The organism is Shinella sp. Sh6, assembly GCF_055392685.1.
This window is the reverse complement of sequence record NZ_AP044006.1, coordinates 669,802-726,694: the sequence shown is the minus strand read 5'-3', so window position 1 is coordinate 726,694 and position 56,893 is coordinate 669,802. Positions and strand designations below refer to the sequence as shown.

Annotated in this window: 45 protein-coding genes and 3 pseudogenes (2 of these 48 running past the window's edge); 18 read left to right on the top strand and 30 right to left on the bottom strand. The window is 66.2% G+C overall.

Annotated features, from left to right (window positions below):
* Together ACZ5TO_RS21920 and ACZ5TO_RS21915 are read right to left on the bottom strand one after the other, a co-directional pair.
* Nucleotides 1-233, bottom strand: the 5' portion of a protein-coding gene (locus ACZ5TO_RS21920; RefSeq protein ID WP_464800690.1) for a YczE/YyaS/YitT family protein. The gene continues 478 nt to the left of window position 1, outside the view; only the first 233 of its 711 coding nucleotides appear in the window; its start codon is at nt 231-233; the stop codon falls past the left edge of the window.
* A gap of 158 nt (nt 234-391) precedes the next feature.
* Nucleotides 392-2,131: an amidohydrolase family protein gene (locus tag ACZ5TO_RS21915; RefSeq protein ID WP_464800689.1), complete on the bottom strand. Its 1,740-nt coding sequence runs from the start codon at nt 2,129-2,131 to the stop codon at nt 392-394.
* A 184-nt stretch (nt 2,132-2,315) separates the two neighbouring features.
* Between ACZ5TO_RS21915 and ACZ5TO_RS21910 the strand changes: the two genes are divergently transcribed.
* Together ACZ5TO_RS21910 and ACZ5TO_RS21905 are read left to right on the top strand one after the other, a co-directional pair.
* Nucleotides 2,316-3,218 carry a LysR family transcriptional regulator gene (locus ACZ5TO_RS21910; protein WP_464800688.1) on the top strand — a complete coding sequence of 301 codons (903 nt, stop codon included), beginning with the start codon at nt 2,316-2,318 and terminating at the stop codon, nt 3,216-3,218.
* Nucleotides 3,219-3,293: 75 nt separating this feature from the next.
* Complete coding sequence (locus tag ACZ5TO_RS21905; protein WP_464800687.1) at nt 3,294-4,679, top strand: NAD(P)/FAD-dependent oxidoreductase; 1,386 nt, start codon at nt 3,294-3,296, stop codon at nt 4,677-4,679.
* Here ACZ5TO_RS21905 and ACZ5TO_RS21900 read toward each other — a convergent pair.
* From ACZ5TO_RS21900 to ACZ5TO_RS21875, 6 genes are all read right to left on the bottom strand, one after another.
* Nucleotides 4,676-6,463, bottom strand: a complete 1,788-nt coding sequence (locus ACZ5TO_RS21900; RefSeq protein WP_464800686.1) for an aminopeptidase P family protein — start codon at nt 6,461-6,463, stop codon at nt 4,676-4,678. The two genes, ACZ5TO_RS21905 and ACZ5TO_RS21900, sit on opposite strands and share 4 nt — an antisense overlap.
* 16 nt (nt 6,464-6,479) lie before the next feature.
* Nucleotides 6,480-7,778: an alpha/beta fold hydrolase gene (locus tag ACZ5TO_RS21895; RefSeq protein WP_464800685.1), complete on the bottom strand. Its 1,299-nt coding sequence runs from the start codon at nt 7,776-7,778 to the stop codon at nt 6,480-6,482.
* 9 nt (nt 7,779-7,787) lie between these two features.
* Entirely contained in the window at nt 7,788-8,741 is a 954-nt protein-coding gene (locus tag ACZ5TO_RS21890; RefSeq protein ID WP_464800684.1) for an ABC transporter permease, read from the bottom strand.
* A complete protein-coding gene (locus ACZ5TO_RS21885) occupies nt 8,738-9,706 on the bottom strand; it encodes an ABC transporter permease (protein ID WP_464800683.1) in 969 nt (322 codons plus the stop codon). The genes ACZ5TO_RS21890 and ACZ5TO_RS21885 overlap by 4 nt, the downstream gene beginning before the upstream one ends.
* Nucleotides 9,703-11,547, bottom strand: coding sequence for a dipeptide ABC transporter ATP-binding protein (locus ACZ5TO_RS21880; protein ID WP_464800682.1), 1,845 nt, complete (start codon nt 11,545-11,547; stop codon nt 9,703-9,705). Before ACZ5TO_RS21880 ends, ACZ5TO_RS21885 begins: the two co-directional genes overlap by 4 nt.
* Nucleotides 11,548-11,771: 224 nt before the next feature.
* Nucleotides 11,772-13,517: an ABC transporter substrate-binding protein gene (locus ACZ5TO_RS21875; protein ID WP_464800681.1), complete on the bottom strand. Its 1,746-nt coding sequence runs from the start codon at nt 13,515-13,517 to the stop codon at nt 11,772-11,774.
* A gap of 265 nt (nt 13,518-13,782) precedes the next feature.
* Between ACZ5TO_RS21875 and ACZ5TO_RS21870 the strand changes: the two genes are divergently transcribed.
* Together ACZ5TO_RS21870 and ACZ5TO_RS21865 are read left to right on the top strand one after the other, a co-directional pair.
* Nucleotides 13,783-14,346 carry a helix-turn-helix domain-containing protein gene (locus tag ACZ5TO_RS21870; RefSeq protein ID WP_464800680.1) on the top strand — a complete coding sequence of 188 codons (564 nt, stop codon included), beginning with the start codon at nt 13,783-13,785 and terminating at the stop codon, nt 14,344-14,346.
* A 35-nt stretch (nt 14,347-14,381) separates the two neighbouring features.
* Nucleotides 14,382-15,329 carry a LysR family transcriptional regulator gene (locus ACZ5TO_RS21865; protein WP_464800679.1) on the top strand — a complete coding sequence of 316 codons (948 nt, stop codon included), beginning with the start codon at nt 14,382-14,384 and terminating at the stop codon, nt 15,327-15,329.
* On the opposite strand, the gene ACZ5TO_RS21860 is transcribed toward ACZ5TO_RS21865, so the two are convergent.
* From ACZ5TO_RS21860 to ACZ5TO_RS21850, 3 genes are read right to left on the bottom strand one after another with little or no spacing between them, the layout of a single operon-like run.
* Nucleotides 15,319-16,119, bottom strand: a complete 801-nt coding sequence (locus tag ACZ5TO_RS21860; protein ID WP_464800678.1) for a M55 family metallopeptidase — start codon at nt 16,117-16,119, stop codon at nt 15,319-15,321. The genes ACZ5TO_RS21865 and ACZ5TO_RS21860 overlap by 11 nt on opposite strands.
* A complete protein-coding gene (locus ACZ5TO_RS21855; RefSeq protein WP_464800677.1) occupies nt 16,116-17,153 on the bottom strand; it encodes a DmpA family aminopeptidase in 1,038 nt (345 codons plus the stop codon). Before ACZ5TO_RS21855 ends, ACZ5TO_RS21860 begins: the two co-directional genes overlap by 4 nt.
* Before the next feature lie 26 nt (nt 17,154-17,179).
* On the bottom strand, nt 17,180-18,031 hold the full coding sequence (locus ACZ5TO_RS21850) for a D-amino-acid transaminase (RefSeq protein ID WP_464800676.1): 852 nt from the start codon (nt 18,029-18,031) through the stop codon (nt 17,180-17,182).
* Nucleotides 18,032-18,289: 258 nt separating this feature from the next.
* Between ACZ5TO_RS21850 and ACZ5TO_RS21845 the strand changes: the two genes are divergently transcribed.
* From ACZ5TO_RS21845 to ACZ5TO_RS21835, 3 genes are all read left to right on the top strand, one after another.
* Nucleotides 18,290-18,868, top strand: coding sequence for a tyrosine phosphatase family protein (locus ACZ5TO_RS21845; RefSeq protein ID WP_464800675.1), 579 nt, complete (start codon nt 18,290-18,292; stop codon nt 18,866-18,868).
* Nucleotides 18,869-18,990: 122 nt separating this feature from the next.
* Nucleotides 18,991-20,013, top strand: a complete 1,023-nt coding sequence (locus tag ACZ5TO_RS21840) for an LLM class flavin-dependent oxidoreductase (protein WP_464800674.1) — start codon at nt 18,991-18,993, stop codon at nt 20,011-20,013.
* Between the two features lie 209 nt (nt 20,014-20,222).
* Entirely contained in the window at nt 20,223-26,996 is a 6,774-nt protein-coding gene (locus ACZ5TO_RS21835; RefSeq protein ID WP_464800673.1) for a beta strand repeat-containing protein, read from the top strand.
* Between the two features lie 16 nt (nt 26,997-27,012).
* On the opposite strand, the gene ACZ5TO_RS21830 is transcribed toward ACZ5TO_RS21835, so the two are convergent.
* Complete coding sequence (locus tag ACZ5TO_RS21830; RefSeq protein WP_464800672.1) at nt 27,013-27,417, bottom strand: MerR family transcriptional regulator; 405 nt, start codon at nt 27,415-27,417, stop codon at nt 27,013-27,015.
* 51 nt (nt 27,418-27,468) lie between these two features.
* On the opposite strand from ACZ5TO_RS21830, the gene ACZ5TO_RS21825 reads away from it, so the two are divergent.
* Nucleotides 27,469-28,254: a MauE/DoxX family redox-associated membrane protein gene (locus ACZ5TO_RS21825; RefSeq protein WP_464800671.1), complete on the top strand. Its 786-nt coding sequence runs from the start codon at nt 27,469-27,471 to the stop codon at nt 28,252-28,254.
* Between the two features lie 3 nt (nt 28,255-28,257).
* Here the strand turns inward: ACZ5TO_RS21825 and aguB are convergent, their stop codons facing one another.
* From aguB to ACZ5TO_RS21805, 4 genes are read right to left on the bottom strand one after another with little or no spacing between them, the layout of a single operon-like run.
* Nucleotides 28,258-29,145 carry an N-carbamoylputrescine amidase gene (gene aguB / locus ACZ5TO_RS21820; protein ID WP_464800670.1) on the bottom strand — a complete coding sequence of 296 codons (888 nt, stop codon included), beginning with the start codon at nt 29,143-29,145 and terminating at the stop codon, nt 28,258-28,260.
* A gap of 43 nt (nt 29,146-29,188) precedes the next feature.
* Nucleotides 29,189-30,916, bottom strand: a complete 1,728-nt coding sequence (locus ACZ5TO_RS21815) for an acetyl/propionyl/methylcrotonyl-CoA carboxylase subunit alpha (RefSeq protein ID WP_464800669.1) — start codon at nt 30,914-30,916, stop codon at nt 29,189-29,191.
* Nucleotides 30,913-32,508, bottom strand: a complete 1,596-nt coding sequence (locus ACZ5TO_RS21810; RefSeq protein ID WP_464800668.1) for a 5-oxoprolinase subunit B/C family protein — start codon at nt 32,506-32,508, stop codon at nt 30,913-30,915. The genes ACZ5TO_RS21815 and ACZ5TO_RS21810 overlap by 4 nt, the downstream gene beginning before the upstream one ends.
* A gap of 5 nt (nt 32,509-32,513) precedes the next feature.
* Nucleotides 32,514-33,275 carry a LamB/YcsF family protein gene (locus ACZ5TO_RS21805; protein ID WP_464800667.1) on the bottom strand — a complete coding sequence of 254 codons (762 nt, stop codon included), beginning with the start codon at nt 33,273-33,275 and terminating at the stop codon, nt 32,514-32,516.
* A gap of 153 nt (nt 33,276-33,428) precedes the next feature.
* Here ACZ5TO_RS21805 and ACZ5TO_RS21800 point away from each other — a divergent pair, with 153 nt between their 5' ends.
* On the top strand, nt 33,429-34,091 hold the full coding sequence (locus ACZ5TO_RS21800) for a GntR family transcriptional regulator (protein WP_464800666.1): 663 nt from the start codon (nt 33,429-33,431) through the stop codon (nt 34,089-34,091).
* Here ACZ5TO_RS21800 and ACZ5TO_RS21795 read toward each other — a convergent pair.
* Both ACZ5TO_RS21795 and ACZ5TO_RS21790 read right to left on the bottom strand, forming a co-directional pair.
* The gene (locus ACZ5TO_RS21795) at nt 34,088-36,529 is read right to left on the bottom strand and encodes a GcvT family protein (protein WP_464800665.1); all 2,442 of its coding nucleotides are present in this window, start codon (nt 36,527-36,529) and stop codon (nt 34,088-34,090) included. The genes ACZ5TO_RS21800 and ACZ5TO_RS21795 overlap by 4 nt on opposite strands.
* Entirely contained in the window at nt 36,526-37,437 is a 912-nt protein-coding gene (locus ACZ5TO_RS21790) for a phosphotransferase (RefSeq protein ID WP_464800664.1), read from the bottom strand. Before ACZ5TO_RS21790 ends, ACZ5TO_RS21795 begins: the two co-directional genes overlap by 4 nt.
* A 225-nt stretch (nt 37,438-37,662) precedes the next feature.
* On the opposite strand from ACZ5TO_RS21790, the gene ACZ5TO_RS21785 reads away from it, so the two are divergent.
* On the top strand, nt 37,663-38,421 hold the full coding sequence (locus ACZ5TO_RS21785) for a DeoR/GlpR family DNA-binding transcription regulator (protein ID WP_184140644.1): 759 nt from the start codon (nt 37,663-37,665) through the stop codon (nt 38,419-38,421).
* A 56-nt stretch (nt 38,422-38,477) separates the two neighbouring features.
* On the opposite strand, the gene ACZ5TO_RS21780 is transcribed toward ACZ5TO_RS21785, so the two are convergent.
* The 5 genes from ACZ5TO_RS21780 to ACZ5TO_RS21760 form a co-directional block, all read right to left on the bottom strand.
* On the bottom strand, nt 38,478-39,983 hold the full coding sequence (locus tag ACZ5TO_RS21780) for a tripartite tricarboxylate transporter permease (protein WP_184140642.1): 1,506 nt from the start codon (nt 39,981-39,983) through the stop codon (nt 38,478-38,480).
* Between the two features lie 11 nt (nt 39,984-39,994).
* Complete coding sequence (locus tag ACZ5TO_RS21775) at nt 39,995-40,456, bottom strand: tripartite tricarboxylate transporter TctB family protein (protein ID WP_184140641.1); 462 nt, start codon at nt 40,454-40,456, stop codon at nt 39,995-39,997.
* A 62-nt stretch (nt 40,457-40,518) separates the two neighbouring features.
* Nucleotides 40,519-41,502 carry a tripartite tricarboxylate transporter substrate-binding protein gene (locus ACZ5TO_RS21770; RefSeq protein ID WP_464800663.1) on the bottom strand — a complete coding sequence of 328 codons (984 nt, stop codon included), beginning with the start codon at nt 41,500-41,502 and terminating at the stop codon, nt 40,519-40,521.
* A gap of 197 nt (nt 41,503-41,699) precedes the next feature.
* Nucleotides 41,700-43,055, bottom strand: a complete 1,356-nt coding sequence (locus ACZ5TO_RS21765) for a sigma-54-dependent transcriptional regulator (protein WP_464800662.1) — start codon at nt 43,053-43,055, stop codon at nt 41,700-41,702.
* Entirely contained in the window at nt 43,052-44,875 is a 1,824-nt protein-coding gene (locus ACZ5TO_RS21760) for a sensor histidine kinase (RefSeq protein WP_464800661.1), read from the bottom strand. Before ACZ5TO_RS21760 ends, ACZ5TO_RS21765 begins: the two co-directional genes overlap by 4 nt.
* Nucleotides 44,876-45,026: 151 nt before the next feature.
* Here ACZ5TO_RS21760 and ACZ5TO_RS21755 point away from each other — a divergent pair, with 151 nt between their 5' ends.
* Nucleotides 45,027-45,950 (top strand): LysR family transcriptional regulator, encoded by a 924-nt coding sequence (locus ACZ5TO_RS21755; protein WP_464800660.1) that lies wholly within the window; start codon nt 45,027-45,029, stop codon nt 45,948-45,950.
* Here ACZ5TO_RS21755 and ACZ5TO_RS21750 read toward each other — a convergent pair.
* From ACZ5TO_RS21750 to repA, 5 genes are all read right to left on the bottom strand, one after another.
* The gene (locus tag ACZ5TO_RS21750) at nt 45,901-46,629 is read right to left on the bottom strand and encodes an SDR family oxidoreductase (RefSeq protein ID WP_464800659.1); all 729 of its coding nucleotides are present in this window, start codon (nt 46,627-46,629) and stop codon (nt 45,901-45,903) included. The two genes, ACZ5TO_RS21755 and ACZ5TO_RS21750, sit on opposite strands and share 50 nt — an antisense overlap.
* Nucleotides 46,630-46,725: 96 nt before the next feature.
* The gene (locus tag ACZ5TO_RS21745; RefSeq protein ID WP_184140631.1) at nt 46,726-47,019 is read right to left on the bottom strand and encodes a DUF6074 family protein; all 294 of its coding nucleotides are present in this window, start codon (nt 47,017-47,019) and stop codon (nt 46,726-46,728) included.
* Between the two features lie 90 nt (nt 47,020-47,109).
* On the bottom strand, nt 47,110-48,393 hold the full coding sequence (repC, locus tag ACZ5TO_RS21740; RefSeq protein ID WP_464800658.1) for a plasmid replication protein RepC: 1,284 nt from the start codon (nt 48,391-48,393) through the stop codon (nt 47,110-47,112).
* 156 nt (nt 48,394-48,549) lie between these two features.
* The gene (repB, locus tag ACZ5TO_RS21735; protein WP_464800657.1) at nt 48,550-49,569 is read right to left on the bottom strand and encodes a plasmid partitioning protein RepB; all 1,020 of its coding nucleotides are present in this window, start codon (nt 49,567-49,569) and stop codon (nt 48,550-48,552) included.
* Nucleotides 49,570-49,571: 2 nt separating this feature from the next.
* Nucleotides 49,572-50,780, bottom strand: coding sequence for a plasmid partitioning protein RepA (gene repA, locus ACZ5TO_RS21730; protein ID WP_464800656.1), 1,209 nt, complete (start codon nt 50,778-50,780; stop codon nt 49,572-49,574).
* Between the two features lie 918 nt (nt 50,781-51,698).
* Between repA and ACZ5TO_RS21725 the strand changes: the two genes are divergently transcribed.
* The 4 genes and pseudogenes from ACZ5TO_RS21725 (at nt 51,699) to ACZ5TO_RS21710 (ending at nt 53,404) form a co-directional block, all read left to right on the top strand.
* Nucleotides 51,699-51,947 carry a type II toxin-antitoxin system Phd/YefM family antitoxin gene (locus ACZ5TO_RS21725; protein WP_464800655.1) on the top strand — a complete coding sequence of 83 codons (249 nt, stop codon included), beginning with the start codon at nt 51,699-51,701 and terminating at the stop codon, nt 51,945-51,947.
* Nucleotides 51,944-52,405 (top strand): PIN domain-containing protein, encoded by a 462-nt coding sequence (locus ACZ5TO_RS21720; RefSeq protein WP_464800654.1) that lies wholly within the window; start codon nt 51,944-51,946, stop codon nt 52,403-52,405. Before ACZ5TO_RS21725 ends, ACZ5TO_RS21720 begins: the two co-directional genes overlap by 4 nt.
* A pseudogene (locus tag ACZ5TO_RS21715) lies at nt 52,402-52,999 on the top strand (recombinase family protein); the annotation flags it as partial. The gene ACZ5TO_RS21720 and the pseudogene ACZ5TO_RS21715, both read left to right, overlap by 4 nt.
* A 138-nt stretch (nt 53,000-53,137) precedes the next feature.
* A complete protein-coding gene (locus tag ACZ5TO_RS21710; protein WP_464800653.1) occupies nt 53,138-53,404 on the top strand; it encodes a PIN domain-containing protein in 267 nt (88 codons plus the stop codon).
* Here ACZ5TO_RS21710 and ACZ5TO_RS21705 read toward each other — a convergent pair.
* A pseudogene (locus tag ACZ5TO_RS21705) lies at nt 53,397-53,688 on the bottom strand (site-specific integrase); the annotation flags it as partial. The gene ACZ5TO_RS21710 and the pseudogene ACZ5TO_RS21705 sit on opposite strands and share 8 nt — an antisense overlap.
* Before the next feature lie 166 nt (nt 53,689-53,854).
* On the opposite strand from ACZ5TO_RS21705, the gene ACZ5TO_RS21700 reads away from it, so the two are divergent.
* The 3 genes and pseudogenes from ACZ5TO_RS21700 to ACZ5TO_RS21690 all read left to right on the top strand — a co-directional run.
* Entirely contained in the window at nt 53,855-55,087 is a 1,233-nt protein-coding gene (locus ACZ5TO_RS21700) for a PAN domain-containing protein (protein ID WP_464800652.1), read from the top strand.
* Between the two features lie 68 nt (nt 55,088-55,155).
* On the top strand, nt 55,156-55,884 hold the full coding sequence (locus ACZ5TO_RS21695; protein ID WP_464800651.1) for a DUF6998 domain-containing protein: 729 nt from the start codon (nt 55,156-55,158) through the stop codon (nt 55,882-55,884).
* Between the two features lie 220 nt (nt 55,885-56,104).
* Nucleotides 56,105-56,320 (top strand): annotated as a pseudogene (locus ACZ5TO_RS21690) (DUF6429 family protein); the annotation flags it as partial.
* 159 nt (nt 56,321-56,479) lie between these two features.
* On the opposite strand, the gene ACZ5TO_RS21685 reads toward ACZ5TO_RS21690, so the two are convergent.
* Nucleotides 56,480-56,893, bottom strand: the 3' portion of a protein-coding gene (locus tag ACZ5TO_RS21685) for a GNAT family N-acetyltransferase (protein ID WP_464800650.1). 117 nt of this gene lie beyond the right edge of the window; 414 of the gene's 531 nt are visible here — the last part of the coding sequence; its start codon lies beyond the right edge, outside the window; its stop codon occupies nt 56,480-56,482.

The window sequence follows — 56,893 nt, the reverse complement described above, 5'->3', positions numbered from 1 at the left end:
GTCAGGAACAGCATCAGCAGTTCCAGCATGAAGTTGTAGGTGCCCTGGCTGAGCGGCGTGTAGACGAGCGTCATGGTGCGCGTCAGGCTGCTCTGCGGCGAGATGCCGACACCCGCCCGGATCGCAAGGCTCACGCCCAGCGTCAGGATGTAGATGCCCAGTACATACATGATCCAGCGCCGGGTAAGGCTGCCGGTGTCGACGATATCGGCTTCCGCCGGACGATGTGCCATGGTTTCCTCCCGATGGTGTTGCACGGCGGCCTCCCTTGCTCCCGGCCGGCCGCGCCTGAATTCGTTCCTGCGGGTTTCCCGGAACTCCTTCTCCCGGTCAATCCGCAATCCTGTCTTTCCAACAGGCGCCGGAGCGCCTGCCGGAATTTTCGTGGGCTTCACGCCATGAAGCGGAAGCGGTGCAGCGAGATGAAGAGGCTGAGCAGCTTGTTGACGACCGGCTCACCCTCGTTGCGGTTGCCGAGGTCTTCCAGCGCCGCGTCGATGGAACTTGCCGCGGCCGTCAGTTCCGAGACGGTCATGTTCGCCATGACGCCGTAGATATCGAGCGGCATCACCGCCTTTTCCGCCTTGTCCTCGGTGACGATGCAGGCGCCGGCATAGGTGTCCACCTGCTTCACGCAATGACACATCTCCGCGCTCTCCTCGCCGATCACGACGAAATAGGGCTTGGGCGCCGGCCAGAAGGTCGCGACCGCCCCGCGGTCGATCGACACGCCCTTGAAGAGGCCATTGACGATGTGCCGCTTGCCGTTCGCATAGCGCTGGATGACGGAGAGGCGCGAGTATTTCACGCCGTCCACCTCCGGCACGACCCTGCCGTCCGTGAGCGGCACCCAGACTTCCTGGTAGAACTTGGCATGGCCGCGGCCGTAGACGTCGAAGAGGTAGACCTTGGCCTTGCTGCCGTCCTCTGAGATTTCCAGCGGCACGATATCGAGCTGGTCCGCCGTCAGGTCCGAAAGGCCCGGAACGCCCTTCTTGCACATGCCGGAATAGTCGATGTCGGCGTTCTTCAGCAGCTTGCGGTCCTTGGCCACCAGCTCGCCGTCCTTGAAGACGAAGAGCGGGTTGATCTTCGACAGGCTGTCGGTCAGCACGATGTCGGCGAAGCGGCCGGGCGTCAGCGAGCCGATCCTGTCCTCCATGTGGAAGGAACGCGCCGTGTTGTAGGTCGCCATCTTGATCGCATGGATCGGGTTGATGCCCATCTCGGCGCAGAGCGAGATGATCCAGTCCATGTGCCCCATGGTCAGCAGGCGCTCGACGGAGATGTTGTCCGTGCAGAGCATGAAGTTGTCGGTCGGCCACTTGCGGTCGACGATGGCGCGCAGCAGCACCTTGATGACCTCGGCCGAGCCGACGCCGAACTTGATATGCGTCGGAAAGCCGTATCGGATGCTCTTTTCGATATCCTTCTCGTTCCAGACGTCGTGGTTGTTGGAAACCCCGATGGCCGGAAGATAGTTGAGGATCATGTCGGAGAGCGCGGTGACGCCCCAGTGGCCGTTCATGAAGCCGCCCTTGGCGCGCACCCAGGCGGCCTTGCGGAAATCGTCTTCGCTGCCGGAGGAATAGGTGAAGTGCTCGAACTCGCCGAGGCCGATCACCGGCTCCATCTTCAGCACCGCCTCGGTGACGTTCGCCGCCGTCTTCTTGCCCGGCGCGAAGGCATAAAGGCGATAGGGCAGCTTGTCGTAGTCCTTGAAGAGCTTCTGCGCCGCTTCCACGCCCTCTTCCGCCGCCGCGCTCAGGAGGTCGAGGCATTCGGAATAGATCGTCGTCGTGCCGCAAGGCACCATGGCCTCGGCGAGCGCCGTCGGATGGGCGAGCTGCGATTCGAAATGAATATGGGCGTCGATGAGGCCGGGGATGGCATAGAGCCCCTTGCCGTCGAAGACCTCCTTCACCTTCAGGATGTCCTCGTCCGGATTGAGCGCGATGATGCGCTTGTCGTAGACGAGGATCGAGCCGTGGTAGACGGTCTCGCCGTGAACATCGAGGATGTTCAGGTTCTTCAGGAGCAGGTCGGCTTCCCGCTCGCCGTTAAGGATGGCGAAGATCGCCCGCACCGTGTCGTAGTGCGCGGCTTCCGCGATGTTCACATGCTGGTTCATGACTGGTCCTCCGGTCTCTTCGGCCCCGTCGCCGGGGCCGGCAATCGTTCGGGGTTTCCCCCGGAAGCGGCGGCTCCCGCCCCCGCGCTTCCCGAATGGCATAAGACGCCATTGCACCGTTTCCGAAAAGCAGTATTTTCTGCGCATAACGTACGCTTTTCGAGAACGGTTGAAGGAGAACGCCATGCTGCACTCCCGCGTGCTGCGCTATATCGACGAGGTGGCACGGCTGGGCTCGATCCGGGCGGCCGGCGAGCGGCTGAACGTGGCGCCGTCGGCCATCAACAAGCATGTGCTGCAACTGGAGGAAGCCATCGGCGAGCCGCTGTTCGAGCGCCTGCCGCGCGGCCTGCGCCTGACGCCGGCCGGCGAGATCCTCGTTGCCCACATACGCCGGACGATCAAGGAATACAGCCAGGTCGAGGCGGAGATTCGCGACATCAAGACCTTGCAGAGCGGCGAGGTGATCATCGCCACCATGAACGGCCTTGCCGGCGGCATCGTGCCGAAGGCGGCGGCGAGCTTCTGCGCCCGGCACCCGCGCCTGAAGATCTCCATCCGCGTGATGTTCGTGCGCGACATCGTGCAGGCGGTGATCGACGGCGAGGCCGATCTCGGCCTTGCCTTCAACCTGCCGGCGACGCCCCAGCTCGAGACGCTGTGGAAGGCGGATACGCGGCTCGGCGCCGTCGTCTCGCCGGAGCATCCGCTTGCCGGCATGGAGACGCTGCCACTTTCCTTCTGCGAGCCCTATCCGCTGATCTTCGCGGAAAAGTCCATGCTGATCCACGGCATCGTCGCCGACGCCTTCGCCGAGGCCAGCCTTGCGGTGGAGCCCGCCTTCCTCACCAATTCCATCGAGGCGATGAAATGCCTTGCCGCGGCCGGCGACGGCATCGCCTTCCTCAGCAAGTTCGACATCGCCGAAGAACAGCGCAACGGCATGCTGACCTATGTGCAAATCCGCGACCGCACCTTCGGCAAGAACGTGCTCTCCCTCGTCCAGCGCGAAAAGCGCGGCCGGGCGCTCGCCGCCTCCATGTTCGCCGACGAGATCGCGCGGGCGCTGCGCGCCATCGTGGAATAGCGGGTGGAGCCTGTTGCGGCCGGGCGTGCCGGTTCCTATGCTCGCGGCCTGCCCGCCCGAACCGAAAGCCCTTCCATGGACGTCAAGACGAACGGCAACGTTTCCTTCTGGTATGCCGATATCGGCGGCCTTCCGCAAAGGCGCCCCGCCCTTCCCGGCGACCGGCAGGCGGATGTCTGCATCATCGGTGCGGGCTATACGGGCCTGTGGACCGCCTATTACCTCAAGAAGGCCGATCCCGGCCTCGACATCGTCGTCGTCGAGCGGGAATTCGCCGGCTTCGGCGCGTCCGGGCGCAACGGCGGCTGGCTTTCCGGCGGCTTCGGCTGGTCGCGGGAAAAGTACCTCAAGACCTCCAGCCGCGGCGCGGTGGTGGACATGCAGCGCGCCATGGCCGGCACGGTGGACGAGGTCATCCGCGTCTGCACGGCCGAAGGCATCGACGCCGATATCCTGCGGGTCGACAACATCACCGTGGCGACCAACGCCCCGCAACTAGAGCGCGCCCGCGAGGAATACCAGTTCTACCTCGACTGGGAGATGCCGGCCGGGCAGATCGAAATGCTTTCGGCGGAGGAGGCCGCACGGCGCATCCGCATCAAGGACGTGAAGGGCGCCTTCGTCATCCGCGACATGGCGCGCGTGCAGCCGGCCAAGCTCGTGCGCGGCCTTGCCGCCGTGGTGGAAGGCCTCGGTGTTGCCATTTACGAAGGCACCACCGTCACGCGCTTCGGAAAGGGCCTGGTCGAGACGGACCGCGGCACCGTGCGCGCGCCGGTCGTCATCCGCGCGACGGAAGGGTTCACCGCCGGCCTTCCCGGCTGCGAGCGCACTTGGCTGCCGCTCAACAGTGCCCAGATCGTCACCGAGCCCGTGCCGGATGCGCTCTGGCGGGAGATCGGCTGGGAGGGGCACGAGCTCCTCGGCGATGCCGCACACGCCTATTGCTATGCCCAGCGCACCCGCGAGGGCCGCATCACCATGGGTGGGCGAGGCGTGCCCTATCGCTTCGGCTCACGCACCGACGATGCCGGGAAGACGCAGCAGGCGACCATCGAGGCCCTGCACGCCATCCTCCTGCGCCTTCTGCCGCAGACGAAAGCGCTGAAGATCGACCATGCCTGGTGCGGCGTGCTCGGCGTGCCGCGCGACTGGTGCACGACCGCCGGCTTCGACCCTTCGACCGGCATCGGCTGGGCGGGCGGCTATGTCGGCCTCGGCGTCTCCAGCGCGAACCTTGCCGGCCGCACGCTCTGCGACCTTGTCCTGCACCGGGAAAGCGAGCTGACGGGCCTTCCCTGGGTCAATCGCACGGTGCGTCCGTGGGAGCCCGAACCCTTCCGCTGGCTCGGCGTCCATTCCATGTACCAGCTCTACCGCATGGCCGACGAACGGGAGTTCGCCGGCCTGCCGCAGACCTCGCGCCTCGCGGCGATTGCAGACCGCATCACCGGGCATTAGCGCTCGGCGACGGGCCTCGTCTCCTCCAGCAGCCAGGACCGCGTCTCGGGGCGGACATGGGCTTCGAGCTTCGCGCGCACCTCCGCGTGGTAGGCATCGAGGAAGGCGGTTTCGGCCGGGCTCAGGGCATCGAGGTCTGCCATGGTCAGGTCGATGGGCACGAAGGTGAGCGTGGCGAAGCGGCAGAAGCCGGGACCGTCAGCCACCACCTCCACCTGGTTTTCGATGCGCATGCCGAAAGCGCCCTCCCGGTAATAGCCGGGCTCGATGGTCATGATATTGCCGGGCGTGAGGCCATGCAGGTTCGGCTGGCGCGCGAAGCGGTGCGGATATTCGTGGACCAGCAGGTTATGGCCGACGCCGTGGCCCGTGCCGTGGTCGTAGTCGAGGCCGAGATCCCAGAGCGCGCGGCGGGCGAAGGCGTCGAGCTGGTGCCCTTGCGTTCCCGCCGGGAACCGCGCCGACATCAGCGAGATGAAGCCTTTCAGCACGGCCGTATAGGCAAGGCGCATCTCCGCCGTCGGCACGCCGAACATCACAGTGCGCGTCAGGTCCGTCGTGCCGTTGGCATATTGCCCCCCGGAATCCACCAGATAGGGCGCATCCGTCTCGAGCGGCGCGTCGGTCCCGGGGCTTGCCGCATAGTGGCACATGGCGGCATTGGCACCGGCGGCGGAAATCGTGCGGAAGCTCGGCTCGAGGAAGCCGGGCCGCTCGCTGCGGAAGGCAAGCAGCCGCGCCTCGGCCTCCAGCTCGCCGAGCGGCGTTTCCGTGCCCGCCCGCACCGGCGCTTCAGCGGAAAGCCAGGCGAGGAAATCGGCGACGGCGATGCCGTCCTCCAGATGGCAGTCGCGATAGCCCTGCAATTCGGCCGGCGTCTTTTCCGCCTTGGCGAGCGTTATCGGGCTCGCCTGCGGCGCAAGCCGCCCTCCGGCGGCAAGGATGCGCGCCCGCACGGCCTGCGGCGCGAAATCCGCGTCGATCGCCGCCGTCCTTTCGGTGACGGTTTCGGCAAGGCGGTCGAGCAAGCGTTCCGGCGGCGACAGGGCCACGTCGGCAAGCTCGTAGGCGTCGAGGTCGTTGCCGAGCTTGCGGCGGTCGACGAACCATTCCGTGCGGCCGTCCTCCTCCAGCACGAGGAAGGAATGCGGCACCGGGTTCATCGGCACGTCCGAGCCGCGCACGTTGAGGAGCCAGGCGATATTGTCCGGCAAGGTCTCGACGAGAAGATCGGCGCCCTTCCCCTTCAGGCTCCCGGCGATACGCATCCGCTTGCTCCCAGCCGTTTCACCGGCCATCTCCGGCGGCATGGCGCGGATCGCGCCGAGCGGACGGGGCGGACGGTCCCGCCAGACGGCGTCGAAGGGATCGGCATCGAGCGCGACGAGGCTCGCATCCGCCGCCGCGCAGCCCTCCGCCAGCCTATCGTAGAGGCTGCCGGGCACCAGCATCGCGTCGAGGCCGATGCGCCAGCCGGGCCGCGCATTCGCCTTCAGCCAGCGGTCGAGCGGATCGTCATGGAGGTGATGGACGGCAAAGAGCGCCGGGTCGACCTCCTGGCGCACCTGCACCTGGTAGCGCCCGTCGACGAAGATCAGCGCCTCATCCGCCAGCACGAGCGCCAGCCCCGCCGAGCCGGAAAAGCCGGTGAGGTAGCGCAGGCAATCGTCGCGCGGGGCGGTGACCTCGCTCTGGTGCGCGTCCGTGCGCGGCACGATCAGCCCGTCGAGCCCTGCCGCCGCCATCCAGCCGCGCAACGCCGCCACCTTCTCCTTCGTCGTCATGCTTATTGTCTTTCCTTCAGTGGTCGGCCTTCAGCGGCCCGCCCTTTTCGGCGACCATCGACAGGAGCCGCTCGAAGACCGAGCCCGACTGGCGGATGCCGTCATGCTCGAATTCGTTGGTGACCCAGGCGTCGAGATTGCCGACGGCCCTGGCCGTCGCGAGCGAGAGGCCGGCATCGACATACATGTCGTCGAAATAGACGACCGCCGAGACCGGCACGGCATTTTCCGCAAGGCGTGCCTTGTCGTAGAGCCGGCCATGGCGGGGCCGGCGGGCAAGCGCCTCGGCGGCGGCCCGGAAGGGTTTCAGCAGCGCGATCTCCTCGAACATCCACGGATAGATCATCTCGCCGGTGAAGAGCAGTGGGCGCGCCTTGGCGTCGAATTCCGGGAATTCGGCAAGCACGCGCCCGGCCGCCCATTCCGTCGCCCCCTCGCCCTCGCCGTAGATCGCCTCGTGGATTGCCGCAAAAAGCGGATTTCCGTTATAGGCGGTCGCGTGCATCAGCGCGCCGAGGAACTGGTCGGACAGGCGATCCGGGGCGGCGAAGGCCTCGTCGAGCAGCCAGTGGATGTTCTCGAAGCCCGGACCCATGCCGAAATCGAGGCCGAGGCTCTGGAAGCGGCGCACCGTCAGGCGGTCGCCATCCGGCAGCCTCACGACATTCGCATCGAGGAAATCGGCGATGCGGGCAACCAGCGCCCGGTCGTCCGGATAGCGCTTGTAGAAGATCTCGTTCTTGGCGCGCACACGCGGATAGGTGTGGCGATAGACCGCCTCCGCCGAGGGGTCGAGGCCCGGCAGGCCGCCGGCGACGTAGCAGGCGGAAAGGCCGTCGGGCGCGCGGCTGAGATAGGTCAGCGTCAGGAAGCCGCCGTAGCTCTGGCCGAGCGTCTGCCAGCGCGCGCCGCCGAAGATCGTCTTGCGCAGGTGCTCGAGGTCGTCGACGATGGAATCGGCACGGAAGCAGGCAAGGTAGTCGGCGCCCGCCTCGCCGTCGAAGCCGGCGATGGTCGCCGCGTCCACGGGGGTGGAGCGGCCCGTGCCGCGCTGGTCGGGCAGGAGGATACGGTGCGTCTTCAGGGCCCGGGCGAGCCAGGGCGGGCTGCTCTTGGTCGGACGCGGCGACTTGCCGCCCGGCCCGCCCTGCAGGAAGCAGAGGAGCGGTAGTTTTTCGTCCTTGCGGGCGGGATCGACCACCTCGCGCGCGAAGACCTCGATGGTCCTGCCATCCGGCTTCGACCAGTCGAGCGGGACGGTCACGACATGATCGCGCACATGCAGGCCGGGAATGGTGTATTCGGAGACGATCATGGGATTTCCTCAACGGACGCGCGGATCGAGCAGCACGTAAAGCAGGTCGACCACGATATTGGCGATGACGATGAACAGGCCGCCGAGCAGGACGACGCCGATGATGATCGGCCTGTCCTGGTTGGCGACCGCCTGCACGGCGAGCGCGCCGACGCCCTGGAGCCCGTAGACCTGCTCGATGACGATGACGCCGCCGAGCAGGAGCGCGATATCGGCGCCGAGCTGGGTGACAAGCGGCGTCAGTGCGGCGCGAAGGCCGTGCTTCCAGACGACGCGGCGCTCCGAAAGGCCTTTGGCCCGGGCGGTGCGGATATAGTCCTCGCCCATCACGTCCAGCATCTGGCCGCGCGTCAGGCGCGCATAGATCGCCGCCATGGTCAGCGCCAGCGTGGTCCAGGGCAGCGCGAGATGCCAGGCCCAGACCAACGGATCGGATGTGAGCGCCTTGTAGCCGCCGGCCGGAAACAGGGTGAAACCCGCCTGCCTCGGCATGAAGTAGAGCAGATAGAGCGACATCATGCCGAGCACGAAGGTCGGGAAGCTGAGACCGACGAGGATGAAGGCCTGCCCCAGCCGGTCGCGCAGGCTTCCGACATGGCGCGCCGACATGATGCCGATCGGCACGCCGATGGAAAGCCAGAGCAGCGCTCCGCCGAGCACCAGCGACAGCGTGACCGGAATACGCCTGAGGATGATCGGCGCGACCGGCTGCTGGTTGCGGTAGGAAAAGCCGAGGTCGCCGGAGAGCGCCTTCTGCATGAAGGCGCCGTATTGCACGATGATCGGCCGGTCGACGCCGAGATTCTTACGGATCTGCTGGAGCTGGCTTTCGGTCGCCTTGTCGCCGGCGATCATGCGGGCGGGATCGCCGGGCGCGACGAAGAACAGGAAGAAGACGAAGGCCGACAGGACGAGGAGCACGCCGGCACCGAAGCCGACACGGCTGGCAAGGAAACGGATCATGGCTTGGCCCCTGCCTTCGGCTGGCGCCTGAGGCGGCGCACGGTGCGGGCGCTCTTCGGGTCGAGCGCGTCGCGCAGGCCGTCGCCGAGGATGTTGAAGGCGAGCGTGGTCATCAGGAGCGCCGTGCCGGGCACGAAGATCAGCCACCAGGCGACGAGATAGAGCGAATTGGACGAGGCATCCGCCAGCATGCCGCCCCAGCTCGGCGTCGGCGGCACGATGCCCATGCCGAGGAACGAGAGCGTCGCCTCGAAGACGATGGAATTGGGGATCTGCATGGTCGTGTAGACGATGATCGGCACGGCGAGATTGGGCAGGATGTCGACGACCATGATCGACAGCGGCCCGGCGCCGAGCGAGCGGCTCGCCAGCACGAAATCCTGCCGCCGCAGCGAGATGACCTGACCGCGGATGACGCGCGCCATCGGCGCCCAGCTGAAGAAGACGATGACGACGACGGAGAGCGCAAGGCTCGGCCCGAAGGCCGAGACGAGCGCCAGCGCGCAGAGCAGGAACGGCACGCTCATCACGAGGTCCGTCAGCCGGCTGAGGACGAGGTCGACCGTGCCGCCGAAATAGCCCGCCGTGGTGCCGACGACGACGGCGATCAGCGAGGCGAGCATGGAGGCGAAGACGCCGACGAGCAGCGAAACCCGCGCTCCATAGGCAAGCCGCACGAGGACGTCGCGGCCGAGCTGGTCCGTGCCGAGCCAGAATTCCGCACCCGGCCCCACCGGAATGCCGGCCGGCGACAGGCCCGTCTCGCGGAACTGCTCGATCGGCGAATGGCCGGTGATCCCGGCCACCCACGGCGCGACGATCGCCAGCAGGATCACCGCGAGGATGACGCAGAGCGCCGCCATGCTGGCGGTATCGCGCCGGAGCCGGCGGACCGTCAGCGCGAAGGAGCCGCGCTGGACGACGTCGGCCTCGGGGGAAGGTTCGTTCACCGTGGTCTCGCTCATGCCAACCCCCGTGTCTCTACAAGCACGCGCGCACCGCCGTCCGCAAAGGCCGGCAGCGTCCTGGAGGCTGAAAGCAGCGTGCGCGTATAGTCGTGCTGCGGATCGGCAAACAGCCGCTCGGCCGTCTCCAGCTCGACGATCCGCCCGCCCTGCATCACCGCGATGCGGTCGCAGACATGGCGCACGACCGAAAGGTCGTGGGAAATGAAGAGATAGGTGAGGCCGAGGTCGCGCTGCAATTCGCGCAGGAGGTTCAGCACCTGCGCCTGGATCGACACGTCGAGCGCCGAGACGGGCTCGTCGCAGATGATCAGCGCCGGATTGAGCGCCAGCGCCCGGGCGATGCCGATCCTCTGGCGCTGGCCGCCGGAGAATTCGGCGGGGAAACGGTTGTAGTGCTCGGGATTGAGGCCCACCATCTCCATCAGCCGGCGTACCTTCTCGCGCCGCTCCTCGCCGCTCGCAATGCCGTGCAGGCGGAAGGGATCGCCGATGATGGCGCCGACGCGTCGGCGCGGGTTGAGCGAGCCGAATGGGTCCTGGAAGACGAGCTGCACCTCGCGCCGCATCTCGCGCCAGGCCCGCGCGTCGAGGCGCGCCATGTCCCTGCCCAGCACGCGCACGCGCCCGGAGGTCGCCGGCACCAGCCCGGCGACGATGCGCGCCAGCGTCGATTTCCCGCAGCCGCTCTCGCCGACGAGGCCGACGGTCTCGCCGCGCCCGACCGTCAGGTCGATGCCTTTCAGCACCTCCAGAGAACGCTTCGCGCCGAAGAAGCTGCCCGTCTGGTAGGTGAGGCATACGTCCTCGATCTCGGCGACCGGTTCTGGATCGGCGGCCTTTGCGGCGACAGCCGCCGCCGCCATGGCCGGGCGCGCCCTGCCGGCCCCGGCCTCCAGCCAGCAGAGGGATTCGACCCCGTCGTCATAGATCCGCAGCGGCGGGCGCTCGCCGGCGCAGCGCGCCAGCGCCTCGGGACAGCGCGGGGCGAAGACGCAGCCGGCGGGCGTCGCGAGCAGGCTCGGCGGCCGGCCGCCGATCGGCGCAAGCTCCGTGCCCGGCCGGTAGCTGGCCGGCGTCGAGCGCAGCAGGCCCGCGGTATAGGGATGGGCCGGGGCGCGGAAGACATCGGCCGCCCTGCCGTATTCCAGCCGGTTGCCGGCATACATCACCATCACGTCGTCGGCGACGGAGGAGAGCAGGCCGAGATCGTGGGTGATGAGGATGACGGTGGTGCCGAAATCGCGCCGCATGGCATCGAGCAGTTCGACGATCTGCGCCTGCACGGTGACGTCGAGGGCCGTCGTCGGCTCGTCGGCGATGATCAGCGCGGGCTTGAGGATCAGCGCCATGGCGATCATCACGCGCTGGCGCATGCCGCCGGAAAACTGGTGCGGATAGTCGTCGAAGCGCTCGGCAGGCGCAGGAATGCCGACCTTGCCCAGCATGTCGACGACGCGCGCCCGCGCCTCGGCCGGGCCGATCGTCTCATGGGCGTGCAGCACTTCGGCGATCTGCGCGCCGATGGTGTAGAAGGGATGGAGGCTGGAAAGCGGGTCCTGGAAGATCATGCCGATGCGCCCGCCGCGAAGGCGCCGCATCTCCTCCTGCGAAAGGCCGATGAGGTTCCTGCCCTCGAACCAGACCTCGCCGGAAATATCGGCATTGGACAGCAGCCCCATCACCGCCTGCGTCAGCACGCTCTTGCCCGAGCCGGATTCGCCGGCAATGCCGAACAGCGAGCCCGGCCGAATCGCGAACGAGACGTTGCGCACCGCATGCACAGTGCCGTCCTCGGTCGGAATATCGACGGTGAGGCCCTTCGCCTCGAGAATAGCCACGTCCGCCTCCATTTTGTCTGCGGAAGATAAGAAGCTTCGCCGTGCCGGCGGAGTCATGCGTTCCGGGTAGCCCCCTCATCCGCCTGCCGGCACCTTCTCCCCGACGGGGAGAAGGCAAAAGCGGGAAGGCTGGCGACCCTTTCTTTCTCCCCACGGGGGAGAAGGTGGCCCGAAGGGCCGGATGAGGAGTTCATTCCCTGCATCCGGCGTGGCCGTCTATCGGCTCAGCGTTCGATCCACAGGTTGGTCCAGTCGCCTTCGACGCCGAGCGCGTAGGGCTGGTAGTTCTTGACGGCCTCGCTGCGGTAGCGCGGGTTCTTGTTGGCGATCAGCGGCACGACGGGCGCATCCGCCATCACCAGCTCGTCGACCTCGGCCCAGAGCTTCGCGGTCTCCTCGGGCGTCGTGGCGTTGATCGCCTGCCCGGCGATCTCGTTGGCCTTCGGGTTGTTGTAGTCCGTGTAATTGTAGGTCTGGTGCGTGCCGTCGAAGGTGAATTGCGGCTGGAAGACGGAGCGTGCGGCGCCGCCCACCCAGTCCGGCGTCCAGCCCACGGGCGCGATGTCCCAGGTGCCTTCCTTGGTGTTGACCGGGTTGGTCATGAACTTGGAATAGTAGTCGGCGGCGGTCACCGGCGTCATTTCCAGCGTGATGCCCGCACGCGCGAGGCTCGCCTGGAGCGTGGCGGCGGTCGCCACCTCAAGGTCCTTGTTGCGATAGGGCATCTTCAGCGTGATACCGTCCGGGAAGCCCGCCTCGGCCAGGAGCGCCTTGGCCTTTTCCGGGTCGCCCTTGGCGTCCGGCGAGGGATAGAGATCGAACTTGTGGTAGCCGAGGACGCCGATGCCGAAGATGCCGTTGGCGGGCTCGGCGACGGTCGAGCCGCCCCATTGCTGCACGATGGCCGCCTTGTCGACGGCATATTCCAGCGCCTGGCGCACGCGAAGATCCTTCAGCGCACCCTTGTTGTTGTCCGAGACGGTGTTGATGAAGAGGAAGTTCGTGTTGCCCGAGGACATGGCCGTCAGCTTCTCGTCGCCCGTGGCGGCGAGCGTCGCGAGGATCGCGGTCGGCACGTTGATGTCATAGGCAAGGTCGCCGTCGCCCGACTGGAGCTGCTGCATGATGGCGTCGGCCTGCAGGCCCATCGTGATATCGATCTCGTCGACATAGGCCTTGCGCAGCGGGTCGCTCTCCGGCTTCCAGGCCGGGTTGCGCACGAGCTTCAGGCTGGTGTCGGGCGTATATTCGCCGATCGTATAGGGGCCGCTGCCGATGAAGTTGGCGCGGAAGTCCGGGCTGTCGGGCACGTAGTCCAGCGTCTCCAGCGCGACAGGTGCGGGCATCGGCAGGGACAGCATGTAGACGAAGTCGCCGGCCCGCTCCTTCAGCTTGAAGATCACCGTCCTGTCGTCCGGCGTCTCGATGCCGGTAACGTCGTTGCCCTCCATATAGGCCTTCATCGCCGCCGGCGTCGGCTCGACCTTGGCAAAACCGTCGCAGAATTCCGAAAGGCCGGAGATCAGCGCCGTGAAATAGGTGAGCGTCGAGGCCTGCATATGCGGGTTGCACAGGCGCTTGAAGCCGCGCTCCACATCGGCCGAGGTGATCTGGCGCGCGCCGGAGGGCGCATTCCACATCGCCCCGTCGCGCAGCGTGAACGTATAGGTGAGGCCGCCATCGGTCGGCTGCGGAACCTCGGTCGCAAGGTCCCCCACCGGCTTGATCGCCACGTCCGGATCGGTCGAGGCCTCGTAGCTGACGAGCTGGCGGGAAATCGCACGCATGAGGTTGTTGGTCGGCACCATGCCGGCGAGCGTCGGGTCCATGTGGTCGGGCTCGCCCGTCGCCAGGATGCGCAGCACGCCGCCGGTCTGCGGCTCCTCCTGCGCCAGCGCGCCGCCGGCCTGCATCAGGCCGATCACCGCGGCCGTCGCCATCAGGAACTTCCAGTTCGTCTCCATGCGCATGGGCTCCTCCCTTGAGCTTCATCCTCACATGCGAAAGTCATTACTCAAAAATTGAACCATTGCAAAAGAAATTGAGGCGCAGTAGAAAAATTTTCGCAGATGCCGGATCGGGAGGCAAGGCGGGTCGCGGCGCGCGCCGAAAACCCCGGGCCTTACGCCGTCCGGCACATCGACATCGCGGATTGCTTGGCCCATATTCCGGCCATCTCCAATCCGCGGAACAGGTTCGGCAATGTCGCAAGAGGCAGGAGCGAGGAAGAAGGGCGTGGCAGACAGCGTCGCGGAGGAACCCCTCGGCAAGAAGATCCGCAAGCGCCGGCGCGCCATCGACATGACGCTCCAGCAGGTCTCGGAGCGCGTCGGGCTGTCCATCGGCTTCCTGTCGCAGATCGAGCGCGGCGCCTCGACGCCCTCGCTCGCCTCGCTCTGCAACATCGCCGAGGCGCTGGGCACCAGCGTCGACGCCTTCGTCAAGGCGCCGCCGCGCGCCACGGGCGCCGTCTCGCGGCAGGGCGAGCGGGAGGCCTTCAGCCTCGGCGACGCCCGCCGGACCTACGAGCTGCTGGGCGCCGGTTTTGCCGATGCCAGGCTGCACCCCACCCTCGTACGCCGCCCGCCGGGCCATGTCTCGGAGATCATGCACAACGAGGGCGAGGACTTCGTCTATATCATCGAGGGTTGCATCCTGCTGGAGGTGGGCGGCGAGCGCCATATCCTCAACAAGGGCGATTCCATGCATTTCCAGTCCCATTTGCCGCACCGCTCCGCAACGCTCGGCAACGAGACGACGCTGGAATTGTGGGTGCGCACGCAGCCGCTCTTTTCCTGAGCGCGGCCGGCGGCAAGGCATGGAGGACGGCGGCGATGGAGATCAAGTGGCTGGAGGATTTCGTGACGCTTGCCGACACGTCCAGCTTCTCGCGGGCGGCGGAATTGCGCAACGTCACGCAGTCCGCCTTCAGCCGCCGCATCAAGCAGCTTGAAGGCTGGCTCGGCGCGACGCTCATCAGCCGCGCGACGATGCCTGCGGAACTGACGCCGGCGGGGCGCTCCTTCCTGCCGGTCGCCCAGGAGGCGATCCGCACCTTCTATGCCGCGCGCGAGGCGCTGCGCCCGTCGCACGAGCCGGGCCTCGTCCGCTTTGCCGCGCTCCACACGCTGACGGTGACCTTCTTCCCGCAATGGCTGAAGGCGCTGGAAACAGCGGGCGGCGCCTTCAGCACCTCCCTCCTGCCCGACCGCGGCGGGATCGAAGCCAATCTCGACGCGCTTATCGGCGACGAGGCGGATTTCTTCCTTACCTACGCCCACCCCGAAGTGCCGTTCCATCTCGACCGCGGCCGGTTCGCCTCGCTGACGGTCGCCCATGACCGGCTGATCCCGCTCGCCGCGCCGCGCCTTGCGGTCGCCGGCAGCGAGCAGAAGGGACTGAACCTCATCGACCGCGCCGTTGCGCAGCCGCGGCTTGCCGTCCCCTATCTCAGCTACGGGTTCAATTCGTTCTTCGGCGTCGCGCTCTCGCGCCTCTTCCTGCGCCGCCCGCCTTTCCGGCGGCGCACGACGCACGAGAACACGATCAGCGCCGGGCTGATGACCATGGCCGTCACCGGCGCGGGCGTCTGCTGGCTACCGGAAAGCCTTGCGCGCGACGAGATGGAGGCGGGCCGGCTCGTTCCCGCCTCGGCGGACGAGGGCTGGAACCTCGACCTCGAAATCCGCCTCTATCGCCACGCCGGCAGCCGAAGCGGCAGGGTCGAGGACCTCTGGCGCACCGCCGGGCGGGTGCTGGAGGCTTGCCCGGTCAGACCTTGAGGAAGACCAGCGCCCGGAGGATTTCGGCGAAATCGGCATGCGCGAAGGCGACGGCGCGGGGGCCGTGCGCATAGGCGCCCGGATACCAGCCGGCCCGATAGGCGTCCGTCGGGTTGTTGAACTCGATGACGACTTCGTAGCGCTCGGCGCGGGCGGGCAGCGCCGCGGCGAAATCGCCGGAGAGCGCGGCGGCGACCCCTTCGCGGATCAGGCGGCGCGACCAGGCCGGCGAGAGGGAGGTCGAGGCGCGGCCCGCGCCCTCCAGCGTCTCGACCGTGGCAAGGCCCGGCACCATCGCCCGCGCCTCGGCGCACATCTGCGCATCGCCGGCGAGGAAGACGGAGGGCACGCCATAGCCGGCCGCGCAGAGCGCGTTGACCGTGAATTCCGAGGCGACCTCGCCGTTGAGGACGAGGCGCGAGATGCGCAGGTTCGAGGTATGGGCGAGCGGGTTCGCCTCGCTGCCCGCCTTCGAATGGTAGCCGGTATAGATCGCCGCGGCGAAGCCGGCGTCGAGGCCGAACATCATCGCGTCGGGATGGCCCGACCAGCCGCGGACGATCCGCACATAGTCCGGCAGCCGGTCGAGGATGAGGTTGCGGCCGCTGTCATGGGCGTCCTTAATCACCACTTCGCTCGCCCCGGCGGCGCGCGCGCCCTCGCAGGCGGCGACGACTTCCGCCGTCATCAGCGCGCGGAACTCGGCCCAGTCGGCATGGGTGCGTTCGGCCTCGTCCCAATGGGCGATGCCTGCGGTGCCTTCGATATCGGCGGAGATGAAGACTTTCATGGGACGGGGTTCTCCTTGAGCCAGTCGGCAAGTGCGGGATAGAGGCGGCCGTTGCGGCCGGGCGTTGCCGACGCCGCGCAGAGCGCGTTGAGGACGGCTTCCTGCGTCGTCTCGGCAGCGGCGCGGAAGGCAAGGTCGATATGGTCGTCCGCAAGGCGCTGCTGCATGGTCACGGGCGACGACGGCTCGTGCTCGACCGGATCGGCCGTCGTGAAGCAGAGGACGACATCGCCGCTGCCGTTGCCCCAGAAGGCGCCGAGCCGGGCAAGGCCCGCGCCGCCGCGCCGTGCGACGCGCTGCAATTGCCGGTCGCCGAGCGGCAGGTCGGTTGCCATGACGACGATCACCGATCCGCGCTCGGGGCTTGCCGGCGCGCGCGGTTCGGGACGCCGCCCGTCCGGCAGGACGAGATCGCCCGCCGCGCCGAAATTGGCGAGCACCAGCGTGCCGAGCGTGAAATCGCGTTTGGCGACGCGCAGCTTTCGCGAGGCCGTGCCGATCCCCGCCTTGAAGCCGAAGGCCGTCATGCCCGAGCCTGCGCCGACGGCGCCCTGCTCGACCGGCCCGGTGCGGGCGGCATCCAGCGCCGCCCCGGCATCGGCGGGAGTGACGGCCAGCGCCTGGATATCGTTGATGGCGCCGTCGTTGCATTCGAGAACGAGCGGATTGACGGTCGAGGTCTTGCGGCCGATCGCCGGATTGGCGGCGATGGCGCGGCGGATGAGGGCCTCGGTGCAGGCCGAAACGGCGAAGGTGTTGGTGAGCAGGATCGGCGTCTCGATGGTGCCGAGCTCGGCGACCTGCATGAGGCCGGCCGACTTGCCGAAGCCGTTGATGACCTCGACGGCGGCGCGCGGCTTGACGCGGAAGAGGTCGCCCGGATGGGGAACCACCGCCGTCACGCCGGTGAAGACGCCCTCGCCGCGCAGCGAGCGATGGCCGACCGCAACGCCCGGCACGTCGGTGATCGCGTTTTCCGCGCCCGGTTCGAGCCGCCCCTTCGGGATCAGCCCCCATTGCCGTGCCGTCTGCATGTCGCCCCTCTTCCGCTCCTGCCCTTTTAGGCCGGAACGCCGGCAGCTTCCAGATAGAGGGCCTGGAGTTTGCGCGTCATCGGTCCCGGTCGCCCGTCGCCGACCGCCTGGTCGCCGATACGCACCACCGGCGTAACGAGGCTGGAGGCCGATGTCTGGAACGCCTCGGCCGCCTCCTGCGCCTCCTTCGGCGTGAAGGCGCGTTCCTCGATCCGCAGGCCGTGCCGCTCGCAGAGCCGCGCGAGGGCGCGCTGCGTGCAGCCCGGCAGGGTCGCCTCAGACGCGGCGCGGGTGATGATGCGGCCGTCATGGGTGATGATGTGGGCGGTGGACGAGGCCCCTTCCGTCACCACGCCGTCCTCCACCAGCCAGACGTCGGAAAAGCCGCGCCCGCGCGCCGCCTGCTTGGCCATCACCTGGCCGAGCAGCATCGTCGTCTTGATGTCGCGCCGGTGCCAGCGCGGATCGGGCTGGAGATCGACCGCGATGCCCTCGGCCTGCGCCTTCGTGCCGGTCAGGGTCTTTGCCTGCGTGAAGCCGATCAACTTCGGCTCCATCGCCCCGGGATAGAAGAAATCCCGGTCCGCCTCGCCGCGCGAGACCTGGAGATAGACGACGCCGTCCGAAAGTGCGTTGCGGCCGATCAGCCCGGCCTGCACCGCCTCGATATCGGCACGCGACAGGGAAAGCCGGATATCCAGCTCGCCGAGCGAGCGTTCGAGGCGGGCCAGATGCAGGTCGTTGTCGATCATGCGCCCGGCGATCACCGCCGTCACCTCGTAGACGGCATCGCCGAACAGGAAGCCGCGGTCGAAAAGCCCGATCCGCGCCTCTTCCTCCGGGACGAACTGCCCGTGGACGTAAACGATCCTGCCCATATGATCCTCTTCATGCCTCGTTTGCCTTGCGGCGGACATTGGCGGGGCTTGCCGCCGCGCGCCAATTCAATTTGGACAAAAGCCCATGCAGAAATGGACTGGCCTCAGTCTTTTCAATGCGTTGATGGAAATTCAAATATAGGCTGAGCCGATTCCGCGTCTTGTTTTTGCCGCCCTGCCGGGCATGATGGGCAAGGCGCTTCGCGCGATCCGCCCTTTGAGGTCATACCCTCCGGCACAGAAGTGAAAGAGACGACGATGGATGTGATTTTTTCTCCCGAACTCACCGTTTGCGGGATCGAGGAGCTTGGCGGCCACAGCACCCGCAACGTGACCCATGTCCTCTCGCTGATCGACCCGGAACGTGCTGAGCTGGAAGCGTTCGGCGCCTACGGGACCCATCGCCGCACAGTCCTGCGCTTCCATGACATCATCGACGCTCTGCCCGGCCGCACCATGCCGACGCCGCATCATGTCGAGTCGATCCTGCGCTTCGGCGAGGAATTCTCCACGCGGCAGGACGCCGATGCGGCCGGCCACATCCTCGTCCATTGCCATATGGGCGTGTCGCGCTCCACGGCCGCGATGCTGACGCTGATGGCGCAGGCGAACCCCGGCGAAGCCGTCGACAGCCTCTTCGAGCGGCTGGTGGCGATCCGCCCGCAGGCCTGGCCGAATTCGCAGATGGTCGGCTTCGCCGATACGCTGCTCGGCCGCAGGGGCGACCTCACCGCCGCGCTCGCCCGCCACTACGGCCGACAGGTCAAGGCCCGCCCGCAATTCGTCGAGTGGATGACGGAACTCGGCCGCGAGGCGGAACTGCGCATGGCGGTCTGAGGCCCATCGGCCTCGATCTGTGAACGCACCGTTCTCCGGGAGCGGCTTTTCAAGCCGGGGGCGATCCACCATGTTTGGCCCAACACTCCCTCCAACGGACGCATAGCGTCGAGGCTGACACCATGAAGAAAATCGGTTTCCTCTCCTTCGGGCACTGGACACCCTCCCCCCAATCCGGAACCCGCTCGGCCGGCGATACGCTTCTCCAGTCGATCGACCTTGCCGTCGCCGCCGAGGAGCTCGGCGCGGACGGCGCCTATTTCCGGGTGCATCACTTCGCCCGCCAGCTCGCCTCTCCCTTCCCGCTGCTGGCCGCCGTCGGCGCGCGCACGAAGACGATCGAGATCGGCACCGCCGTCATCGACATGCGCTACGAGAACCCGCTCTACATGGCCGAGGACGCCGGCGCGGCCGACCTCATCTCCGAAGGCCGCCTCCAGCTCGGCATCAGCCGCGGCTCGCCCGAGCAGGTGATCGACGGCTGGCGCTACTTCGGCTACCAGCCGCAGGAGGGCATGAGCGATGCCGACATGGGCCGCCGCCATGCGGAAGTGTTCCTCGACGTCTTGAAGGGCGACGGCTTCGCCGAGCCGAACCCGCGGCCGATGTTCCCCAACCCGCCCGGCCTCCTGCGCCTCGAGCCGCATTCGCAAGGGCTTCGCGAGCGCATCTGGTGGGGCGCAGGCTCCAACGCCACCGCCGAATGGGCCGCAAAGCTCGGCATGAACCTGCAGAGCTCGACCCTCAAGGACGACGAGACGGGCGAGCCCTTCCATGTCCAGCAGGCGGCACAGATCCGCGCCTATCGCGAGGCCTGGAAGGAAGCGGGCCACAGCCGCACGCCGCGGGTGTCCGTGAGCCGCAGCATCTTCGCCCTCGTCGACGACCGCGACCGGGCCTATTTCGGCCGCGGCGGCAAGGAGCAGGATTCGATCGGCTTCATCGACGACAAGACCCGCGCGATCTTCGGGCGTTCCTATGCCGACGAGCCGGACAAGCTGATCGACCAGCTTGCCGCCGACGAGGCGATCCGCGAGGCCGACACGCTGCTCCTGACCGTGCCGAACCAGCTCGGCGTCGAATACAACGCCCATGTCATCGAGGCGATCCTGAAGCACGTCGCGCCGGCCCTCGGCTGGCGCTGACGAAAACGCCGCGGAAGCCATTCCGCGGCGTTTCCTTTTCGGGCAGGGCATTTCCGGCCTGGCGGCAAGCGCGCGACAGAACACACTTTTCCCACCTTCGGCACAAACTCCGCCGGGCTTCAGGCTCGGACAAGCTCACCCCTGTATCGAGCAATCTGCCGAACCCGTGGATTTTTGTTCTTTCGTTTTCCTATTTCAGGACTTTGCCCATGACGTCGATCGTTTCCTCCCTCAGCATCAGCCAGATCAAGCTGCTCTCGGCGGCCGCCATCAAGGACTGGACGACGGAGGACGTGGCATCGCTTTCCACCGGCCAGATCAACGCCTTTTCCTCCTCGCAGATCGCCGCGCTGGAAACGGAGGACATCGGCATCCTCAATTCCGGGCAGATCGGCGCGATCACGCAGGGCGCCATCATCGGCCTGTCGCTGGAGCAGATCGGCGCGCTCGACAAATATGCCATCGAAAGCCTGACGACCAATCAGGTCTCGAGCCTCACAACAGGTCAGGTGAAAGGGCTTTCCTCCGACCAGGCGGAGGCCCTGACGGCCGCGCAGGTCAAGGCCCTCAGCGCCGCCCAGCTTGCCGCGCTCGATCCCGAAGACCTTGCCGCCTTCTCCACCGAGGACATGGCGGCGATCAGCTACAAGGCCGTGCAGGGCCTCAGCCCTGCGGTCCTTGCCGGCCTTTCCACCGTGCAGATCAGCGCGCTGGCGCCGCTGACCGTCGCCGGCCTCAGCCGCACGCAGGCGGATGCCCTCACATCGGACCAGATCGCGGCACTCACGACCGCGCAGGTCGCCCTTCTCACGTCGTCGCAGATCGGCGCCCTCAGCGCCGCCGCCATCTCCGCCTTCTCCGAAGCGCAGATCGCGGCCCTCAGCACCAGCGCGATCACCGGCTTCTCGTCCACGCAGATGACGGCGCTCGGCACGTCGCAAGTGGAGGCGCTGACGCCCCTGCAGGTCGCGGCCCTCAACGCCCAGCAGATCGCCGCCCTCGGCACCCAGGGCCTTGCCACCTTCTCGCTTGCGGATATCGCCGCGATCTCCTCGCGGGCCGTCTCCGGCCTCAAGGCCGACATGATCGGCTCGCTGTCCGAAGACCAGATCGCCGCCCTGTCGCTGAAGACGGTCGAAGGCCTCACCGCTGCACAGGTCGCAGCCCTTTCGCCCGAGCAGGTCGATTCCCTGACGCCCGCGCAGATCGGCTCGATAAGCGCGGCCCAGATCAGCGCCCTCAGCATCGAGGCCATCAAGGGGCTCTCGAACGCAAGCATCGCCGCCATCGCGCCCAAGGCCGTGCGGGGGCTCACCCCCGCGCAGATCGCCGTGCTGACGCCCGAGCAGGTCCAGGCGATGACGCCGACCCAGGTGAACGCGTTCGACGCGCGGCAGATCGCGGCCTTCAGCCCGGAAAACCTATCCTCCTTCTCCGTCGGCCAGATCGCCATGATCAACGCCAACGCGGTGCGGGGCCTGACCGCGGCGCAGATCGGCGCGCTGGACCTTTCGCAGCTCGATGCCTTCTCGCCCACGCAGGTCAAGTCCTTCACCGCCGCGCAGACCAGCGCCATCAATTCCGAGACCATCGCGGCCTTCTCGCCGGCCGACATCGCCGCCTTCTCGGCGAATGCACTGTCCGGCCTCGGCACCGGCACCATCGCCAACCTTACGACTGCGCAGGTCGCCGCGCTGAACGTGAAGTCCATCAGCGGCCTTTCGACCGCACAGGTCAGCCAGTTCGACGTCGAGCAGGCGGCCGCGCTCGGCCCGAGCCAGATCAGGGCGATGACGGCGGGGCAGATCGGCGCCCTCAGCCCGGCCTCCTTCGAGGGCTTTTCCAGCACCGATATCGCGGCCATCCAGAACAGTGCCATCGCCGCCCTCGGCACCGACGTGATCACCGCCCTCAGCACCGGGCAGGTCGCCGCGCTGACATCCGGCCAGATCACCGCCCTCAAGTCCGCGCACATCGCCGCCCTCGGCCTCGACCAGGTCGAGGCCTTCACGCCGGCGCAGGTTCGATATCTGAATGCCGCGCAGATCGCCGCCATGGCGCCGGAAGCGTTCACGACCTTCTCCAGCGCCGATATCGCCGCCCTGACGAGCCGGGCCATTTCGGGCATCCGCACCGAGGCCATCGCGGGCCTTACCGGCAATCAGCTCGCCGCCTTCAGCCTTGCCGGCCTTGCGGGCTTCACGCCGATCCAGATGTATACCATCGGCTCCAACCTGATCGGCAATCTTTCCACCGCGCAGGTCGGGGCCCTCAGCGCCGCGCAGGTCGCCGGCCTCAACACGGCGGCGCTCGCCGCGCTCTCCGCGCAGCAGATCGCCGCCCTTTCGAGCAAGGGCATGTCGGGCCTGCCGACATACGCCATCGCGGCCCTTACCACGGAACAGATCTCGCTTCTCGGTTCGAACGCCATCGCGGGCCTCACCACGGTCCAGCTCGACGCCCTGACCCCCGCGCAGATCGAGGCCTTCAACCCGGACCAGATCCGCGGCATGAGCTCCAGCCAGATCATGGCGCTCGGTCCCGACGGCATCGCCACCTTCTCCACCGACGACATCGCCGCGATCAACTCGAAATCCATCCCGGGCCTCGACAGGGAAAGCCTTGCCGCGCTTTCGGCAAGCCAGATCGCGGCCTTCACCACCGCGCAGATCGGCAACCTGACGCTGACGCAGCTTGCCGGGCTCGACACCGCTTTCGTCGCCTCGCTCACCACCGCGCAGATCACCGCCATCGGCGCCAACCTGATCGGCGGGCTGACGGCCGACCAGATCGGCGCCCTCACCACGACCCAGGTCGCCTCGCTTTCCACCGCGCAGGTCAAGGCCCTCACCGCGACGCAGCTTTCCGCCCTCACCTCGGCCGATCTTGCGGTCCTTTCCACCACGGCCGTCGCGGCGATCTCCAACAAGGCCATCGCGGGGCTGGATCCGGCCGCCCTCGCCGGCCTTTCCACCGCACAGATCGCCGCCGTCAACCGCAACACGCTCGCCGGGATGACGGCCGAGCAGATCGAGGCGCTGTCGACGAGCCAGCTTGCCGCATTCTCGACGAGCCAGATCAGCGGCCTCACCTCCGTGCAGACCGCGGTCCTCACCACCCAGGACATGCAGGCGCTTTCCAACGCGCAGATCGCGGCCCTCAGCAATCGCGCCGTCACGGGTCTCGATCCCGACGTCTTCACATCGCTCACCTCCGAACAGATCGGCGCGCTCACCACCAGCGCCTTCTCAGGCCTCACGACAGGCCAGATCGAGGCGCTGAGCTCCACGCAGGTCGGCGAGCTTTCCACCGCGCAGATCGCGGCCCTGACGGCCGCGCAGGCCGCCGCACTCGAGCATGACGTCACCGTGCTCAGCTCGGCCCAGCTCGCGGCGTTGCGTGCGTCGGCCATCGCCGGGCTCTCCACCGGCCAGATCGCCGCCCTGCAGACCGACCAGGTCGCGGCACTGACGACCGGACAGATCGCCGCCCTCACCTCCGGCCAGATCGCAGCGCTCACCACCGGCGACATCGCGGCGCTCTCCACGACGCAGATGGCCGCGCTCAGCGCCGCTGGCATCGCCGGCCTCACCTCCGGCCAGATCGCCACCCTCGACAGCAGCCAGATCGGGGCGCTCCGCAGCAACCAGATCGCCGCCCTCACCTCCTCGCAGGTTCCCGCCTTCGGCACCGACCAGATCGGCATGCTGACGACGATGCAGATCGCCGCCTTCAACGCGGGCAGCATCACCGGCTTCACCTCGCAGCAGATCGCGGCGATGAGCACCGCGCAGGCCGAGGCGCTGACGGCCGTCCAGGTCGGCTCGCTCACGTCCAGGCAGATCGCCGAGCTCGGCACCGACGACATCGCCGCCTTCTCCACGAAGGATATCTCGATGATCAGCGCAGATGCGATTGCCGGCCTCTCGCCGGCGACGATCGCCTCGCTCTCGACCGCGCAGATCGCCGCCATCAGCGCGTCCGCCATCGCCGCGATGACCACGCAACAGCTCCAGGCGCTTACCACCACGCAGGCCCAGGCCCTCAACCGCACGCAGATCGCCGCCTTCAGCTCCACGCAGCTCGCCGCCCTCGGCGCCGACGATGTCGCGACCTTCTCCACCCAGGAGATCGCCGCCATCGGCGCGGGCGCGATCGCCGGCCTTTCGACGGACACCATCGCCGCGCTCTCGACGGCACAGATCGCCGCCATCAGCACCGCGGGCATCCCCGGCCTCACCACCGGCCAGATCGCCGCCCTTTCCACCGCGCAGGCCGAGGCGCTGACCTCCGACCAGACCCGCGCGCTCAGCTCCACGCAGCTTTCCGCCTTCTCCATCGAGGAGATCGCCACCTTCTCGACCCGCGATATCGCCGCCATCGGCTCGGATGCCATCGCGGGGCTTTCGAGCGAAGCCATCGCCTCCCTTTCGACCGCGCAGATCGCCGCCCTCAGCACGGGCGCCATCACCGGCCTCACCTCCCGGCAGATCGTCGCGCTCACCAGCGAGCAGCTCGATTCGCTGACGCCCACGCAGGTGGCCGCGCTCGGTGCGCGCCAGATCGCCAATCTCGGCACCGAATACATCGCATCCCTGACGCCGTCCCAGGTCGCCGCGCTCTCCAACGCGGCCATCGCCGGCCTTTCGACCGACCAGATCGCAGCCCTTTCCACCGCACAGGCCGAAGCGCTGACCCCCACGCAGGTCGCCGCGCTCAATTCGCGGCAGATCGCAGCCCTCGGCAAGGACGACATCGACACCTTCTCCACGGCCGACATGGCGGCGATCAGCTCGGGCGCCATGTCGGGCCTTTCGACCGACGTGCTCGCCTCGTTGACGACGGAGCAGATCGCCTCCCTCGGACCGACCGGCCTTGCCGGCATGACGAGCGCCCAGATCAACGTGCTCTCCAGCGCGCAGATCGCGGGCCTGACAACGGCGCAGATAGCGGCCCTCGGCTCGAAACAGGTGGCTGCGCTCGGCACGGACGGCATCGCCGCGCTTTCGCCGACGAAGATCGCGGCCCTCGGCTCGGCGGGCATCGCCGGCCTGACGACGGATCAGATCGCGGCCCTTTCCACCGCGCAGGCCGAGGCGCTGACCACCACGCAGGTCGCCGCGCTGACCTCGGCGCAGGTCGCCGCCCTCGGCACCGGAAGCCTTCAGGCCTTCTCGCCCGCCGACATCGCCGCCATCGATTCGCGGGCGGTCGGCGGCCTCACGACGGCGGCCGTGGCAAGCCTCAGCCACGCGCAGGTCGCCGCGCTTGCCGTCGCGGGCCTCACCAGCGCGCAGATCGACGCTCTTGGCAGCGGCCAGCTCGAAGCCCTGACGAGCAGCCAGATGGCGGCTCTCGGCTCCGTTCAGATCGGCGCGCTCGATGCGAACGACCTTGCCGCCCTTTCCACCGCACAGATCGCAGCGATCGGCACCGACGGCATCGCCGCCCTTTCCACCGGCCAGATCGCCGCCCTTTCCAGCGAGCAGGCCGAGGCGCTGACGGCAGCGCAGGTCGGCGCGCTCACCTCGCAGCAGCTCGCAGCCTTCAGCTCCGCCGAGATCGCCCTGTTCTCCACCGCCGACATGGCGGCGATCGGCTCGCGATCCATCGTCGGCCTTTCGACCGCCACGCTCGCCGGCCTCTCCACAGGCCAGATCGCCGCCCTCGGCACGGGCGGCATTTCCGGCCTCTCCACCAGCCAGATCGCCGCGCTCAGCGCCGATCAGATCGAGGCGCTGACGGCAACGCAGATCGGCGCGCTCACCTCCCAGCAGGTCAGTGCGCTCGATGCCGACGACATCGCGCTCTTCACGACCGCCGAGATCGCGGCGATCAGCTCCTCGGCCATGGCGGGCCTGTCGTCGGCGATCCTTTCCGGCTTCACGCCGGAGCAGATCGAGGCGCTCAGCCCCGCCGGCATCGGCGGCATGACGACGGGCCAGATCGCGGCCCTTTCCACCGCGCAGGTCGCAGCGCTCTCGACGAGCCAGGTCGCGGCTCTCACCTCCCGTCAGGTGGCCGCGCTCGGCGTGGCGGATATCGCGGCCCTGACGGCAAAGCAGATCGCGGCCCTCAGCCCGGGCGGCCTTGCCGGCCTTACCGGCCTGCAGGCGTCCGGCCTCACCCTCGCACAGGCCGATGCACTCTCGACGAGCCAGATCGCGGCGCTTAGCGCCGCCGCGCTCGGCGGACTTTCCAGCCAGGCGCTCGATACCCTGACGCCCGCCAAGCTCGCCGCCATCGGCGGCGCGGCGATCAAGGGCCTCCCGCCCGCCTATCTCGCTACGCTCTCGGAAGCCGAGATCGCCGCGCTCGGCACCGGGCAAATCGCCGGCCTCAGCAGCGCGCAGGTCGCCGCCCTCAGCACCGACCAGGTGGAGGCGCTCTCGCTTGCCCAGATCGGGGCGCTCACCCAGCCGGGCGTTGCCGGCCTGACGACGGCGCAGATGCAGACCATCTCGACGGAAGAACTGGCGGCATTCGGCATCGGGGCGATCCGGGGCCTGCCGACGGCCGTCATGGGATCGCTGTCGACGGAGAGCATCGCCGCCCTTTCGACCAGCCAGATCGCCGCCCTCACCTATGGCCAGATGGGCGCCCTGAGTTCCAGCCAGGTCAGCGCCCTCTCGGTCGAGCAGGTCGGCGCGCTGACCGCCACGCAGGCGGCCGCGCTCGGCTCCGACGACCTCAACGCCCTTTCCGTCGACCAGATCCTGGCGCTGGGGTCGGAGGCGATATCGGGCCTGCATACGGCGGCCCTCGCCGGCCTCACGGTCGAGCAGGCGGGCGCCTTCACCCCGGGCCAGCTCGCCTCGATGACCTCCTCGCAGATCGCCGCCCTGCCGCAGGCCTCCGGCGTCTCGGCCTTCAGCGTGTCGAGCACCGGCGCCATCGTCGCGCCCGCGGCGGACGAGGTCCAGACGGAAAGCGACCCGCAATCCGACGTCGCGGCGATCATCTCGTCCTATCTGGAAATCTGAGCCGGTATCCGCCGGCTCAGGCCTCGAAGGACTTCAGGATGGGGCACGGCCCCGTCCTGCCCACCGCGCATTCCGAGACGAGCGTCTGCAGTGAGCTCCTTGCCTGCTGCAGGGCCTCCATGCGTGCGTCGAGCTCGGCAAGGCGCTTTGCCGCCATCTCCCGCACCGTCGCCCGGTCCTCGCCGGAATCGAGATCGAGCAGGCGCCGGATTTCCTCCAGCGTGAAGCCCGCCGCCTGCGCCTGGCGGATGAAGCGCAGGCGCGCGACGTCTGCGGAACCGTAGCGGCGGATGCCGTCGATGCGCCGCGGCGTCGAAAGCAGGCCCCGGCGCTGGTAGAAACGCACCGTCTCGACGCCGACATCCGCGGCCGCGGCGAATTTTCCGATCGTCAAGTCTTCGAGGTGTTGACTCCGTACCATGGTACGGAACTTATGGTCTTGCCAACGATTTCACAAGACAGGAGACGTGAGATGTTGGACAGGACCCGGACTTCCACCGGCCGCAAGGCCATCCTCTACCGCATGGTGATGCCGAGCCACACCTGCCCTTACGGGCTGAAGGCGAAGGACCTCCTGCGCCGCTCCGGCTATACGGTCGACGACCGGCACCTGAAGAGCCGCGCGGAAACCGATGCCTTCAAGGCCGAGCATGAGGTCGAAACCACGCCGCAGGTCTTCATCGACGGGGCGCGCATCGGCGGCTACGACGATCTGCGCCGCTTTCTCGGCAAGCCCGTCGCCGACCCCAAGGCGACGAGCTACCGCCCGGTCGTCGTGCTCTTCGCGTTGATGGCGCTCACCGCAATGGCCGCGAGCTTCGCCTCAAGCGGCTCGCCGTTCACCCTTCGCGCGGCCGAATGGTTCATCGCCTTCTCCATGGTGGCGCTCGCCATGCAGAAGCTCCAGAACGTCGAGACCTTCTCGACCATGTTCCTCAACTACGACCTCCTGGCAAAGCGCTGGGTACCCTATGGCTACATCTACCCCTATGCGGAAGGCCTTGCCGGCATCTTGATGGCGGCAGGTGCGTTCACCTGGCTGTCGGTGCCCATCGCCCTCTTCATCGGCACCATCGGCGCGGTCTCGGTGTTCAAGGCGGTCTATATCGACCGGCGCGAACTGAAATGCGCCTGCGTCGGCGGCTCCAGCAACGTGCCGCTCGGCTTCGTCTCGTTGACGGAGAACCTGATGATGGTCGCCATGGCGGCATGGATGGCGGCCGGAGCGCTCGGCGTCATCGGTGGCCACGCCATGTAGCACTCAGCGAACCGCGGCCTCCGTGCGCCCGTCAAGCGTGGCAAGCCGGCCGTAGAGTTCCGGCCGGCGGTCGCGGAAAAGGCCCCAGGAACGGCGCTGGTGGGCGATCGCGTCGAGGTCGAAGGTCGCCGTCAGCACGCTCTGCGTTACCCGGTCGGCTTCGGCTACCTTGGCGCCGGTCGGATCGGCGATAAAGGACGAGCCGTAGAAGGTGATCTCAGTGCCGTTCCGCCCCTCCTCCGTGCCGATCCGGTTCGAAGCGACCAGCGGCATCAGGTTCGCGGCTGCATGGCCCTGCATGACGCGTTGCCAGTGGCCGGAGGAATCGAGCTGCGGATCGTGCGGCTCGGAGCCGATGGCCGTCGGATAGAGCAGGATTTCCGCGCCCTGCAGGGCCATGGAGCGGGCGGCCTCCGGGAACCATTGGTCCCAGCAGATGCCGACGCCGATACAGCCCGCCCGCGTCTGCCAGACCTTGAAGCCGGTATCGCCCGGCGAGAAATAGAATTTCTCCGTATAGCCGGGTCCGTCCGGTATATGGCTCTTGCGGTAGTTGCCGAGCACCTTGCCGTCCGCGTCGATCACCGCGAGGCTGTTGAAATAGGCCTGCCCCGCGCGCTCGAAATAGCTCACCGGCAGCACCACGCCGAGCTCGGCGGCAAGCCGCGCGAAATGCGCGATCAGCGTATTGCCTTCGAAAGGCTGGGCGAGCGCGAAGAAATCGTGGATCTGGTCCTGGCAGAAATAGGGCGCGGCGAAGAGTTCCTGGATCAGCACGAGATCCGCGCCCTTCTCCTTCGCCGCGCGCACCAGCCGTTCGGCCCGTTCGATATTGGCCTTCTCGTCCCAGATGCAGGCCATCTGCGTGGCGGCCACGGTGACATTGCGCATTGCGGACACTCCCTCTTTCCGCGATTGCCGCATCGTAGACGGTTCAGCCCTCGAACGCCATCAGCGCATCGCCGGCCTGAACGTAGTCGCCTTCCTTCACCCGGAACCGAAGCCGCCCGGCCTTCGGCGCAAGAATCTGCGTTTCCATCTTCATCGCCTCCATCACCGCCACGAGGTCGCCCGCGGCAACGGTCGCACCATCGGCAATGCGGAAGGCCTGCAGGGTGCCGGAGACAGGAGCGGGAATGGCGTCCTGCGCCGCTATGCCGGAAGCGGGGGCGGGAGCCCTCCCCTCCCCGGCCGCGCCGAGCCCTGCGAGGAGGAGCGCCGGCAGGGCGAGCGAGACCCGCCTGCCGTCGATCTCGATATGGGTGCGGACCATCCCGGCGTCCCCGACCGGCTCCGGCCGGGCCATGGCGTCCGGCATTTCGGTGAAATCCGTCTCGATCCAGCGGGTATGGACCCTAAACCCGTCCCGGCCGGTGAAATCCGCGCTGTCGACGGCCGCGCGGTGGAAGGGCAGGACGCTCGCCACGCCCTCGATGCGGAATTCGGCGAGCGCGCGGCGGGCGCGGCAGAGCGCCTCCTCGCGCGTCGCGCCGGTGACGATCAGCTTGGCCATCAGCGAATCGAAGACGCCCGGCACCGTCGAGCCGGCGGCAACGCCGCTGTCGAGGCGCACGCCCGGGCCGGACGGAGGGTCGAAGGTGATGACCCTGCCCGGCGTCGGCAGGAAGCCGCGGCCGGGGTCTTCCGCATTGATGCGGAACTCGATGGAATGGCCGCGCGGCGCGGGCGTTTCGTCGAGGCGGAGCGGCAGGCCCTCGGCAATGCGGAACTGCTCGACGACGAGGTCGATGCCGGTCGTCTCCTCCGTGACGGGATGCTCGACCTGAAGGCGGGTGTTCACCTCGAGGAAGGAGATGGTGCCGTCCGCGCCGAGCAGAAATTCCACCGTGCCTGCGCCGCAATACCCGGCCGCCGCGCAGATAGCTTTGGCCGCCGAATGGATACTTTCGCGCTGATCGGCGGAAAGAAAGGGCGCGGGCGCCTCCTCGATGAGCTTCTGGTTGCGCCGTTGCAGCGAGCAGTCGCGGGTGCCCAGCACCAGCACGTTGCCGTGACGGTCCGCGAGCACCTGCGCCTCGATATGGCGCGGCCGGTCGAGGAAACGTTCGAGGAAGCATTCGCCGCGGCCGAAGGCGGCCGTCGCCTCGCGCACGGCGGATTCGTAGAGATCGGCGGCCTCTTCCAGCTTCCAGGCCACCTTGAGGCCCCGTCCGCCGCCGCCATGCGCCGCCTTGATGGCGACCGGCAGGCCGTGCCGCTCGGCGAAGGCGATCACCTCGGCCGCCGATGAAACCGGCCCGTCGCTGCCGGCGACGAGCGGCGCGCCGACGCTCGCCGCGATGCGCCGCGCCTCGACCTTGTCGCCCAGCGCCTCGATCACCTGAGGGTCCGGGCCGATCCAGACAAGACCGGCATCGATGACGGCGCGGGCGAATTCCGCCCGTTCGGAAAGGAAGCCGTAGCCCGGATGCACCGCATCCGCGCCCGATCGGTTCGCAATGGCGATCAGCTTTTCGATGTCGAGATACGTTTCCGCCGGGCGCATGCCGCCAAGCCCATAGGCCTCGTCGGCAAGGCGCACGAAGAGCGCGTCCGCATCCGGGTCGGCATAGACGGCGACCGACTGCAGGCCGTAATCCCGGCAGGCGCGCAGGATACGCACGGCGATCTCGCCGCGATTGGCGATCAGCACTTTCTTCATGGCTCTCTCCTGGCGCCGATCTCGGCAAAGGGCGCGATGGGGCGGAAACGGATGCGGGCGTTCACGGGGATCTGGCCGGCAAGATCGAGATGGTGGTCCGCGACCGTACCGATGACGGGATAGCCGCCGGTCAGCGGATGGTCGGCGAGGAAAAGCACGGGCTGGCCGCTGTGCGGCACCTGAATTGCGCCCGTCGCCGTGCCCTCGCTCGGCAGTTCGGCGCTGTCCCTGCGCTCCAGCGGCACGTCGCCGGCAAGGCGGATGCCGACGCGGTTCGACTGCGGCGTTACCTGCCAGAGCTGGCCCGCCAGCGTCTCGATGCCCTTTTGCGTGAACCAGTCGGTGCGGGGCCCGAGCACCACATCGAGCGTCACCACCTCGCCGGCAGCCGGCGGATCGAAGGCGGCAAGCTCGTCCATGGAAACGCTGGAGAGCCCGTCCCCGCCGCGCAGGACAAGCACGCTCCCGGCCGTCACCGGCTCGGGCCCGACGACGGCGAGCGTATCGGTCGCCGCGCTTCCCAGCACCGGCGCCACGTCGAAGCCGCCGCGCACGGAAAGATAGGCGCGCGTGCCCCGTTTCGGATGGTCGACGGTCACGACATCGCCCGGCTCCAGCGCGATGGGCCGGAAGGCCGGATGATCGTGAGTCCGGCCGGCGGCATCGCGCACCATGACGAGGGACGGTGCGCCGGCAAGGCCGACCACGGCGCGGCAATTGCTCTCGAAGGAAAAGCCGCCGAGGGTGAGTTCGAGACAGGGCGTATTGACCGGATTGCCGACGATGCGGTTGGCCGCGTTCAAGGCGCCGCGGTCGAGCGCGCCGGAGGCGGAGACCCCCTGCCCCGTCTGGCCGAAGCGGCCGAGGTCCTGGAAGAGCGCGGGCATGGGCGCGGCCAGCACCGTGAACTGCGGGGCATCGGCCGGGACCGTGCGCGCGGGGCGGACGGTGGGCGCGGGAAGGCTGACGGTCCTGCCGGATTTTTCCATGTCGAAGAAGCGCACGCGATAGCCGGGCTGGAACAGCGAACCGGGATCGCGCGTGATGTCCCACATCTTCAGCGGGGTCGTGCCGATGATCTGCCAGCCGCCGGGGCTTGCCTGCGGGTAGACGCCGCTGAAGGCACCGGCAAGCGCCACCGAGCCGGCAGGAATGCGGGTGCGCGGGCTCCTGCGGCGCGGCACATGCAAGGCCGGATCGCCGCCGACGAGATAGCCGAAGCCCGGCGCGAAGCCGCAGAAGGCGACGGTGAATTCGCTCTCCGTATGGCGCCGGACGACCTCCGCCACGGTAAGGCCCGTCAATTCCGCGACGTCGCCCAGGTCTTCCCCGTCATAGCGCACCGGGATCTCCACCAGATGCTCCGAGGGCGCGGCTTTGGCGGAAAGGTCGCGGGTGGCAAGGCTTGCCGCCAGCGCCTCCGGCGTCAGCCGTTCCGGGCGGAAGCGGACCATCAGCGTGCGGGCGGCCGGCACCGTTTCGACGATGCCCGCCACGGGGACGGCCTCAAGCGAGGCGAAGAGCGCCAGCGTCTCGTCGAGACCGGCAAGCTCGACGAGGATCGTGTCCAGGCTGACGGGAAGGAAGCGCATCGCCTTCAACCGGCGAAGGAGCGGATGGCGATGCCCTCGGCCGTGAAGCGGCGGCGGATTTCCTCGGCGATGGCGACGGCGCCAGGGCTGTCGCCATGCACGCAGATCGACTGCGCCTCGACGCGGATCGTGCTGCCGTCGATGGCCTCCAGCGTGCCGCTCCGGGCAAGGCCGACCATGCGGTCGGCGATCACCTTCGCGTCGTGCAGCACGGAGCCCGCCTCGCGGCGGGAGACCAGCTCTCCCTTCGGCGTATAGGCCCGGTCGGCGAAGGCCTCGGCGACGACGGCAAGGCCTGCGCGGCGTGCAAGGTCGAGGATCGGCGCATTGGCAAGGCCCATCAGGACGAGCGAGGGATCGACCGCCTTGATGCCGTCGATCACCGCCTGTCCCTGCCGGGCGTCGTAGGCGATGCGGTTGTAGAGCGCGCCGTGCGGCTTGACATAGCGCACCGTCGTTCCGGCAGCCGCGGCGACGCCCTTCAGCGCACCGATCTGGTAGATCACGTCGGCAATCAGCTCCTCGGGGGTCGCGTCGAGGTCGCGCCGGCCGAAGCCGACCCGGTCGGGATAGGAAACGTGGGCGCCGATGACGACGCCGTTTTCCGCCGCCGCCTTCACCGTGCGATAGATGCCCGCCGGATCGCCAGCATGGAAGCCGCAGGCGACATTGGCCGAGGAGACGACGGCGAGCATGGCCTTGTCGTCGCCCATGCGCCAGGCGCCGTAGCTTTCGCCCAGATCGCTGTTGAGATCGATCGCTGCCATTTCTCGTCTCCTTCCGGCCGTCTTTGGGGTCGCTGGATCATGCATTGCCTGACAAGAATGTCAATATTGTTCAACAATATCTCGCGATCCTCCCTTGTTCCGGTCCTCGCCCATTCGTGCTAGAGCGGTCGGGAACGTGGCGCGGAGACCGACATGACCGAGGATGCAGATGGAATGTCGCTCGCCGACCGGCTGGCGCGGCGCATTCGCGCGCTGCTGATCTCCGGCGAGCTTACCCCCGGCCAGCGCCTGTCGGAAGCCGCCTTCAGCGAGCGTTTCGACGTTTCGCGCAATTCGCTCCGCGAGGCCTTCCGCCTGCTCACCAAGGACGGGCTCCTGCGTCACGAGGCCAATCGCGGCGTCTTCGTCGCTGTTCCCACCATGGCCTCCATCATCGACATATACCGCGTGCGGCGCATGCTGGAATGCGGCGCGCTGCGTCAGGCCTGGGGGCAGCATCCGGCGATCAGGGTCATGCGCGAGACGGCGGACCGGGGACGCGTCACGCGCGACCGGCAGGACTGGGCCGGCGTCGGCAGCGCCAACATGGCCTTCCATGCCGCTGTCGTCGACCTTGCCGACAGCGCCCGGCTCAACGAATTCTACGAGCGCATCTCCGCCGAGCTGCGGCTGTGCTTCGGCCTTCTCAACGACCCGGAAAACCTGCATGCGCCCTTCGTGGAGATGAACGAGACCATCGTGGCGCGCCTCGAGGCGGGCCTGCCGCACGACGCCGCGGCCGAGATGGAGACCTACCTGAACCTTGCCGAGCGGACGATGCTGAAGGCGTTGGAACGCGCCTGCGAGCCCGCTTAGCCCTTCACCCTCACGCCGGCGGGATCGTAGAGCGGTTCCAGGTGGATCGTCGCTGGCGTGCGCTCCATGGCGACGACCAGCTCGTAGCGGCCGCTCCTCAAGAAGGCGTCGTCGATCCCCTCGGCCCGGCGCACATAGCCGTAGCCGATGTTCTTTGCGAGCGTATAGCCGTAGCCGCCGCTGGTGAGATAGCCGACGGGCTCGCCGTCGCGCAGGATCGTCTCCCGGCCGACGAGGACGATCTCGGGATCGTCCACGGTGAAGCCGGCGAAGGCCTTGCGGCGCGGCTCGTCCTTTGCGCCTTCCAGCGCCGAGCGGCCGAGGAAATCCGTGTCCTTGCGCAGCTTCACCGCCCAGCCGAGGCCGGCTTCGAAAGGCGTGTCGTTCGGCGTGATGTCCGAGCCCCAGGCGCGATAGCCCTTTTCGAGGCGCAACGATTCCAGCGCGCGGTAGCCGACCGGGCGGATGCCGAAGGGCGCGCCCGCCGCCATCAGCGCGTCGAAGACGACGCCCGTGGCGCCGATCGGCACATGCAGCTCCCAGCCGAGCTCGCCGACATAGGTGACGCGGAGTGCCCGCACCCTCTCGCCGGCAATGGCGATCTCGCGCACATGGCCGAAGGGGAAGCCGGCATTCGAGACGTCCGCCTCCGTCACGGCGGCGAGCACGTCGCGCGCCTTCGGCCCCATCAGCGAGAGCGTGCCGAAGTCCTCCGTCACGTCGGTGAGCGTAACGTCGAGGCCGGCGGGAACGTGGTCGGCGATCCAGCCGAGGTCGTGGGTGCGGAAGCCCGTACCCGTGACGATATAGAACCTGTCGTCGGAAAGCCGTGCCACCGTCAGGTCCGCCTCGATGCCGCCCCGGCTGTTGAGAAGCTGGGTGTAGGTGAGGCGGCCGGCCGGCCTGGCGACGTCGTTGGCGCAGATCCAGTCGAGCGCCTTGCCGGCATCCGGCCCGGCCATCTCGTATTTGGCAAAGGAGGACTGGTCGAAGATACCGACGGCCTCGCGCACATGGCGGTGCTCCTCGCCGACGGCGGAAAACCAGTTCTGCCGGCCCATGGAATAGACGTCCTTCGGCTCGGTCCCGTCCGGCGCGAACCAGTTCGGCCGTTCCCAGCCGAGCTTCGAGCCGAAGACGGCGCCGTGCGCCTTCAGCCGTTCATAAAGCGGCGAGACGAGGCGGGGACGGCCGCTTACGTATTCCTCGTGCGGGAAGGCGATGGTGTAGTGCTTGCCGTAGGCTTCCAGCGTGCGGTCGAGCACCCATTGCCGGTCGCGGTGCATGGCGGAAAAACGGCGGATATCGACCACCCAGAGGTCGAGCGGCGCCTCGCCGTCGACGACCCATTGCGCCAGCACCCAGCCCGCCCCTCCCCCCGAGGCGATGCCGAAGGCATTGAAGCCGGCGCCAACGAACATGTTGCGACATTCCGGCGCGACGCCGAGGATGAAATTGCCGTCCGGCGTGAAGCTCTCCGGACCGTTGATCATCTGCTTGACGCCGACCTTCTCCAGCGCCGGAATGCGGGCGATGGCCTCGACCATATGCTGCTCGAAATGGTCGAAATCGTCGTCGAAGAGGCGGAAGGCCCAGTCGTCCGGCACGTCGCCGGTCGTCCACGGCTGCGGGTTCGGCTCGTAGCCGCCCATGACGAGGCCGCCCACCTCCTCCTTGAAATAGGTGCGGCGGTCGGGATCGCGGATCGTCGGCGCATCGGTCGAAAGGCCCGGCACCTTTTCCGTGACGATATACTGGTGCTTGACGGGCTGGAGCGGCACGTTGATGCCCGCCATGGCGCCCACCTGCCGCGCCCATTGGCCCGCGCAGTTGACGACCTTCTCGCAGGCGATGTCGCCGAGCGTGGTGCGCACCCGTACGATGCGGCCGTCTTCCATCTCGAAACCCGTGACGCGCACGTTCTCGACGATCCGCGCGCCATGCATGCGCGCGCCCTTGGCGAGCGACTGGGTGATGTCGGAAGGGCTTGCCTGCCCGTCCGTCGGCAGCCAGCTCGCGCCGACGAGGTCGTCCACCTCCATCAGCGGCCACATGGCCTTCACCTCCCGGGGCGTCAGGAGGTGCATGTCCATGCCGAAGCTCTTCGCCGTCGTGGCGAGGCGGCGGAACTCCGTCCAGCGGTCGGCATTGGTGGCAAGGCGCAGGCACCCCGTCATCTTCCAGCCGGTGGCAAGGCCGGTCTCGGCTTCCAGCCCCTTGTAGAGGTCGACGGAATATTTCAGCACGCGGGTGATCGAGGCCGAGGAGCGGAGCTGGCCGACGAGGCCCGCCGCATGCCAGGTCGAGCCGGAGGTCAGCGTGCCCTGCTCCAGCAGCACCACGTCCGCCTTGTGATCGCGCGCCAGGTGATAGGCCGTCGAGCAGCCGATGATGCCGCCGCCGATGACAACGATCTCGGCATGGGATGGCAGGGTCATTGTGCGTTCTTTCCGTATGTCGTTCTGTAATGGTCGAGCGCCCTGTCGAGGCGGTCGAGGTTCTCCGCCGTGTAGCCGACGTAATCGGCGCCGGGCGCGGCAAGGTGCAGCTCGGAAACCATGCTCCACATCGCCTCGCGCAGCAGCGAGGCGCATTGCATGGCCGCATGGGCGCGGCGGATGGCCGGATCGGGCGCACCGCCGAAATAGGCCGCAAGGAAATCCTCCGCCTCCTCCGGCGAGAGCCCGGCATTGGAGGTGGTGCCGGCAAGGTCGAACATGGCGGTCGAAAAGCCGGCATATTCGAAATCGATCAGCCAGAGCCGCTGCCCATCGTCGAGGATATTGGCGGGCAGGAGGTCGTTGTGGCCGAAGACGATGGGCAGCGGCGCCTGTGCCGCCTCCAGCTCGTCGGCAAGCGCCAGGTAGGCCGGCAGGTGCGCCGCCATGCGGCTGCCGCCGGCCGCAAGGGTGCGCGCATAGTCGCGCACGACATGGAAGGGCCAGAAGAGGAAGGCAGCGCCGCTCACTTCGGCCGGCATCCGCGTGTGGAAGCGGCTGAGGAGGCCCGCCACGCGCCGCCGTTGCGCGGCGACGTCCCCTGCCTCATAGGTTTTCGCGCCGAGATAGGCCGAGACCATGACGCCCGGCTCGGCATAGCGCACTTCCGGCCCGAAGCCTGCCGCGTGCGCCGCCCGCGCCGTCATCAGCTCGCGGTCGCGGTAAACGTGGTGAAAAGGATAATCCCGGCCGAAGCGCGCCACATGCCGCCCGGCTCCGTCCGTCACGAGATAGCTTTCATTGCTGATGCCGCCTTTCAGCGGCGCAATATCGATGCGCCCGCGCCAGCAGGGCAGCGCCCGGATGCGGTCTTCCGCGGCGCGGCCGACTTCGACATGCCCCTCCATCGCCTTCCTCCCGAAAGCGGCTGCCGGGACGTTTCGCACCCTTGTTCCGGGCGTCGTTCGTCGGTTATCCTGCCGGCTGCGGCCGGGCTCATGTCATGCCGGAAGAAACCGGCTGTCAATCCTCAAATGTGGCTTTTTCTGTTTTTCTGACCGTTTCTGCGGCTTTCTTGCGCGACGCGCCGTCAGGGATTATGAAGAAGGCGACCGCTCCCGGGCCAGAACGACATGAACCATTCCAAGCGCCACAACGATATTCTCCGGCTTCTGCAGCAGCAGGGCACCGTCACCATCGCGGACCTCGCACGGCAGCTCGACGTCTCGCTGGAAACCGTGCGGCGGGACATCAAGCCGCTGACCACGAACGGGACCGTGGTGAAGATGCACGGTGCGGTGGCCCTGCCCTCCGTCGTCGGCGAAGCGCCCTTCGAAAAGCGCATGCGCGAAAACAGCGAGGCGAAGAAGGCGATTGCCGTCGCCGTCGCAGCGACGATCCGCGACGGCGATTCGGTCATGCTCGATACCGGCACGACGACGAGCTATCTTGCCCGCGAACTGCTCGGCCACCGGCGCCTGACGGTCGTCACCAATTCCTCCGACATTGCCCGCACGCTTTCGACCGTCAACGACAACCGCGTCTACATGGCCGGCGGCGAGCTGCGCAGCGACAACGGCGCGGCCTTCGGCGTCTCGGCCATCGAGTTCATCAGCCATTTCACGGTCGGCCACGCCGTCATCTCGACGGGGGCGATCGACGCCGCCATCGGCGTGATGGACTACGATCTGGAGGAAGCCGAATTCGCCCGCGCCGTGCTTGCGCAGGGCCGGCGCGCCGTCGTCGTCACGGACCATACGAAGTTCGGCCGGCAGGGGCTCGTGCGCGTCTGCGATTTCGGCGCCATCACGGATCTTTTCACCGACAAGGCGCCGCCCCGCGACATCGCCGCGGCGCTGAAGACGGCAGGCGTCAACGTCGCCCTCGCCTGAACGCAGAAGGGGCGGCGCGCCGCCGCCACCCCTTCCGTCCCCGCAGGTGTCTTCCGTTATTCTTCTTCCTGGAAGACTTCCTCGCGTTTCGCCTTGACCGACGGCAGGAAGACGACAACCAGGACCGCAAGCGCGATGGCCAGCAGCACAGCGCTGATCGGGCGCGTGAAGAAAGTCGTCGGGTCGCCGCGCGACAGGATCATGGCGCGCCGCAGGTTCTCTTCCAGCAGCGGCCCCAGCACGAAGCCGAGCAGCAGCGGCGCCGGCTCGCAGCGCAGCTTGACGAGGAGATAGCCGCCGAGGCCGAACAGCGCGACCGCATAGAGGTCGTAGACGTTGGAGTTCACGCTGTAGACGCCGATCGAGCAGAAGGCCATGATGATCGGGAAGAGCACGTAGTAGGGCACCGTCAGCAGCTTCACCCAGAGGCCGATCAGCGGCAGGTTCAGCACGACCAGCATCAGGTTGCCGATCCACATGGAGGCGATGATGCCCCAGAAGAGGGTCGGCTGCTCGGCCGCCACGTTGGGACCGGGAACGATGCCCTGGATGATCATCGCCCCGACCATCAGCGCCATGACCGGGTTTGCCGGAATACCGAGCGTAAGCAAGGGGATGAACGATGTCTGCGCGCCCGCATTGTTGGCCGACTCCGGCCCGGCGACGCCCGCAATCGCTCCTTGGCCGAACTCCTCCGGCCGGGCGGCAACACGCTTTTCGACCGTATAGGAGGCGAAGGCTGCGAGGATCGCCCCTCCCCCCGGCAGGATGCCGAGCGCCGAGCCGATGGCCGTTCCGCGCAGCACCGGCCCGACCATGCGGCGGAAATCGTCCCGCGTCGGCCAGAGGCCGGAGACCTTCGCCATCAGGACGCTGCGCGATTTCTCCCCTTCGAGGTTGCGCAGGATCTCGGCGATGCCGAAGACGCCCACCGCCACGGCGACGAAGTTAAGTCCATCGGAATACTCACGAATCCCGAGAGTGAAACGCGGCGTGCCGGTATAGATATCCGTGCCGACGAGCCCGAGCAGCAGGCCGAGGGCCACCATGGCGAGCGCCTTGACGATGGAGCCGTGCGCGAGCGCGATGGAGGAGACGAGGCCGACCACCATCAGGGAGAAATACTCCGCCGCGCCGAATTTCAGCGCGATGCCGGTCAAGGGGATCGCGAAGATCGCCACGAGGAAGGTGGAGACCGTGCCGGCGAAGAAGGAGCCGAGCGCGGCAATGGAGAGCGCCGCCCCTGCCCTCCCCTTGCGGGCCATCTGGTAGCCGTCGATCGCCGTGACGGCGGACGAGGACTCCCCCGGCATGTTGATGAGGATCGCCGTGGTCGAGCCGCCGTACTGCGCGCCGTAGTAGATGCCGGCGAGCATGATCAGCGAGGAGACCGGCTCGAGTTGGAAGGTGATCGGCAGGAGCATGGCGATGGTCGCCGTCGCCCCGATGCCGGGCAGGACGCCGATCAGCGTGCCGAGCAGGACGCCGATGAGGCAGAAGAGAAGGTTGGCGGGCGAAGCGGCGGTCGTGAAGCCGAGCGCGAGATTGCTGATGAGATCCATGGCCGTCTCCCTTAAAGCCGCGTCCAGGGGCCGAACCGCTCGAACGGCAGGCCGAGGGCATAGCTGAACACCGCCACGGAGAAGACCGTGATGGCCGCCGCCAGCGCCACAGCCATCAGGGGCTTCATGCGCGAGGAGGCGAAGGCGGCGATGAGAGCGGCGAAGAACAGCGACGGCACGAAGCCGAGGCCGCGCACCGTGAGCCCGAAGAAGACGGGCGCAGGCAGGATGAAGAGCATGCCGCGCAGCGCGATCGGCCCTATCGGCTCGCCGCTGACGCGCGTTGCCTGCACCAGAACCACGACACCGAGAATAGCCAGGATGACGGCGAGGATGAGCGGGAAGTATCCCGGCCCCATACGCAGCGCGGTGCCCAGCTCCAGGCCGAGGCATTGATAGATGAAGAAGCCGCCGAGCGCGATGAGGGTGATCCCGCATATCGCATTCGTCGTGTCGAATTGTAACTGTCTCATGAAGTCCCCTCTCCTCGCCGGGAAACCGGACGGCGTGGCCACCGCCCGGCAGAAGCAAAGCCTCAGTCGGCGTACTGGCCGGCGGCCTCGATGACGGGCTTCCAGCGTGCGACTTCGCTTTCCAGCTTGGTCTTGAGGCCATCCGGCGTCGCGTCGGCCTCGGAGGACGGCGCCGTGCCGAGCTCGGCGAAGCGCGCGACGACGTTCGGGTCCTTCAGCGCGAGCTGCAGAGACTTCGACAGGCGCTCGGTAATGTCCTTCGGCGTGCCCTTCGGCGCGTAGATGCCGTGCCAGATGCCGATCTGGAATCCAGAAAGCCCGCCCTCTTCCGCCGTCGGAACGTCGGGCAGGTTGGAAAGGCGCGCCGGCGAGGTCACCGCATAGGCCTTGATCGTGCCGCCGAGGATCTGCTTGGTCGTGTTGGTCGTCTGGTCACACATCACGTCGACCTGGCCGCCGAGCAGGTCCGTCATGGCCGGGCCGGTGCCCTTGTAGGGAACGGTGGTGAACTGCGTGTCGAGCGCGCTCATCAGCATCATGCCGCACAGGTGCGACGCTGCGCCGATGCCGGCATTGGCGACTGTGACGGTATCCTTGTTGGCCTTCATGTAGTCGATCAGGCCCTTGAGGTCGGTCGGCTCGAAGTCCTTGCGCGCCACGATGGTCATCGGCACCTCGGTGACGAGGCCGACATATTCGAAGGCGTTCAGCGTGTCATAGGCGAGCTTGCGGTAGAGCGTCGCGCTCGTCGCCATGCCGATATGGTGGAGAAGCAGGGTATAGCCGTCCGGATCGGCACTCGCCACGCGGCCGGCGCCGAGCGTTCCGCCGGCCCCGCCGACATTCTCCACGACGATCTGCTGGCCGAGGTCCTTCGACATGGCTTCCGCCACGAGGCGCGTCACCGTATCGGTCGGCCCGCCGGCGGAGAAGGGAACGACCATCGTGATGGTGCGCTCCGGATAGGTCTGGCCAAGGGCCGAGGTGGCAAGCAGCGTTGCGGCAAGCACGGTCGTGGCGCCGAACAGGGTCTTCAGGCTCTTCATCAAATCCTCCCGATGAAACGACCAGCCGGCATGGCTCCTCCCGTGCCGGTACTGGTTGGGAAGACAGTGACGCATGGGACATTCGAGACAAGCGGCGACGGCGGAAGCCCGTCAAGTTTACCGCCGTAAACTGGTTGCCATGGGTGGAAGCGGGGACAAAGGGCGGCAAGGACGGGTGGATTTCCACCCATCGGAACTTACAGATCGCTCTGAAGCAAGTCCGTGCCGAGATTCCTGTCGAGCCCGTATTTCTGCATCTTCTCGTAAAGCGTCTTGCGGGAAACGCCGAGTTGTTCGTAGACGGGCTTGAGGCTCCCGCCATGCGCGGCGAGAGCGCTGGCGATGAGGCCGCGCTCATAGGCGGCGACCTTGTCGGCCAGGCGCTGCGGAGCGCCGTCGCCGCCGGCCTCCTCCGGCGCACCGTCGAGACCGAGCACGAAACGGTCGGCCGCATTGCGCAACTCCCGCACATTGCCCGGCCAGGAGCGGCCGGCGACGTCGGCGATCAGCTCCGCCGGCACCTCGACGTCGGCGCGGCCGTAGCGCGCCGCCGCCTCCCGCACGAGCTGGAGGAAGAGGAGGGGGATATCCGCCCGCCGCTGCTCCAGCGACGGCACATGCAGCGTCGCGACATTGAGACGGTAGAAGAGGTCCGCGCGGAAACGCCCGGCCGCCACCTCGTGCGCCAGATCCACCTTGCTGGTCGCGAGAAAGCGCACGTCGAGCGGCACGGCCTCGTTCGAGCCGAGGCGCGTGATGACGCGTTCCTGTAGCACACGCAGGAATTTGGCCTGAACATCCACCGGCATGGAACCGATCTCGTCGAGCAGGATCGTACCGCCGCGGCCGTGCTCGAACTTGCCGTAACGCGGCCTGAGGGCCCCCGGAAAGGCGCCGATCTCATGGCCGAAGAGCTCGCTTTCAATGAGGTTCTCCGGAAGCGCGGCGCAATTGATGGCGATGAATGGCTTGCTCGCGCGGGCGCTGATGTCGTGCATCGCCCGCGCGACCACCTCCTTGCCGACGCCGGTCTCGCCGATGATGAGCGTATCGGCATCTGCCGCGCCGATGGCGCGAAGCCGATAGCGGAGGTCGACCATCACCTGGGTGCGGCCGGGCAGGCGGGCCTCGATATCGTCCCGCTTGCCGGCAACGGCGCGCAGGCGCCTGTTGTCGAGGACAAGCGCGCGGCGTTCCATTGCCCGCCGGGCAATGCCGGCCAGATGCTGCGCGGCGAAGGGTTTTTCGATGAAGTCGTATACGCCGGCACGCATCGCGCTGACGGCGAGCTGCACATCCGCATGGCCCGTGACGAGGATCACCGGCACCTCCGGGTCCACCTCGCGAATGCGCTGGAGCAGCGTCATGCCGTCCATGCCGGGCATTCGGATATCACTGACGACTACACCAGCGAAGGCGTAGCCGACCAGCTCCAAAACCCGCTCCGCGCTGGAGAATGTCGTTACATCGAGGCCGGAGAGCTCCAGCGCCTGCGCGGTGGACCGGCGCATCTCCTCCTCGTCGTCAATCAGGAGGACGCGGGCATCCGTCATTCCGCTGCCTCCTGCACCTCTGCCGCGCTGTCGAGCACGACGCGGAAGGCGGCGCCAACGCCCGGTCGACCGGAGACGGAGAGACTCCCACCGAAGTCTTTGATAATGTTGTAGGAAATGGAAAGGCCGAGCCCGAGGCCGCGGCCAACGCCCTTCGTCGTGAAGAACGGATCGAAGATGCGCTCGGCAATGGCCGCCGGCACGCCGGGCCCGCGGTCGCTCACCTCGATGGCAATGCGTCCACCCGCGCGTCGTGCCGACAGCGTGATTTCCCGGTTCTCCAGCCCCTCGACGGCGTCCGCGGCATTGCTGATGATATTGACGAGGACCTGCTGCAGGCGCACCGGCCCGGCCTGCACCACCAACCCCTCTTGCTCCAGATCGACCATAAGCCGCGCATCCGCCGCTTTCAGCCGCGGAGCGACGATCTCCATCGTGTCGGCGATGACTTCGGGGAGGGGAACCGGACCCAGCTTCTCGTTCGGCTTGCGGGCAAAGTTGCGCAGGTGACGGCTGATGGAGGCCATACGGTCGATGAGGGCTGAAATGCGCCGCACGTTGTCCTGCGCTTCCGGCACGCGGCCGCGATCGATGAGAAGGGCGGCGCTGTCGGCATAGGTCTTGGCGGCGGCGAGCGGCTGGTTGAACTCGTGAGACAGCGCGGCCGACATCTGGCCAAGACCGGCAAGCTTGCCCGCCTGGATAAGGTCGGCCTGCGTCTTGCGCAACTCCTGTTCCGTGAGCCTCCGTTCGGCGATCTCCAGCTCGATCTGCTCGTTGACGCGCGCAAGATCGGCGGTGCGTTCCTCCACCCGTTTCTCCAGCGTGTTGCGTGCCTCCTCCTGAAGCCGCAACCGCTCGACCACCCGGGCGCGGCGTTGCCAGAGGATGGCGGCGGCGAGGGCGGCAAGGCAGATGAAGAGCAGGACGGCGACCAGCGTCGTGCGGGCCTGCGTGCGGACGGACGCCGTGTCGAGCAGGACGTTCACGGTCCAGTCGGCCTCGGGCATGTATTGCGACAGCCGCAGATACTCGCGTCGCGTGCCGCCCTCAGCGATCTGCATCAGTTGTTGACCGTGGTAAACTGCCTCGGAGACGGGCAGGGGGCGGAGTTCAGCTTCCGCATAGCGACGCGAAGCCTGGGTGCGCGCCAGCCGCGGCGCGTCGAGCGGCAGGATGCCCGTATAGAGCCATTCCGGGCTGCCGGTCATGAAGATGATACCTTCGGGATCCGCGACGAAGATCTTGTATTCACCGCCGCGCCAGGAATTTTCGATGGAATCGATATCGACCTTGAAGACGATGACCCCGAGGATCTTCCCGCTTTCCTCGACAGGCGCCGAGAAATAGTAGCCGCGCTTCAGCGACGTGGTGCCGAGTGCGTAGAACCGGGCCTGCTGCCCAACGATGGCGCTCTGGAAATAGGGACGGTAATGGAAATTCTGGCCGATGAACGTGCCGGGAACGTCATAGTTGCTGGCGGCGATCGTGTTGCCATCCGGTGTCAAGACATAAATATCCGAGGATTCCAGTAACTGATTGATTCCTTTCAGATACTCGTTCGCCGCTTGGCGAAGGGCGGGCTCGGTGGGCGTCTGCAGCAACTCTTCGATGATCTCATGGTCGGCGATCAGCGCGGGCAGGGGCTCGTAACGGCTGAGATGGCCGGCGAGCGCCGCGACGGCGAGCCGCAAGGCCGAACTCGCCTGAAGCGAGGCCTCCTCCATGTAACTGCGGGTCAACAGCGCGCCGCCCTGAAGAATGGCGAGCACGACGATGATGGGCAGGATCGTGAAGGCCAGGGCATGGCGAAGTTTCATCGAATGGCGGCTCCTCTCCGCCCTCCATCCTACCGATAGGCCTTCACGTTTCATAGGGGGAGGGGAGGGGAGGAGGATGAAGGGCTCGTAGCGGTTTCGGCATCGCCGGCGATTTGCTAGAAGACGACTTGCGCAACAGCCGGGGCGGTTCATGCATCCAAGACAATTGAAGACGTTCCTGGCCGTCGCCCGCTGCGGCAACATCACCCGGGCAGCCGCCGAGGTGCATCTTGCCCAGTCGAGCGTCAGCGACCAGATCCAGGCATTGGAAGCTGAGATGGAGACAGCGCTTTTTCATCGCGCCCGCTCCGGCATCACCCTCACCGAGGCCGGCCGCGCATTCCTGCCCTTTGCCGAGCGGCTGGTGCTCGTCGGTGAGGAGGCGCGGATCGCCGTGCGCCAGGCGGCGGGCATTGCCGCCGACACGCTCTCCATCGGCACGCTCGAAACCATTGCCGCAAGCAAGCTGGCGATGCTGTTGCCGAAGTTCGCCGCAGCCCATCCCGACATCGCGATCCGGGTCACCGTCGCATCGAGCGGCGAGCTCTCCCGCCAGCTTGCCGCCGGCGACCTCGATCTCGCACTGTCCTTCTTCGGCCCGGGGGCCGACGACCGTTTCAAATCGCGCAAGGTCGCCGACGAACCGCTCGTGCTCATCGCCCCCGCCTCCTGCCACGACGGGGGAGGGGGGTTCGACCGCCTCGCGCGGGAAGCCTTCATCGCAACGGCGAAGGGCTGCACCTATCGCCGCATGTTCGAGGAAGGGTTCGAAGCGGCCGGGTTCGCACCACCGGCTCCCGCCGCCGAGGTCGCCAGCATCGGCGCGATCGTTCAGATGGTCGCGGCGGGCGGCGGCCTTGCCCTTGTGCCGCGGCTCGCCCTTGCCGGCAATGCCGGGGCTGACCGGGTAACCGAGCTCGAATGGCCGCGGGCAGACGCCGCCGCACCGCTCCACCTCTTCTGGCGGCACGGCACGGTCCGACGCCGCGCCATCGCGGCCTTCCTCGATTTCGCGCGAACCGGCCTCAGATCAGCCGATGCCCGCCTTCGACATGCAGCACCGAGCCCGTCGTAAAGCCGTTCTGCATCAGGAACAGGATCGCATCGGCGATATCCCCGGGCTGGCCGACGCGGCCGACGGGCAGTCGCTCGGCCATGGCCTGCAGGGTGGCCGCCTTCGCATCGCCGGCCACGAAGGACCAGATCGGCGTGTCCACCCAGCCGGGCGAGACCGCATTGACCCGGATCGGCGCGAGTTCCACCGCAAGCGCCCGCACCAGTCCCTCAAGCCCGGCATTGGCGGAAGCGACGACGGAGCCGCGTGCCGAAGGACGATAGGCGGCGATGCCGGACGTATAGGTGATCGACCCGTTGGCCTTCAGCTTCGGCGCTCCATGCTTGGCGAGGAGCAACGGCCCGTAGACCTTGCTTTCCATGACACGCCGAGCCGCGGCAAGCTCGATATCCGGCAGCAGCCGGTAGGCGCCTTCGATGTCGGCCGCCGTGGCGACGATATGGTCGACGGCATCGAGCTCGGCGAACATGCGCGCCACCTGAACTTCATCGGTGATATCGCAGGCTATGGCGCGCGCATTACCGCCGAGGCTTTCACGGGCGGCGGACAGCTTTTTCGCGTTGCGGCCAAGAATGACAGTGCGGGCGCCCCGCAAGGCGAGCCTTTCCGCCAGCGCGAGGCCCATGCCGGAGCTTCCCCCGGCGATAACAATACATTGTCCTGAAAAATCGTTCTGCATCTTGCATCTCCCGATTGGTTACGGAATGCAGATGCCCCGGAGGCGGTCCCGAAGGGAAACGGAAGAAACCGATGGTTCAATCGGAATTTCCGATGATCAATCGTCCGTACCATCATGCAGGCGAAGAAGCTCCTGCTGGACCTCTTCCTGGAAGGCGAAGACGGCAGCGCGAGCCTGGCTCTCGTCCGAACCGAACTTGCGCAGCTCCGCCGCCAGTTCCCGGCAGACCCTCAGCCAGTAGAGACGCGCGTCCTCGCCGTGAAGACCGTCCAGCTCGCCGGCGCAACGTCGCACATGCGCTGTGCGGCGCTCGGCGGGGAAGGGGACGACCGGGCTGGTCTTGGCAGGGGTCGAACGGCGGCGCTGTTGCGCCGAGGCATGTGACGGCATTGATTCGGTCTTCCTTGTCTTCCGCCCATGATTAGGAAGTCCATGGTTAACGTGCGGTTTCCAAAGCCGAATCCATCGCCTTCCCCGCCCTTATCCGGCACGCTTTGCCGGCGTACCGTTTGCCCGCGCCAGCGCCATCAGCATGGGACCGAGGGTGAATTCGCCGCGTTCGGCCCGGCGCGTCAGATCCCGCAGGTATCCGCCGGCCGAGTTGATGTGCCCGGCCCGCTCAAGAATGCAGGCGATGACCGTCGCCGCATTCTCCGGCCCGAGCACCTCGCACGCCGCCTCATAGGCCGACGGGCTGATCGCAAGCATCGAACGCACGACCACCGCGGCGGTCATCAGATCCCGCCAGCCCGAAATGGCCCCGCCGGGTCCGAACGCCACGATTTCCGGGCAGGCCTGAAGGACGAGGCCCAGCGGATAGGGCTTGTGCGGCTCGGCCGGCGCCGGCTTCTTCTGGCTGGCCCGTCTCCCTTCCGATATCCTGTCGTCCATCCGATCCAACGGGGTGGGCGGCTGATCGCCGGGTTCGGCATCGCTTCCCTGCTTCGGTTCGAAGCGAGGTTCAAGGTCAGAGGTGGAGTCGGGTTTTGAATTCTGTTTGTGCCGCTCAGTTTGATCGGCATTGCCCGCCATATTTTGAGAAATAACCTGTCGTTCCAGGCTGTTGAGGATATCGTTCCGGAGGGCTTCGAGTTCGGCGAGGATCGGCGTCAGGATTTCCACCGTCGCAACCCGCGGCAGGGAAAGAACGAGCCGGCGATAGGCCGCCTCATACCCCATCCAGTCACCGGCAAGGCCATCCTCCAGGCCGGTCTCGATCAGCTTGGCGATGTCGCGGCGAACAAGCGTCACGCGCTCGCGCAGGCGCCGCAGCAGGAGGCGCTCGGCCGTCACCTGTGCCGCCGTCTGCTCGATCTCCCCTGCCCGGGCGAGAAGGGGCGCGAGAGAGAAACCGAACGCCTCGCCGACGGCACCTTCGCCGTCTCGCCGCACGTAGCGCTTGCCGTTCGGGCTGTCACGCCGAGTGAGGAGCCCCGCCGCGACGAGTGCGGCAAGATGCCGGCGCAGCGTCGTTTCCGCCATGCCATGCGTGCGCAGGGAAAGCTGGGCGTTCGAGGGAAACACCACCAGGCCATCCTTGCCGGAAAGCTCGGTCTTCGGATGAAAGCTCAACAGCGCATTCAGCACGGAGAGCGCCCGGTCGCTGATGCCGAGCTTCGGCTTTGCCTCGCAGAGCCAGCGATAGAGCTTCCACTTGTCGATGCTCGCTTCCGGCGCGATCGTCCTCGCCAGCGCCTGGCTTGCCAGCATGCCAAGCGTCATCGACCGCCGCCCGAAGGGCGTCGTTATGCCGTCCGTTTCCATGTCTCTTCACCTTTCAACAGGCAAAAGAGACCCCATCACCGGAACCGGTGCCGAAAAGGCTTGACTGCGATTCGGGGAAGTGCGATTCTCAAGCTGCTAAACGATGAGAAGGGCTTCCGCGACGGTAACGTTGAGGGGGCCTTTTTCTTTTGCGGATCAATCTCCTGATTTGTCTTTGCTTTCCGCCCTGTACGCCTCGTAGAGGCGGTCAAGGTTGCGGGTGATGTAGGCGCCGAAGGAGGCCGCTTCCGACGCCTTCAGCGCAATCGTGTACTGGCGGCCATTGGCCTTGATGCTGGCCTTCACGTTCCTGCGCTCCCATATGGCGGGCACGACAGGCCGGCGGACGGCCATCGGCACGTCGCTCTTCGAGAGGAAACTGCTGACGAGGTTGAACCGCTCTTCCGGCGAACGCGCCTTGACGCGATCACGGGCGAGGAATTCGACGGCGCGGTCCTCGTTGGCCGGTTCGTCGAAGCGTGTCGCCAGCTCGTGCCAGCGGTCGCGGCCGATGGCGAGCGCCGGCCCGATGCCCGCGCGCACCGCCTTCGGAATGCGGTTCACCACGGAAAGCATCTTGGAAACGGTGGTCTTGTCGGCGCTCAGCGCCGCCATGATCGTCTCGCGGTCGAAGCCGCGCGCCTCCAGTTCCCCGGCGAAGGTCGCGCGTTCAAGGAAGGAGAGATCGGCGCGGGCGCTGTTCTCCTGGCCCTGCGCGATGACGTGGTCACGGTCGGAAAGCGCCCTTACCACGGCTCGGACGGGCCGGCCGAGCAGGCGCGCCGCCTTGGCGCGGCGATGGCCGAAGGCGATCTGGTAGATGCCCTGCCTGGTGGGATGCGGGCGAACGAGGATCGGCGAATCCTGCCCGCGCACGCGCATCGCCTCGACGAGCTCCTGGAACTGCTGGTCGGAATGGGCGAGGCGGTCCGAGATGAAGGAATCCTCGATCTGGTCGGCCTCCAGCTCGATGACCACCTCGCCGGCCGTCAGCTTCGCCTCGATCTCCTTGGCTGCATCCGCCTTGGCGGCAAGCGCATCGATGCTGCGGGTCACCGCGCCGAGCGCGCCGATGCCCTTGTAGGTCACATGCTGCCGGTGCTCTTCGACGGGGTTTACCGGCGTCAACTTCTCCGCCGGTGCCATCAGGTTTGAAAGAACGTTCTTGCGCGCCATGATCAACGCCCCCATGCCTTGTGAATGAGCTCGACGATCTCCGTATTGACCGCCTCCATGGATTCCAGCGCCCGGTCATAGGTGGCGCGGGTAAACTGACTGCGCTCGACCTCGTAAAGCGTCTGGTTGGTGAGCGCTGCATCGGCGATGGCGACGCTGCGGACCATCGGGTTGGTCAGCACATGCTGCTTGAAGAGCGAGCGCATGAAGGCGACCATCTGCGTCTGCGGCCCGTCGGCCGGGTCGTAGCGGGTAACGAGATAGCGCAACCAGTCGAGGTTCATGTTGCCGCCCGCGCTTTTCAGCGTGTTCAGCACCTCGCCGAGCATCTGCAGGAACTGGCACATGGACATGACGTCGAGCATCTGCGGATGCACGGTGATCAGCGCCGCCGTCGCGCCACAGATGGCGCTCATCGTCAGGAAGCCGAGCTGCGGCGGGCAGTCGATCACCACGACGTCGTAGTCGTCGGCGACCGAGGACAGGGCCTCGTCAAGCCGCGCGAAGAAGATGCGGCCGTAATCGCCGCTGTTGCCCTGCGCCAGGATGCGCGGCGTGTCGTGCTCGAACTCCATCAGTTCGAGATTGCCGGGCACGATGTCGAGGCCGGGGAAATTCGTCTTGCGGATAATCTCCTTCAGCGGACGGCGCTGGTCGTCGTAGCGGATCGCGCCGTAGAGCGTCTCGTTCTCGTCGACGTCGAATTCCGGCTGGAAGCCGTGGATCGCCGAAAGGCTTGCCTGCGGGTCGAGGTCGACGGCGAGCACCCGGTGGCCGGTGAGCGCCAGGTGCTGCGCCAGATGCGCCGTCGTCGTCGTCTTGCCGGAACCGCCCTTGAAGTTGACGACCGCGATGACCTGCAGATGCTCGCCATTGCGCCTGCGCGGCACGTAGCGCTGGCCGCGGCTGTTCTGCTCGAGATAGGCGCGCATCTCCTGCAACTGATCGGCCGTATAGGAGCGGCGGCCGGACGGCGTCACCTGCGGCAGGGGCCCCTTGGATTCCAGCGACAGGTTGCGCAGATACCCGCTGGTGACACCGAGGAACCGCGCCGCCTCGCTGAGCTGGAACTGGCGCAGGCTCTTCTGTGCGACCGGCGGAAACATCTCCAGCCGATGCTGCTTCAGCTTGTCGGAAAGTTCGTGCGCCTGGCCGATGATCAGTTGATCGACCTCGGAAATTGCCTGCCCGAACGTTGTAGCCATATTCATGCCAAGAATCTCAAAGTGCGATTTCAAACCCATTTTGCGGTTTAAAACGCATTTAGAAACTGATTCTGACCGGGGAGCAAGGCAATAATGGTTACGCGCCGAGCGCGAAAGCGCTGGCCCATCAGTAATTTGGAGAGATTAATCCATTGACGCCGGCCTGCCTATCGGCATCTCCGAATCAACTGGGGAAAACGGCGGGTTTCCTCATGCCTCGACATAGCCGCGTCGGCGGTGCCGCGCGATCTGCCGCGCCAGGACGTTTTTGGCCTCCGCGAGCGTCGGATGAAGGTTAGGTTACGACCTCCTGTCGGTCCCGCCATGAAGGTCCCGGCCAGTGGCAGGCCGCGCGACGCGCAATAGGCCTCATCCTGTCGCTTCTAGTCGGGATTGGAAACGTCATGCTCGCCCTACTTTGTGCGCGCAGGCGACGTTGTGTTCCGATCGCGCGGCGAGCGAAATACAGCTACCGCTCTGGACGAGCAGCTAGCCGTCATCGTTCCCCATGGCGTGCTGCTCAGGGGCGGGGCCGAGGGGCGTAAGCGCAAGCATCGGCTTGAATAAAGGATGGCATAAGCAAAATCGGTCTCTTATCTGGACATAGCAATCGCATGAGAGCGCCTGGGTGCTGCCTCCTGAGGCGGCACAGTGGAGGCCCGTGCGTGTCGCACGGATATCCGTGGCCGTTCCCCTGCAGGCCGCCAAAGCACGACCTCAGCACATGGACCGTCACCGACGACTGGCCCGACCCCGTTCCGGTCGCGGAAGCCGAGATCGAGGTGTTCGAGCGATGGTTCGGCGACCTATTCGATCAACTATTCGGCCCGGACACCGGATGATCCAGACATTGAAAATCAGCGTTGAGATTCGTCCTTCAATGGACTATATGTGGTCACATATGGCTACATATGGAGGCGCAACATGCTGACCATCAATCTCAGAGACGCCAAGGCTGGATTTTCCGGCCTGGTCGATGAAGCCGTCAAGGGAGAGATCGTGACCATCACCCGTCATGGCAAGCCCGTTGCGGCCCTGGTTTCGGTCGAGGCGGCTGAGATCGCGCGCAAAGCGCTTGATCGCAAACGGGCGGGCCTTGTCAGCTATCTCAGGACGTTCCCCGGCGGAGAGTTCCCGCGCAACCGCAAACCATCGCGGGATGTCGAGCTTTGAGCGGCTTCCTTCTCGACACCAATGTCGTCTCCATGCTGGCACCGTCGAAGTCGGAAGCATCCGCTTACTTCCTCAACTGGTTGGACCGCATGGATGCCGATGGACGGCTATTTCTGTCGGTCGTATCCATTCATGAGATCGAGAAGGGAATCGCGCTCCTCGACCACAAAGGGGCAACAGTAAAAGCCGCGAGCCTGAAAGCATGGCTCAGCGGCCTTGTCTCCGCATACGATGACAAGATCATTGGCTTCGATGCGCAGGCCGCCGCAATCGGCGGGCGGCTGGAAGCAAAGGCGCTTGCCGCCGGTCACGACCCCGGCATGGCGGACGCCGTGATTGCCGGGACCGCCGCAGCGCATGAACTCGTCATCGTCACCCGCAACACGAAGCATTTCCTGCCATTCGGTATCGCCGTGTTATCACCCGACGAGGCCGCCGCACAAGGAGACCCGACATGATCGCTTCCACCGTGCCGCTACGCGCCGCCCTTTACCTGCGTGTCTCGACGGCGCGGCAAGCCGAGCATGACGTTTCCATCCCCAATCAGAAGCGGCAGGGCGAAGCCTATTGCGAGGCCCGCAACCTGCAACTGGTCGAGACCTATATCGAACCCAGCGCATCGGCGACCAACGACCGCCGCCCCGAGTTCCAGCGCATGATCGAAGCGGGAACATCAAAGCCCGCCCCCTTCGACGTGGTGGTGGTCCATTCGTTCAGCCGCTTCTTCCGCGATCACTTCGAGTTGGAGTTCTACGTCCGTAAGCTGGCAAAGAACGGCGTGAAGCTGGCTTCGATCACACAAGGGATGGGGATGACCCCATGCACGTCATGATGCGGCAGATCATGGCGCTGTTCGATGAATACCAGTCCAAGGAAAACGCCAAGCACGTCATGCGGGCCTTGAAGGAGAGCGCCCGGCAAGGCTTCTGGAATGGCTCGTTTCCTCCTATCGGCTATCGCACCGTCGCCGCCGAGCAGCGGGGAGCCAAGACAAGAAGAAGCTGGAAATCGACCCGCTCCACGCTGACACGGTGCGACTGATCTATCGCGTCGGCAATCGTGTGATCCTCGAACCACTCGACGACGACACTATGCCTTGGGCAGCAATCGACAAGCTGGGCGACACACCTTTCATTGCCCGAGGGGCGCGAGCAGCCTTCCATGCCGGCTGATCGGGCCATGTTCGACTGATGATCCATCTCGATACTAACGTCGCGATAGCGCTCCTGAACGGGCGACCGCGCCAGCTCCGTGAGCGCTTTGACGAGGCGCGCAAGGCAGAGACTCCACTGGGGCTGTCGGTCATTGCCTATCACGAGTTGATGTATGGTGCTGCAGCAAGCGAGCGTCGACACGACAACGAGGAGAAGATTGCTCTGCTCATTGCTTCCGGTGGCATTTCGTTGATTGACTTCGATACGGCCGACGCAGACGAGGCTGCGGACATTCGTGCATAGGCAAGCTCACGACGACGTAGCACGTCGATCCGCTGGATCTCCTGGATGGCACCGCGTTTCGTTGGCGAAACCTCGCGCTGATAGCGCTCCAGTAGTTCGCCGAGGGTGGTAGTTTCGAGGATCCGCGTGTTTGGAGCGGCACCGAAGCGATCGACCTGGGTCTCAAGCTCGCGTGCCCACTTCTCTGCTTCTAGCTTGCTGTCGAAGGACTTGCACCGAGGCTTCATGCCGCGCCGACGCACCTGGGCTTGCCAGCGTCCTCTGAGCTTGCGGATCGTTGCCATCGTGATCTCCAACGGCTTGTTGCTGTCGATCACGCGTAGGATGCCCCTGGAGGGGAGCCAAGGATTATCCCGGCACGAAGACGTTAACTGCTCTCGACAGGAGGTGCTCACCATCATTGTCAGCAAGCGCAGATTATAGTTTCATGGAAGAGCTGAGGGGCTAGGTATGCGTGAGATAATTCGTTCCGTCGTCGCGAGCGTTTTCGCTATAACGCTTGTCGCAAGCGCGACTGAGAAAGCGTTTGGAGAGGTCCAGACGTTCGGCCCTTTCGCCGTCGATAGCGCAAGACCAGACCTCATATCATTGAACGGCTTGATTGATGCCGGATCAGCGCTGAACTTCCGACGCGCTCTCCAGGCTGCTCCGGACGCCAAGCTGATCACGCTTAATAGCCCCGGTGGGAACGTGCAGATGGGGCTGTTGATTGCCGACGATATCCATCAGCGAAAGCTCGCAACGTATATTCCCAAAGAAAGTAAATGCTATTCAGCATGCTCCTTCGCCTTCCTGGCAGGAAACGAGCGGAAGGTCGACGGAGAGCTCGGCGTTCATCAGATATCTTCGGATTCACCTGATCTCGTCGGCGCGCAGCTAGCGATCTCGGACATCATCGAAGTTCTGAATCGCTTCGATACGCCGATGGACGTGATGCAGGTCATGTTCAAGACGCCGCCTGACGACATGCATATATTCAGCCAGGACGAGATTAAACGCTACGGATTGAACCGAACCGCAAGCCAACAATCAGACGAATTGGCCGCATCTCGTCAGAAGACCCTGACGGCGACCCAACCTGCCGATGCAAGTGGATCGTCCGGCAATCAAAAGGGAACTTCTGATCAGCCAACAGCCGACTCTCTTCAGGCCGGCCTACCTCAAGATACAGCACTCTCACCAATCGAAGAATTCACCAAGAGGCCAAACCGTGTAGCGATCTACACCGGCTTGGATCTATTCGGTGACGACATCTCTTCCATCCGAGTCGACGATGCTGCGTCATGCGCAAAGAGCTGCCTGGTCATGGACGGCCAGTGCAAGGCGTTCACCTTCAATACGAATCCAAGGCTCAGGAAGGGACCGAACTGCTTTTTGAAGTCGAGTGCCGGACGAGCAGATGGAAACAGTGTAGCTTTCTCAGGGCGCTTCCTGAGCGGAGCTGAGGCAGATCCATCAGCTTTCACAATGGGTGTTATCGATCCTCAGACTGCGCTGTTCGACAATGTCGATTTGCCGGGTGGCGATCTTTCACGACGTCCGCATCAGTCAGCAAAAACGCCGCTCGCCTGTCGATTGGCCTGTGTAGACGAAGCACTGTGCATCGCGTTCACATACATCAAGGCTAAACGAGAGTGCTGGCTGAAAGGTGCGATCGGAACACCGCTGTTCGGTAAAATATGATCAGTGGTCTGAAGAAACTTGAAACCTTCTCACCAGCCAGAATCATTAGCCTTGATTGAGAGAAATCCGTGACACTAGACCGTCCGACGCTCACGCAAGTTCAGATCATCCAGTCGCTAGCCGAAGCCCTGTCCTGGTTTGAAAAGGAACTCAGTTGGGGGGTAAGCCCAGGCGAGCTGAACCACCTCACTGGCAGGATAGGTGAGCTATACGCCGCGATGATTACCCGTGGGCAGATGGCACTGGATACGAACCAGCGTGGTTATGACGTCGTTTCCGCCTCAAATGAGCGGATCTCCGTCAAGACCATCACGTCTTCGACGCATGTTGGGTTCAACTTAAGCACTTTTCATCATGTAGACCGAGTGATGATTCTTCGCGTTAATGTTGACGATGATAAAGGCGTATCGGTCGAAGAACTTTTGGATACATCGGCAACAGACGCACTGGAGCTGATGCGCGAGCAGGGCGGCAGGCTTGTCTATCCCATAAGCCGGGGAACTCGCGAAGCACGAACTGTTCAATCTTTGGATGTAATAGACAAGGCTCCTTACTCTGACCTGGAAATTGTTAGATATGAAAGCGGCGCCATTCGGATCTTCCGGCATGGCGAAGAGCAGCCGATAGTCGTTAAGGGCTTGCTACGATCGATTGCGGCTGAGGTCGGCGTGGATCTTTTCAATTCGAAGGGCGGATCAAAGAACACCCAACAGTTGGGGGCCGATGTGATCCGGGCTCTCAATGTAAGAGGACGTGCCTCGAGTGTGGCCCTAGCCACTTCCGACACCAGCAACTAAGATTAGGCAACCTCAGCAGATCACGGAAAAACCTTGTAGCCCAAGGTTCACAATGGCGGGCCATGCGAGATAGCGATGAGAACTGTACCTACTCAATAGCCCTCCATGACCCTATAAAAAGAAGCCGACGCGAAAAGCAGCAATGATGCCGCTGGCTTCTCGCGTGGGGGCAGCGACATCATCGACGCGCTTCTCATGCGCAGCTTGCGGGTATCAAGGCATGGAATTTGGCAAAGAAAAGATCGACGATGCCATTTTCGCGCTGCTGTTCCTGACGCTCGACAGGGACGGCAGGGCCTGGAAAGGCTTCGATTGGGATTCGATGAACCGCCTTCCCGCGAAGGGTCACATCGACAATCCAGTGGGCAATGCCAAATCGGTCATATTAACCGACGAAGGCATTGCACGGTCCGAGCACCTGTTTCGAGAAATGTTTGGCAAGAGCGAGTATCGTGCGATCGGTTCTGCGCGCGGAAAGCAAGGCTTTCTTTCATCGGCCCCCTCTCGATGAGCAAAAGAACTCTGGCCACCGCCGCGTGGTCAAGCCGGGCCCGCACCGAACCGTGTAGTCATCACTTCGCCCTTTCGTTTGTGACTAACCGAACCCCGCCACCACTGTTTCGATAGGCAGGAACAGCGTCCGACTGTCTTCCGGATATTCAATGACCTCCGCACAGCGCAGATAGAAGCGCTTGGCTGCATCGTCCTTCGCCTGGACCAGAACCGCCCCGATGCCGATGCTTTGCGAAGCCTGCGCGATCCGGCGCAGCGCGTCTGACAACAGGTCCGCACCGAGTCCCTTGCCCGCATGGTCAAGGCTGACCGCCAACCGCCCGATCACCGACACCGGAATCACATCGGGCGCATTGCGCCGCACCTTGCCGGGAGCAGCCCCACGCTCGACCGATCCAGCCGAAACGCAGAAAAAGCCGACCACCCGATTGTCCTCGCAAACGACATAGGCGCGCGAGAAGCGGCTTTCGTTCTTCAAGGCCCGATGACGCAGCCA

Bases quoted from the DNA above. Each gene is read 5' to 3' on its own strand.
- ACZ5TO_RS21915 (WP_464800689.1), bottom strand. From the start codon at position 2,131: ATGAACCAGCATGTGAACATCGCGGAAGCCGCGCACTACGACACGGTG.
- ACZ5TO_RS21910 (WP_464800688.1), top strand. From the start codon at position 2,316: ATGCTGCACTCCCGCGTGCTGCGCTATATCGACGAGGTGGCACGGCTG.
- ACZ5TO_RS21905 (WP_464800687.1), top strand. From the start codon at position 3,294: ATGGACGTCAAGACGAACGGCAACGTTTCCTTCTGGTATGCCGATATC.
- ACZ5TO_RS21900 (WP_464800686.1), bottom strand. From the start codon at position 6,463: ATGACGACGAAGGAGAAGGTGGCGGCGTTGCGCGGCTGGATGGCGGCG.
- ACZ5TO_RS21895 (WP_464800685.1), bottom strand. From the start codon at position 7,778: ATGATCGTCTCCGAATACACCATTCCCGGCCTGCATGTGCGCGATCAT.
- ACZ5TO_RS21890 (WP_464800684.1), bottom strand. From the start codon at position 8,741: ATGATCCGTTTCCTTGCCAGCCGTGTCGGCTTCGGTGCCGGCGTGCTC.
- ACZ5TO_RS21885 (WP_464800683.1), bottom strand. From the start codon at position 9,706: ATGAGCGAGACCACGGTGAACGAACCTTCCCCCGAGGCCGACGTCGTC.
- ACZ5TO_RS21875 (WP_464800681.1), bottom strand. From the start codon at position 13,517: ATGCGCATGGAGACGAACTGGAAGTTCCTGATGGCGACGGCCGCGGTG.
- ACZ5TO_RS21865 (WP_464800679.1), top strand. From the start codon at position 14,382: ATGGAGATCAAGTGGCTGGAGGATTTCGTGACGCTTGCCGACACGTCC.
- ACZ5TO_RS21860 (WP_464800678.1), bottom strand. From the start codon at position 16,119: ATGAAAGTCTTCATCTCCGCCGATATCGAAGGCACCGCAGGCATCGCC.
- ACZ5TO_RS21855 (WP_464800677.1), bottom strand. From the start codon at position 17,153: ATGCAGACGGCACGGCAATGGGGGCTGATCCCGAAGGGGCGGCTCGAA.
- ACZ5TO_RS21850 (WP_464800676.1), bottom strand. From the start codon at position 18,031: ATGGGCAGGATCGTTTACGTCCACGGGCAGTTCGTCCCGGAGGAAGAG.
- ACZ5TO_RS21845 (WP_464800675.1), top strand. From the start codon at position 18,290: ATGGATGTGATTTTTTCTCCCGAACTCACCGTTTGCGGGATCGAGGAG.
- ACZ5TO_RS21840 (WP_464800674.1), top strand. From the start codon at position 18,991: ATGAAGAAAATCGGTTTCCTCTCCTTCGGGCACTGGACACCCTCCCCC.
- ACZ5TO_RS21835 (WP_464800673.1), top strand. From the start codon at position 20,223: ATGACGTCGATCGTTTCCTCCCTCAGCATCAGCCAGATCAAGCTGCTC.
- ACZ5TO_RS21830 (WP_464800672.1), bottom strand. From the start codon at position 27,417: ATGGTACGGAGTCAACACCTCGAAGACTTGACGATCGGAAAATTCGCC.
- ACZ5TO_RS21825 (WP_464800671.1), top strand. From the start codon at position 27,469: ATGTTGGACAGGACCCGGACTTCCACCGGCCGCAAGGCCATCCTCTAC.
- aguB (WP_464800670.1), bottom strand. From the start codon at position 29,145: ATGCGCAATGTCACCGTGGCCGCCACGCAGATGGCCTGCATCTGGGAC.
- ACZ5TO_RS21815 (WP_464800669.1), bottom strand. From the start codon at position 30,916: ATGAAGAAAGTGCTGATCGCCAATCGCGGCGAGATCGCCGTGCGTATC.
- ACZ5TO_RS21810 (WP_464800668.1), bottom strand. From the start codon at position 32,508: ATGCGCTTCCTTCCCGTCAGCCTGGACACGATCCTCGTCGAGCTTGCC.
- ACZ5TO_RS21805 (WP_464800667.1), bottom strand. From the start codon at position 33,275: ATGGCAGCGATCGATCTCAACAGCGATCTGGGCGAAAGCTACGGCGCC.
- ACZ5TO_RS21800 (WP_464800666.1), top strand. From the start codon at position 33,429: ATGACCGAGGATGCAGATGGAATGTCGCTCGCCGACCGGCTGGCGCGG.
- ACZ5TO_RS21795 (WP_464800665.1), bottom strand. From the start codon at position 36,529: ATGACCCTGCCATCCCATGCCGAGATCGTTGTCATCGGCGGCGGCATC.
- ACZ5TO_RS21790 (WP_464800664.1), bottom strand. From the start codon at position 37,437: ATGGAGGGGCATGTCGAAGTCGGCCGCGCCGCGGAAGACCGCATCCGG.
- ACZ5TO_RS21785 (WP_184140644.1), top strand. From the start codon at position 37,663: ATGAACCATTCCAAGCGCCACAACGATATTCTCCGGCTTCTGCAGCAG.
- ACZ5TO_RS21780 (WP_184140642.1), bottom strand. From the start codon at position 39,983: ATGGATCTCATCAGCAATCTCGCGCTCGGCTTCACGACCGCCGCTTCG.
- ACZ5TO_RS21775 (WP_184140641.1), bottom strand. From the start codon at position 40,456: ATGAGACAGTTACAATTCGACACGACGAATGCGATATGCGGGATCACC.
- ACZ5TO_RS21770 (WP_464800663.1), bottom strand. From the start codon at position 41,502: ATGAAGAGCCTGAAGACCCTGTTCGGCGCCACGACCGTGCTTGCCGCA.
- ACZ5TO_RS21765 (WP_464800662.1), bottom strand. From the start codon at position 43,055: ATGACGGATGCCCGCGTCCTCCTGATTGACGACGAGGAGGAGATGCGC.
- ACZ5TO_RS21760 (WP_464800661.1), bottom strand. From the start codon at position 44,875: ATGAAACTTCGCCATGCCCTGGCCTTCACGATCCTGCCCATCATCGTC.
- ACZ5TO_RS21755 (WP_464800660.1), top strand. From the start codon at position 45,027: ATGCATCCAAGACAATTGAAGACGTTCCTGGCCGTCGCCCGCTGCGGC.
- ACZ5TO_RS21750 (WP_464800659.1), bottom strand. From the start codon at position 46,629: ATGCAGAACGATTTTTCAGGACAATGTATTGTTATCGCCGGGGGAAGC.
- ACZ5TO_RS21745 (WP_184140631.1), bottom strand. From the start codon at position 47,019: ATGCCGTCACATGCCTCGGCGCAACAGCGCCGCCGTTCGACCCCTGCC.
- repC (WP_464800658.1), bottom strand. From the start codon at position 48,393: ATGGAAACGGACGGCATAACGACGCCCTTCGGGCGGCGGTCGATGACG.
- repB (WP_464800657.1), bottom strand. From the start codon at position 49,569: ATGGCGCGCAAGAACGTTCTTTCAAACCTGATGGCACCGGCGGAGAAG.
- repA (WP_464800656.1), bottom strand. From the start codon at position 50,780: ATGAATATGGCTACAACGTTCGGGCAGGCAATTTCCGAGGTCGATCAA.
- ACZ5TO_RS21725 (WP_464800655.1), top strand. From the start codon at position 51,699: ATGCTGACCATCAATCTCAGAGACGCCAAGGCTGGATTTTCCGGCCTG.
- ACZ5TO_RS21710 (WP_464800653.1), top strand. From the start codon at position 53,138: ATGATCCATCTCGATACTAACGTCGCGATAGCGCTCCTGAACGGGCGA.
- ACZ5TO_RS21700 (WP_464800652.1), top strand. From the start codon at position 53,855: ATGCGTGAGATAATTCGTTCCGTCGTCGCGAGCGTTTTCGCTATAACG.